The sequence below is a fragment of the Undibacterium sp. WLHG33 genome, from assembly GCF_049544815.1.
In the GTDB taxonomy this organism is placed as follows: Bacteria; Pseudomonadota; Gammaproteobacteria; order Burkholderiales; family Burkholderiaceae_D; genus Undibacterium.
In genome coordinates, this window is record NZ_CP186697.1 from 1,553,556 (window position 1) to 1,611,226 (window position 57,671).

General features: G+C 48.9%; 52 protein-coding genes, 3 tRNA genes and 1 pseudogene (1 of these 56 only partly in view). 41 read left to right on the top strand and 15 right to left on the bottom strand.

All coding sequences use genetic code 11. From position 1 onward, the window contains the following. The 12 genes from fabD to ACOTSW_RS07110 form a co-directional block, all read left to right on the top strand. On the top strand, positions 1-644 hold the 3' portion of the coding sequence (fabD, locus tag ACOTSW_RS07055) for an ACP S-malonyltransferase (protein WP_423681845.1). It extends 289 nt beyond the left edge of the window; only the last 644 of its 933 coding nucleotides appear in the window; the start codon falls outside the window, past its left edge; the stop codon is at positions 642-644. Next, positions 641-1,393, top strand: a complete 753-nt coding sequence (gene fabG, locus ACOTSW_RS07060; protein WP_423681846.1) for a 3-oxoacyl-ACP reductase FabG — start codon at positions 641-643, stop codon at positions 1,391-1,393. The genes fabD and fabG overlap by 4 nt, the downstream gene beginning before the upstream one ends. Before the next feature lie 149 nt (positions 1,394-1,542). Further along, positions 1,543-1,782, top strand: a complete 240-nt coding sequence (gene acpP / locus ACOTSW_RS07065) for an acyl carrier protein (RefSeq protein ID WP_055936274.1) — start codon at positions 1,543-1,545, stop codon at positions 1,780-1,782. A gap of 35 nt (positions 1,783-1,817) precedes the next feature. Continuing rightward, positions 1,818-3,059 (top strand): beta-ketoacyl-ACP synthase II, encoded by a 1,242-nt coding sequence (gene fabF / locus ACOTSW_RS07070; protein WP_423681847.1) that lies wholly within the window; start codon positions 1,818-1,820, stop codon positions 3,057-3,059. 62 nt (positions 3,060-3,121) lie between these two features. Beyond that, positions 3,122-3,604: a hypothetical protein gene (locus ACOTSW_RS07075; RefSeq protein ID WP_423681848.1), complete on the top strand. Its 483-nt coding sequence runs from the start codon at positions 3,122-3,124 to the stop codon at positions 3,602-3,604. Positions 3,605-3,698: 94 nt separating this feature from the next. Next, the gene (gene rpoE, locus ACOTSW_RS07080; protein ID WP_186885374.1) at positions 3,699-4,301 is read left to right on the top strand and encodes an RNA polymerase sigma factor RpoE; all 603 of its coding nucleotides are present in this window, start codon (positions 3,699-3,701) and stop codon (positions 4,299-4,301) included. Between the two features lie 49 nt (positions 4,302-4,350). Beyond that, complete coding sequence (locus tag ACOTSW_RS07085) at positions 4,351-5,025, top strand: sigma-E factor negative regulatory protein (protein WP_423681849.1); 675 nt, start codon at positions 4,351-4,353, stop codon at positions 5,023-5,025. A 5-nt stretch (positions 5,026-5,030) separates the two neighbouring features. After that, positions 5,031-6,041: a MucB/RseB C-terminal domain-containing protein gene (locus ACOTSW_RS07090; RefSeq protein ID WP_423681850.1), complete on the top strand. Its 1,011-nt coding sequence runs from the start codon at positions 5,031-5,033 to the stop codon at positions 6,039-6,041. A gap of 47 nt (positions 6,042-6,088) precedes the next feature. Beyond that, entirely contained in the window at positions 6,089-7,564 is a 1,476-nt protein-coding gene (locus ACOTSW_RS07095; protein WP_423681851.1) for a DegQ family serine endoprotease, read from the top strand. A gap of 137 nt (positions 7,565-7,701) precedes the next feature. Next, positions 7,702-7,953 (top strand): glutaredoxin family protein, encoded by a 252-nt coding sequence (locus tag ACOTSW_RS07100; RefSeq protein ID WP_423681853.1) that lies wholly within the window; start codon positions 7,702-7,704, stop codon positions 7,951-7,953. Between the two features lies 1 nt (position 7,954). Then, positions 7,955-8,551, top strand: coding sequence for a ribonuclease HII (gene rnhB, locus ACOTSW_RS07105; protein WP_423681854.1), 597 nt, complete (start codon positions 7,955-7,957; stop codon positions 8,549-8,551). Continuing rightward, positions 8,548-9,336, top strand: coding sequence for a TrmH family RNA methyltransferase (locus ACOTSW_RS07110; protein WP_423681855.1), 789 nt, complete (start codon positions 8,548-8,550; stop codon positions 9,334-9,336). The genes rnhB and ACOTSW_RS07110 overlap by 4 nt, the downstream gene beginning before the upstream one ends. Before the next feature lie 65 nt (positions 9,337-9,401). Here ACOTSW_RS07110 and ppsR read toward each other — a convergent pair whose 3' ends face one another. Continuing rightward, on the bottom strand, positions 9,402-10,250 hold the full coding sequence (gene ppsR, locus ACOTSW_RS07115; RefSeq protein WP_423681856.1) for a posphoenolpyruvate synthetase regulatory kinase/phosphorylase PpsR: 849 nt from the start codon (positions 10,248-10,250) through the stop codon (positions 9,402-9,404). 211 nt (positions 10,251-10,461) lie between these two features. Between ppsR and ppsA the strand changes: the two genes are divergently transcribed. From ppsA to ACOTSW_RS07140, 5 genes and pseudogenes are all read left to right on the top strand, one after another. Further along, the gene (ppsA, locus tag ACOTSW_RS07120) at positions 10,462-12,879 is read left to right on the top strand and encodes a phosphoenolpyruvate synthase (RefSeq protein WP_423681857.1); all 2,418 of its coding nucleotides are present in this window, start codon (positions 10,462-10,464) and stop codon (positions 12,877-12,879) included. 298 nt (positions 12,880-13,177) lie between these two features. Then, positions 13,178-13,612 (top strand): NfeD family protein, encoded by a 435-nt coding sequence (locus ACOTSW_RS07125; protein WP_423681858.1) that lies wholly within the window; start codon positions 13,178-13,180, stop codon positions 13,610-13,612. A 57-nt stretch (positions 13,613-13,669) separates the two neighbouring features. Then, positions 13,670-13,930 (top strand): annotated as a pseudogene (locus ACOTSW_RS07130) (SPFH domain-containing protein); the annotation flags it as partial. A gap of 352 nt (positions 13,931-14,282) precedes the next feature. Next, positions 14,283-15,191 (top strand): hypothetical protein, encoded by a 909-nt coding sequence (locus ACOTSW_RS07135; RefSeq protein WP_423681860.1) that lies wholly within the window; start codon positions 14,283-14,285, stop codon positions 15,189-15,191. Between the two features lie 540 nt (positions 15,192-15,731). Then, a complete protein-coding gene (locus ACOTSW_RS07140) occupies positions 15,732-16,118 on the top strand; it encodes a hypothetical protein (protein ID WP_423681861.1) in 387 nt (128 codons plus the stop codon). A gap of 454 nt (positions 16,119-16,572) precedes the next feature. Here the strand turns inward: ACOTSW_RS07140 and ACOTSW_RS07145 are convergent, their stop codons facing one another. Together ACOTSW_RS07145 and ACOTSW_RS07150 are read right to left on the bottom strand one after the other, a co-directional pair. Next, the gene (locus tag ACOTSW_RS07145; RefSeq protein ID WP_423681863.1) at positions 16,573-17,853 is read right to left on the bottom strand and encodes a tyrosine-type recombinase/integrase; all 1,281 of its coding nucleotides are present in this window, start codon (positions 17,851-17,853) and stop codon (positions 16,573-16,575) included. A 292-nt stretch (positions 17,854-18,145) separates the two neighbouring features. Next, the gene (locus tag ACOTSW_RS07150) at positions 18,146-19,285 is read right to left on the bottom strand and encodes an HPP family protein (protein ID WP_423681864.1); all 1,140 of its coding nucleotides are present in this window, start codon (positions 19,283-19,285) and stop codon (positions 18,146-18,148) included. 487 nt (positions 19,286-19,772) lie between these two features. Between ACOTSW_RS07150 and ACOTSW_RS07155 the strand changes: the two genes are divergently transcribed. Continuing rightward, positions 19,773-21,467 (top strand): DUF7151 family protein, encoded by a 1,695-nt coding sequence (locus ACOTSW_RS07155; protein WP_423681865.1) that lies wholly within the window; start codon positions 19,773-19,775, stop codon positions 21,465-21,467. A 21-nt stretch (positions 21,468-21,488) separates the two neighbouring features. Here ACOTSW_RS07155 and ACOTSW_RS07160 read toward each other — a convergent pair whose 3' ends face one another. The 4 genes from ACOTSW_RS07160 to ACOTSW_RS07175 form a co-directional block, all read right to left on the bottom strand. Then, on the bottom strand, positions 21,489-23,264 hold the full coding sequence (locus ACOTSW_RS07160) for a hybrid sensor histidine kinase/response regulator (RefSeq protein WP_423681866.1): 1,776 nt from the start codon (positions 23,262-23,264) through the stop codon (positions 21,489-21,491). A 9-nt stretch (positions 23,265-23,273) separates the two neighbouring features. Beyond that, on the bottom strand, positions 23,274-23,897 hold the full coding sequence (locus ACOTSW_RS07165) for a response regulator (RefSeq protein WP_423681868.1): 624 nt from the start codon (positions 23,895-23,897) through the stop codon (positions 23,274-23,276). A 499-nt stretch (positions 23,898-24,396) separates the two neighbouring features. Next, positions 24,397-25,923: an acetyl-CoA hydrolase/transferase family protein gene (locus ACOTSW_RS07170; RefSeq protein WP_423681869.1), complete on the bottom strand. Its 1,527-nt coding sequence runs from the start codon at positions 25,921-25,923 to the stop codon at positions 24,397-24,399. Positions 25,924-26,042: 119 nt separating this feature from the next. Further along, positions 26,043-26,981 (bottom strand): bestrophin family protein, encoded by a 939-nt coding sequence (locus ACOTSW_RS07175; protein WP_423681870.1) that lies wholly within the window; start codon positions 26,979-26,981, stop codon positions 26,043-26,045. A 143-nt stretch (positions 26,982-27,124) separates the two neighbouring features. On the opposite strand from ACOTSW_RS07175, the gene hpaR reads away from it, so the two are divergent. The 4 genes from hpaR to ACOTSW_RS07195 all read left to right on the top strand — a co-directional run bounded on the left by hpaR (position 27,125) and on the right by ACOTSW_RS07195 (position 30,229). Next, on the top strand, positions 27,125-27,580 hold the full coding sequence (hpaR, locus tag ACOTSW_RS07180) for a homoprotocatechuate degradation operon regulator HpaR (protein WP_423681871.1): 456 nt from the start codon (positions 27,125-27,127) through the stop codon (positions 27,578-27,580). Positions 27,581-27,953: 373 nt separating this feature from the next. After that, the gene (locus ACOTSW_RS07185) at positions 27,954-29,831 is read left to right on the top strand and encodes a potassium transporter Kup (RefSeq protein WP_423681873.1); all 1,878 of its coding nucleotides are present in this window, start codon (positions 27,954-27,956) and stop codon (positions 29,829-29,831) included. A gap of 56 nt (positions 29,832-29,887) precedes the next feature. After that, a tRNA-Arg gene (locus tag ACOTSW_RS07190) sits at positions 29,888-29,964 on the top strand. Between the two features lie 188 nt (positions 29,965-30,152). Then, positions 30,153-30,229 (top strand) — tRNA-Arg (locus tag ACOTSW_RS07195). A 101-nt stretch (positions 30,230-30,330) separates the two neighbouring features. Here the strand turns inward: ACOTSW_RS07195 and ACOTSW_RS07200 are convergent. Next, entirely contained in the window at positions 30,331-30,741 is a 411-nt protein-coding gene (locus tag ACOTSW_RS07200; RefSeq protein WP_423681875.1) for a thioredoxin family protein, read from the bottom strand. A gap of 73 nt (positions 30,742-30,814) precedes the next feature. Here ACOTSW_RS07200 and tsaB point away from each other — a divergent pair, with 73 nt between their 5' ends. Genes tsaB through ACOTSW_RS07220 form a run of 4 tightly spaced genes read left to right on the top strand, consistent with a single transcriptional unit; the run spans position 30,815 to position 33,754 of the window. Further along, positions 30,815-31,504, top strand: a complete 690-nt coding sequence (tsaB, locus tag ACOTSW_RS07205; protein ID WP_423681877.1) for a tRNA (adenosine(37)-N6)-threonylcarbamoyltransferase complex dimerization subunit type 1 TsaB — start codon at positions 30,815-30,817, stop codon at positions 31,502-31,504. Positions 31,505-31,533: 29 nt separating this feature from the next. Then, positions 31,534-31,980, top strand: a complete 447-nt coding sequence (gene rimI / locus ACOTSW_RS07210; RefSeq protein ID WP_423681879.1) for a ribosomal protein S18-alanine N-acetyltransferase — start codon at positions 31,534-31,536, stop codon at positions 31,978-31,980. Further along, entirely contained in the window at positions 31,980-32,792 is an 813-nt protein-coding gene (locus ACOTSW_RS07215) for a uracil-DNA glycosylase (protein ID WP_423681881.1), read from the top strand. Before rimI ends, ACOTSW_RS07215 begins: the two co-directional genes overlap by 1 nt. After that, the gene (locus ACOTSW_RS07220; RefSeq protein ID WP_423681882.1) at positions 32,792-33,754 is read left to right on the top strand and encodes a DUF1853 family protein; all 963 of its coding nucleotides are present in this window, start codon (positions 32,792-32,794) and stop codon (positions 33,752-33,754) included. Before ACOTSW_RS07215 ends, ACOTSW_RS07220 begins: the two co-directional genes overlap by 1 nt. Before the next feature lie 5 nt (positions 33,755-33,759). On the opposite strand, the gene lplT is transcribed toward ACOTSW_RS07220, so the two are convergent. Beyond that, complete coding sequence (gene lplT / locus ACOTSW_RS07225; protein ID WP_423681883.1) at positions 33,760-35,022, bottom strand: lysophospholipid transporter LplT; 1,263 nt, start codon at positions 35,020-35,022, stop codon at positions 33,760-33,762. A 138-nt stretch (positions 35,023-35,160) separates the two neighbouring features. Between lplT and radA the strand changes: the two genes are divergently transcribed. Beyond that, the gene (gene radA, locus ACOTSW_RS07230) at positions 35,161-36,540 is read left to right on the top strand and encodes a DNA repair protein RadA (protein ID WP_423681884.1); all 1,380 of its coding nucleotides are present in this window, start codon (positions 35,161-35,163) and stop codon (positions 36,538-36,540) included. Positions 36,541-36,561: 21 nt separating this feature from the next. On the opposite strand, the gene hpnE is transcribed toward radA, so the two are convergent. Together hpnE and hpnD are read right to left on the bottom strand one after the other, a co-directional pair. Then, positions 36,562-37,887: a hydroxysqualene dehydroxylase HpnE gene (hpnE, locus tag ACOTSW_RS07235; protein ID WP_423681885.1), complete on the bottom strand. Its 1,326-nt coding sequence runs from the start codon at positions 37,885-37,887 to the stop codon at positions 36,562-36,564. A gap of 1 nt (position 37,888) precedes the next feature. After that, the gene (gene hpnD / locus ACOTSW_RS07240) at positions 37,889-38,722 is read right to left on the bottom strand and encodes a presqualene diphosphate synthase HpnD (RefSeq protein WP_423681886.1); all 834 of its coding nucleotides are present in this window, start codon (positions 38,720-38,722) and stop codon (positions 37,889-37,891) included. A gap of 253 nt (positions 38,723-38,975) precedes the next feature. Here hpnD and ACOTSW_RS07245 point away from each other — a divergent pair, with 253 nt between their 5' ends. Beyond that, positions 38,976-39,857: a hypothetical protein gene (locus ACOTSW_RS07245; protein WP_423681888.1), complete on the top strand. Its 882-nt coding sequence runs from the start codon at positions 38,976-38,978 to the stop codon at positions 39,855-39,857. Positions 39,858-39,969: 112 nt separating this feature from the next. On the opposite strand, the gene ACOTSW_RS07250 is transcribed toward ACOTSW_RS07245, so the two are convergent. The 3 genes from ACOTSW_RS07250 to hpnC form a co-directional block, all read right to left on the bottom strand. Continuing rightward, positions 39,970-40,674: a M24 family metallopeptidase gene (locus ACOTSW_RS07250; RefSeq protein ID WP_423681890.1), complete on the bottom strand. Its 705-nt coding sequence runs from the start codon at positions 40,672-40,674 to the stop codon at positions 39,970-39,972. Positions 40,675-40,713: 39 nt separating this feature from the next. Further along, on the bottom strand, positions 40,714-40,881 hold the full coding sequence (locus ACOTSW_RS07255) for a hypothetical protein (RefSeq protein ID WP_423681892.1): 168 nt from the start codon (positions 40,879-40,881) through the stop codon (positions 40,714-40,716). A gap of 274 nt (positions 40,882-41,155) precedes the next feature. Next, positions 41,156-41,977: a squalene synthase HpnC gene (hpnC, locus tag ACOTSW_RS07260; RefSeq protein WP_423681893.1), complete on the bottom strand. Its 822-nt coding sequence runs from the start codon at positions 41,975-41,977 to the stop codon at positions 41,156-41,158. A gap of 163 nt (positions 41,978-42,140) precedes the next feature. Here hpnC and ACOTSW_RS07265 point away from each other — a divergent pair, with 163 nt between their 5' ends. The 7 genes from ACOTSW_RS07265 to lon all read left to right on the top strand — a co-directional run bounded on the left by ACOTSW_RS07265 (position 42,141) and on the right by lon (position 52,846). Next, on the top strand, positions 42,141-43,349 hold the full coding sequence (locus tag ACOTSW_RS07265; protein ID WP_423681894.1) for an efflux RND transporter periplasmic adaptor subunit: 1,209 nt from the start codon (positions 42,141-42,143) through the stop codon (positions 43,347-43,349). Continuing rightward, complete coding sequence (locus ACOTSW_RS07270; protein WP_423681895.1) at positions 43,346-46,441, top strand: efflux RND transporter permease subunit; 3,096 nt, start codon at positions 43,346-43,348, stop codon at positions 46,439-46,441. Before ACOTSW_RS07265 ends, ACOTSW_RS07270 begins: the two co-directional genes overlap by 4 nt. Positions 46,442-46,664: 223 nt before the next feature. After that, positions 46,665-46,751 (top strand) — tRNA-Leu (locus ACOTSW_RS07275). 28 nt (positions 46,752-46,779) lie between these two features. After that, on the top strand, positions 46,780-48,129 hold the full coding sequence (gene tig / locus ACOTSW_RS07280) for a trigger factor (protein WP_423681896.1): 1,350 nt from the start codon (positions 46,780-46,782) through the stop codon (positions 48,127-48,129). 19 nt (positions 48,130-48,148) lie between these two features. Continuing rightward, a complete protein-coding gene (clpP, locus tag ACOTSW_RS07285) occupies positions 48,149-48,775 on the top strand; it encodes an ATP-dependent Clp endopeptidase proteolytic subunit ClpP (protein WP_304941546.1) in 627 nt (208 codons plus the stop codon). 182 nt (positions 48,776-48,957) lie between these two features. Then, positions 48,958-50,223, top strand: coding sequence for an ATP-dependent Clp protease ATP-binding subunit ClpX (gene clpX, locus ACOTSW_RS07290; RefSeq protein WP_186898495.1), 1,266 nt, complete (start codon positions 48,958-48,960; stop codon positions 50,221-50,223). A gap of 217 nt (positions 50,224-50,440) precedes the next feature. Beyond that, positions 50,441-52,846 carry an endopeptidase La gene (gene lon / locus ACOTSW_RS07295; RefSeq protein ID WP_423681898.1) on the top strand — a complete coding sequence of 802 codons (2,406 nt, stop codon included), beginning with the start codon at positions 50,441-50,443 and terminating at the stop codon, positions 52,844-52,846. A gap of 65 nt (positions 52,847-52,911) precedes the next feature. Here the strand turns inward: lon and lexA are convergent, their stop codons facing one another. Next, positions 52,912-53,568 carry a transcriptional repressor LexA gene (gene lexA / locus ACOTSW_RS07300; RefSeq protein ID WP_423681899.1) on the bottom strand — a complete coding sequence of 219 codons (657 nt, stop codon included), beginning with the start codon at positions 53,566-53,568 and terminating at the stop codon, positions 52,912-52,914. Between the two features lie 232 nt (positions 53,569-53,800). On the opposite strand from lexA, the gene rpsF reads away from it, so the two are divergent. The 6 genes from rpsF (at position 53,801) to ACOTSW_RS07330 (ending at position 57,576) form a co-directional block, all read left to right on the top strand. Next, on the top strand, positions 53,801-54,169 hold the full coding sequence (gene rpsF / locus ACOTSW_RS07305; RefSeq protein WP_186883681.1) for a 30S ribosomal protein S6: 369 nt from the start codon (positions 53,801-53,803) through the stop codon (positions 54,167-54,169). Positions 54,170-54,203: 34 nt separating this feature from the next. Next, positions 54,204-54,503, top strand: a complete 300-nt coding sequence (priB, locus tag ACOTSW_RS07310; RefSeq protein WP_423681900.1) for a primosomal replication protein N — start codon at positions 54,204-54,206, stop codon at positions 54,501-54,503. Between the two features lie 9 nt (positions 54,504-54,512). Then, positions 54,513-54,797, top strand: a complete 285-nt coding sequence (rpsR, locus tag ACOTSW_RS07315; RefSeq protein WP_110252960.1) for a 30S ribosomal protein S18 — start codon at positions 54,513-54,515, stop codon at positions 54,795-54,797. A 26-nt stretch (positions 54,798-54,823) separates the two neighbouring features. Continuing rightward, entirely contained in the window at positions 54,824-55,276 is a 453-nt protein-coding gene (gene rplI, locus ACOTSW_RS07320) for a 50S ribosomal protein L9 (protein WP_423681902.1), read from the top strand. A gap of 163 nt (positions 55,277-55,439) precedes the next feature. Continuing rightward, positions 55,440-56,828 carry a replicative DNA helicase gene (locus ACOTSW_RS07325; RefSeq protein ID WP_423681903.1) on the top strand — a complete coding sequence of 463 codons (1,389 nt, stop codon included), beginning with the start codon at positions 55,440-55,442 and terminating at the stop codon, positions 56,826-56,828. Positions 56,829-56,949: 121 nt separating this feature from the next. Then, positions 56,950-57,576, top strand: a complete 627-nt coding sequence (locus ACOTSW_RS07330; protein WP_212678577.1) for a DUF47 domain-containing protein — start codon at positions 56,950-56,952, stop codon at positions 57,574-57,576. Positions 57,577-57,671 lie beyond the last annotated feature (95 nt).

Sequence of the window (57,671 nt, forward strand, 5' to 3'; positions counted from 1 at the left end):
CATTAGTGGCAGCTGGGGTAATTGCATTTAAAGATGCAGTGCCTCTGGTACGTTTCCGTGCACAGGCGATGCAGGATGCGGTGCCTGTTGGTCAGGGTGGCATGGCGGCAATTCTTGGTCTGAGCGACGAGGATGTGATTGCCGCCTGTAATGAGGCGGCTCTGGGTGAAATTGTCGAAGCGGTTAATTTTAATGCACCGGCGCAGGTGGTGATTGCTGGTAGCAAGGCTGCTGTTGAGCGCGCCTGTGAAATTGCAAAGGCAAAAGGTGCCAAGCGCGCGCTGGCATTGCCAGTCTCAGCACCATTTCACTCATCGTTACTGAAACCGGCATCGGACAAGCTGCGTGAATATATGGCTGGAATCACCTTTTCAGCGCCGGCAATTCCTGTCATTAACAACGTTGATGTGGCGATCGTGACAGATCCCGCGCTGATTAAAGATGCTCTGGTTCGCCAGGCCGCCAGCCCTGTTCGTTGGGTGGAAACAATTCAGGCAATTCATGCAAGTGGTATCCGCAATGTCATAGAATGCGGTCCCGGTAAGGTGCTGGCTGGTCTGACCAAGCGTATTAATGCCGAACTGATTGGTGATGCAGTGTACGATCACGTAACACTGGAAAAAGTATTGGAATCTTTAAAATGACACAACAATTAGAAAATCAAGTTGCCCTGGTGACCGGTGCGTCGCGTGGCATTGGTAGGGCGATTGCTATTGCATTGGCGCGTGCCGGAGCGAAGGTGATTGGCACCGCAACGACAGAGTCCGGCGCCGAGGCGATTTCTGCTTATCTTGCAGATGTTGCTCCTGGTGCGGGCAAGGGCGTTGCGTTCAATGTGAATGATGTTGAGCGCTGTACGTCGCTGGTGGATGAAATTCAGAAGGAATATGGCAGTCTGTCGATCCTTGTGAATAATGCCGGTATTACTCAGGATCAGTTAGCGATGCGCATGAAGGAAGAAGATTGGGATAATGTTATCACTACGAATCTGAATTCCGTGGCACGTTTGTCCCGTGCAGTATTGCGCGGCATGATGAAGGCAAAACATGGCCGCATCATTAATATCACCTCGGTAGTCGGCTCGTCCGGCAATCCCGGGCAAATGAATTACGCTGCAGCTAAGGCGGGTGTGGCAGGTATGAGCCGAGCACTGGCTCGCGAAATCGGCAGCCGTAACATTACTGTCAATTGTATTGCGCCGGGTTTTATCGATACCGATATGACAAAGGCTTTAACGGATGAACAAAAAGCAGCAATCCTGTCTCAGATTCCGATGGCTAAACTGGGACGCCCGGAAGATATTGCCGCCGCAACCGTCTTTTTGGCATCGCCAGATGCAGGTTATATCACCGGTACGACCATCCATGTGAATGGCGGGATGTATCTGGCATAATTTATTTGAAGATAGTTAAGGTTAATTTCTGCGAAAATAGCAGGAGTTATTGCTAAAAACCTCGGACTTGCTTTTTTTGCGTACAAACCTGCTAAAATGCGCGCACTTTCTGTAAGCCCTTATTTTTGATTTTTTCACTGGAGATACACATGTCCGATATCGAACAACGCGTTAAGAAAATCGTCGCTGAACAACTGGGCGTCGCTGAAGCTGACATCAAAACTGAATCCTCTTTCGTTGATGATCTGGGTGCTGATTCCCTCGACACAGTTGAACTGGTAATGGCGCTCGAAGACGAATTCGAAATGGAAATCCCTGACGAGCAAGCTGAAAAAATCACTACTGTGCAACAAGCGATTGATTACGCTACTGCACACGTTAAGGCGTAATTCGGTTACCACGTTTTTAAATCCAGGAGAAGCGCTTGAGTCGTACGCTTAAACGTCGTGTCGTTGTAACCGGACTTGGATGTATCTCGCCTATTGGCAATTCGATTGCTACAGCGTGGGATGCTGCAAAAGCCGGCAAATCTGGTATCGCTACGATCACCAAATTTGATGCAACTCCCTTTTCCACGCATTTTGCTGGAGAAGTGAAGGACTTCAATGTCGAGGATTATGTTCCGGCAAAAGAAGCTCGTAACATGGATACTTTCATCCATTTCGGCATTGCCGCGGGGATGCAGGCGTTTCAGGACAGCGGAATCGTTGTTACCGAAGAGAATGCCGAGCGTATCGGTGTGATCGTCGGTTCTGGTATTGGTGGTTTGCCGCTGATCGAAACAACAAAAGAAACCTTAATGGAACGCGGCCCTCGCCGCATCAGTCCATTCTTTGTGCCGGCATCGATTATCAATATGATTTCAGGTAACTTGTCGATCAAATATGGCTTGAAAGGGCCAAATCTGGCGATAGTTACAGCGTGTACAACCGGTCTGCATTGCATAGGCCAGGCGGCACGTATGATTGAATATGGTGATGCTGACGCCATGATTGCTGGTGGTGCAGAGTCAACGATTTCTCCTTTGGGTCTGGGTGGCTTTGCGTCAGCCCGTGCTTTATCTTCCCGAAACGATGATCCGGCTACTGCTTCGCGTCCGTGGGACAAAGACCGTGATGGCTTTGTGCTCGGCGAGGGTGCCGGTGTCATGATGCTGGAAGAATATGAGCATGCAAAGGCGCGCGGTGCAAAAATTTATGCTGAGGTTGTTGGTTTCGGCATGAGCGGTGATGCTTATCACATTACTTCGCCTAGCATGGACGGACCACGTCGCAGTATGGTTAACGCGATGAAAAATGCGGGTATCAATGCGGATCAGATTGATTATCTGAATGCGCATGGAACATCAACTCCGTTAGGTGATAAAAACGAGACGGACGCGATTAAGGCGACTTTTGCAGATCACGCATATAAATTGACGGTGAACTCCACTAAATCGATGACCGGGCACTTGCTCGGTGGCGCCGGTGGTATCGAGTCTGTATTTACAGTATTGGCACTGCATCATCAGGTGTCACCGCCAACAATTAATATTTTCAATCAGGATCCTGAGTGTGACCTCGACTACTGTGCAAATGTAGCAAGGGACATGAAAATTGATTATGCGATGAAGAATTCGTTTGGTTTTGGCGGCACAAACGGAACTCTGATTTTCGCAAAAATATAATTCATCAGCAAATTAAAAAAAGGCACTTTGTTTCTTTGAAATGAAGTGCCTTTTTTATTTATATGACGATATCTCTCAGAGTAACCATTAAACCATCGATATGGCTGAGATATTTGCTTGGCATGATGGTGATACTGGCAAACACAGGCTGGTATATATTTCTGTCAAACAGAGAATTATCGTTTGCCTACCTTTTATCTGCGCTGCTCGGTTTTGCAGTGATGAGCAGTCTTTCGCTGATTATGGTGATCTCGAAAATACCGATTGTCGATCTGAATATATCAAAAACCGGCGAAATTAAACTTGGCATGATGGGACTCGGCGATACCTCTGCACGTGTTAAATTACACCGGAGTTGCATCATTTGGCAGCATGTGATGGCATTAAGTTTTGTTTTTGATAGTGGCAGAATTTACCGCATTCTCGTCTTGCCTGATTCTCTTGACCCATTAGCCTTTCATCGGTTGCGGGTGGCTCTGATATGGATAATCAGACATCAGACTAAGCGTAGTGCTGACAATAATAGCCGGGTGGGGAACTTTTAATCAGGGCTGATACTCTTATTGCCGGATATTTATGCTGGTTGCAGCAGTACAGATTAAACTAAAAATAAGATTAATTAAAAAACAGGATGACTGAGTGACGACAGAGCGCGAGATAGACCAGATATTGGTTGAACGCGTGCAGCGTGGAGATAAAAAGGCATTTGAGCTTCTGGTTTCCAAATATCAACGGAAACTAATGCGGCTCGTGTCTCGTCTCATCTATGATCAGGCTGAGGCTGAAGATGTCGTGCAGGAGGCATTTATAAAAGCTTATCGGGCTTTACCCAATTTCAGAGGCGATTCGGCCTTCTATACATGGCTTTACCGTATCGGTATCAACACTGCAAAAAATTACCTGGTTACGCAGGGGCGCAGGGCACCGACCTCAACCGATGCCGATGTCGATGAGGCTGAAACTTTTGTTGATGCTGACGGACTAAGAGATATCAATACGCCGGAATCATTGTTGGCAAGTAAACAGATTGCAGAAACGGTGAATGCTGCGATGTCTTCTTTGCCGGAAGAATTGAGAAATGCGATTACCTTAAGAGAGATCGAGGGATTGAGTTACGATGAAATTGCCGATGTCATGTTGTGCCCGATTGGCACTGTGCGTAGCAGAATATTCCGTGCACGCGAGGCAATTGCGGAACGGTTGAGGCCGATTTTGGGAACCAATCTGGATCAGCGTTGGTGATCTGATAGCAGAAAATGAATTGAACAGGCGTGACTTAAGTAGAACTATGATGACTGAAACCAGTAAAAACGAAAACATATCAGCATTGCTTGATGGCGAGATAGATAATGCCGCTCTGGATGCAATATTTGCCGATCTGGATTCGACTGAAAGCAAAGATACATGGGAACTTTATCACCGGATAGGTGATGTCCTGCGCTCAGATGATCTTGCTACTCCGTTAAGCACCGATTTTAATCAGCGTTTTGCTGCTCGTTTTGCCAGTGAACCTGTTATTCTGATGCCGAAAATGCACGTCAGGAATGAAGCGAAAGAGTCGGATAAACCGCAGTATCTGCGTTCGTATATGTCCGTTGCAACCGCAGCTGTCGCCGCGTTGTTTGCCTTCGTATTTTTGCCGCAGTGGCTGCAGTTAAATCAGACGCAGATGCAGACAGTGCAAATGTCTGGGGCGGCCGCGCCGGTATCAGCAAATAAACTGCAACTGGCATCAGCATCAGTCACTGCCGATCTGCCAGCACAGGCGCAAAATGGTGCGCAAATCGGACCGTCGGCGGATCTCCCGAAATCAGTGAACGAACCCCAAGGGACGCAGATAGAAATGTTGCGTGACCCGAGAATTGATAGTTATCTGATTGCACATCAGAAGTTTTCTCCGGCGATCAGTGCGGGCACACAGTACGTAACACGGGCAAACGCAGTTTCCAGCCCAGCGGAGAAGTAAGGATTATGTTGTTTTATCGTTTCCGAAGTGCAGTTTTACTATTAAGTCTGTGTGTCATTGGCCGCTCGGGTTATGCGGCATCGCCGTCGCTGACAGAGGATCAGAAGGCTGCACAGGAAGTATTAAAGAAAATTCAAGACTCAGCTCAGAATCTGAATTATTCAGGTACATTTGTCTACCAGCAAGCGAGTCAGATCAGAACCTCCAAGATCACACATTATGTGGATCAGCAGGGGGAGCTGGAAAAGCTGGAAATCCTGGATGGCAAGCCGCGGGAATATATCCGTAAAGGTGACGAGGTATCCTGTTATCTGCCAGACAGCAAAACAATTCAGATTGAAAAAAACGTCACACAAGAGGTTTTCCCTGCCTTGCTGACTCAGAATGCATACTCATTACCTGAGAACTACTCCATAAAAAAGGCTGATCTGAACCGCGTTGCAGGACTGGTATGTCAGACTTATTTATTGCAGCCGAAAGATGCTTATCGTTACGGATATCGTCTTTGTGCCGAAAAGCAGACCGGATTATTGTTGCGTGCTCAGACTGTGAACTCCAAAAATGAAGTGATTGAGCAGATTGCTTTTACAGAGTTGAAGCTGAACGACATTGATAAAAATAAATTAAAGCCCAGTTTTCAAAATATCTCACGCTGGCATATTGAAAACTTAACGGTGCAATCCAATATCGATTCCGGCTGGAGCGTCAGATCACTACCGGCAGGATTCCGGAAAATCAAAGAAATGAAGCGGGTGATACCTGCCCCTCCTGCGTCGGCGGGGGGGAAGTCAGGCGTCTCGCATCAGGTCATACAAATGATATTTTCTGATGGCCTGGCAGCGATTTCCGTATTTATCGAGCCTGATAGTGAGAACCGTACTGAAGGTAGTTTACAGCAGGGTGCAATGACGATCATGGGAAAGCGGCAGGGAGCGTACTGGCTGACTGTCGTTGGTGAAGTTCCTGTGGCAGCGATTCAAAAAGTGATGAATTCGATTGAGTTTAAGTCTAAGTAAAAATCTAAGTGATAACCTGAGTGATAACTTAAGTAAGTGAGTGACCCATGAAAACGAAAAAACTTTTTCCCTTAGAAAAAATGATTACCACGATAGCGCTCAGTGCCTGCGTGGGTTTTGTGGCGCCAGCAGCGGTGAATGCTTTGCCTGTCGCACAGGCAGCTCCTGCAGTCACAGGTTTACCTGATTTCACTGAATTAGTCGAAAAGACCGGACCTGCAGTCGTCAATATCCGTACAACCGAAAAGCTGCAACAGGCTCAGGGCATGAATGGAATTGAGGATGAGCAGATGCAGGAATTCTTCCGCCGCTTCTTTGGTATGCCAATTCCAAAACAGGCACCGGTACCACGAGGACGTAAACACGCTCCTCAGCAGGAGGAGGAAGTTCCTCGCGGCGTTGGCTCCGGCTTTATCATTTCTCAGGACGGTTACATACTGACGAATGCGCATGTGATTGACGGTGCTACCGATGTCTACGTTAAATTGACAGATAAGCGTGAATTCAAGGCAAAAGTCATTGGCAGCGATAAGCGTACCGACGTCGCCGTATTGAAAATTGAAGGAACGAAGTTGCCGAAACTGACGATCGGCGATTCGGACAAAATCAAAGCGGGTGAATGGGTCATTGCCATCGGTTCTCCTTTTGACCTGGACAATACAGTAACTGCTGGCATTATTTCGGCAAAGGCTAGGGACACTGGCGATTACCTACCATTAATCCAGACCGACGTTGCAGTGAATCCCGGTAACTCAGGTGGTCCGCTGATTAATATGCGCGGCGAGGTTGTTGGTATCAATTCACAGATTTACAGCCGTTCCGGCGGTTACATGGGGATCTCGTTTGCGATTCCGATTGATGAGGCAATGCGCGTCGCTGATCAGTTGAAAGGCAGTGGCAAAGTCACCCGTGGCCGCATCGGTGTGCAGATAGGTGAAGTTTCTAAAGATGTGGCCGATTCCATCGGCTTGCAGAAAGCACAGGGTGCTCTTGTGGTCAGAATCGAATCTGGGACACCCGCTGAAAAAGCAGGATTGCAGGACGGCGATGTGATTTTGAAATTCAATGGACAATCGATAGAAAAATCCACTGATCTGCCACGTATTGTAGGCTCGACGAAACCAGGTTCGAAAGCGACAATGACCGTCTGGAGAAAAGGCGCAATTCGGGAAATGACAATCACTGTTGCTGAAATGGAGCAGGATAAAGTTGCTCAGAAAGCTGATAAAAAAGCGAAGAAAGAGCAAATCAATTTCCTTGGACTCGCCGTTGGTGATTTGAGTGATGCTCAGAAAAAAGAATTGCCTGCGGGTGGCGTTGTGATCGAAGCGGCGGAGGGCGCTGCGGCCGCGGCTGGTCTGATGCAGGGAGATATTATTCTGACGTTGAACAATGTTGACGTGAAAGATGCAAAACAATTCGCCAGCATGGTGGCAAAACTGGACAATAAAAAAACCGCTGTTGTTCTGGTTCGTCGTGAAAATATCTCGCAGTTCATCCCTATTAAGCCACAAGTGAAGTAATCCAGCCGCTTAAAACCGGTCAGTCAAAAAAAGCTGCTCTCTTAAACGAGCAGCTTTTTTTATAAAAATAGACCGTGTTTTTATGGTTTGCACGGTACTGGACTTATAATGCGCTACCTTATTTATGTCCTGAATTTATGATCGCTTTCACATTGTATTCACGGAGTTACTGCCATCTTTGTGATGACATGCTGGAGCAATTGCAGGCATACCCTGCGGCATCCCCGTTTACTGTTGAAGTCATTGATGTGGATGCCGATGCGGAATTGCTTGCGTTGTATGATGAGTTGGTGCCGGTATTGATTGGTAAAAAAGATGGTCATCCGGCACAAGAGATTTGTCATTACTTTTTAGACCGGAATGCTTTAGGGGCATTTTTTCAGGCTTGATATGCAAGAAAGTTTAGATTTGTTTGTATATGACGGTGAGTTGATATGCGGAGTCGATGAAGCAGGGCGAGGGCCGTTGGCTGGTCCCGTTACGGCGGCTGCAGTGATTCTCGATCCCGATCATCCGATTGAAGGTTTACGTGACTCGAAAAAGCTCAGCGAGACAAGGCGGGATGCGCTCGCTGAAGAAATCAAAAAATATGCGCTGGCGTGGTCAGTCGCCGAATGCTCGGTGCAGGAAATTGATGATTTAAATATTTTGCAGGCAACCATGCTTGCCATGCGCCGTGCGGTTGAAGGTCTGGCCATCACACCGACACTTGCGCTCATTGACGGTAACCGTTGCCCCGTAATGCCAGTCAGATCCGAGGCGATCGTGAAGGGCGACGATAAGGTGGCTGCAATTTCTGCGGCCTCGATACTTGCAAAGACGGCGCGCGATCATGTTCTGTACCAATTGCATCTGGCTTACCCACAGTATGCGCTGGATCAGCATAAAGGTTACCCGACCGCATTACATCTTGAACGATTACGAGAACATGGTGTTGCACCGATTCACCGTAAATCCTATGCGCCTGTGAAGGCTTTATTGAAATGAAACAAATTACTTCGCGCGAAAATTCTCTGTATAAAGAATTGAAATTATTAGCGACCAGTTCTCAGGTCAGACGCAAAGCCGGGCGTACTTTGCTTGACGGCGTACATCTGTGTGAAGCCTACAAACAGCATCTTGGCGCGCCTGAGTTGTGTATCGTTTCTGAGGCAGCATTAGGCGACCCCGAAGTGTATCAATTACTTGAAGCGTGCGAATCAGCGCACATTCAGTGCATCAGTTTGCCGGCTAATCTATATCAGGCGATCAGTCAGGTTGAACATGGGGTCGGGATTATGTTCATTATTAGTACGCCGAGCCCAGTGTTGCCAGCGCTCATTCAGGAGAATTCAGTTGCGCTTGATGGTTTGCAAGACCCGGGAAATATGGGGTCGATTTTACGGAGTGCCGCTGCTGCCGGAATTAAAAATATTTTTTGTAGTTCCGGCACTGTATTTGCATGGTCGCCGAAAGTGATGCGTGCAGGTATGGGGGCACATTTTTTATTAAATATTTTTGAAAATGTCGATCTCAATGCAGTTTTGAGAAATACTGCTATTCCTGTTCTTGGCACGAGTTCGCATACAGAAACCACGATTTATCAGGCAGACCTTGCGCAACCGCTGATCTGGTTGTTCGGACATGAGGGGCAGGGTGTTTCCGATAGCCTGATGGCTCTGGCAGACATGACTGTCACCATTCCACAGCAAGCCGCCATCGAGTCATTAAACGTTGCCGCGAGTGCTGCTGTCTGTTTTTTTGAGCAGGTACGCCAACAATCTTTCCGCTGATATAAATGTCCCAGCTGACAGTCGGGACATTGCAGACATACGACCGGGGGCGATCCCACGAGTCATTAATACAATTTATTATCCCCTTTAATTTCCTGCAAAATAGTCGTCGAGATTTCTTCAATAGACTTGGTTGTTGAAGAAAGCCAGCGTATGCCTTCGCGTTTCATCATCGCTTCAGCTTCGTTGACTTCGTAGCGGCAATTTTCCAGCGACGCATATTTACTTCCTGGCCTGCGCTCATTCCGAATTTCAGACAGTCGTTCAGGAGAGATACTGAGTCCGAATAATTTATGACGGAATTCCGGAAGCGCACCAGGCATTTTCCCTCGTTCAAAGTCATCGGGTATCAGAGGGTAATTTGCAGCCTTGATACCGTACTGCATCGCCAGATATAAACTGGTCGGCGTCTTACCCGAACGTGACACACCGACCAGAATCACATCGGCAGCGGCCAGGTTTTTGTGTGATTGACCATCGTCGTGGGTGAGTGAAAAATTAATCGCTTCTATGCGATTCTTGTATTCTTCCGAGTCTGTAATGTTATGGCTGCGGCCTATCGTATGCGTGGATTTCACCCCTAATTCCTGCTCCAGAGGGGAAACAAAGGTTTGAATTAAATCCATATGTAAACCTTTGGATTTAAATATGATGTTGGCAAGTTCCTTTTTGACCAGCGTGGAAAATACGATAGGCCGATTGCCATCCAGTGTGTATGCATCATTGATCCGGCGTACTGCATCATGCGCTTTATCAACACTGTCAACGAATGGCAGGCGGATCTGACGAAATTTGAGGTCAAACTGGGTTAAAACAGAATGCCCGAATGCTTCGGCGGTAATTCCTGTTCCGTCGGAAATGAAGTAAACAGTGCGGTTTGCCGGTGGTAAATTCGGGTTGGAGAAATCAGGCATAGGGGTGATCTTGGTAGTTTTAGTAAAATTTGGACATAAGGATCGAACAAAAAAGTAGGCAATTTATTTCGCCATACCGCTCAATTTTGCGAGACACAATGTAAAATGCGTTAACAGGATATGAAAAGCCGCTAGCCCCAAGAATAACAAAAATCTGCCCAGCGACGAAGCAGTACTTAGCAAGGATTTCTTACCATCAAAAGAGGTTGTTATGTCCAACGCAGCAAATACCGAGGCAACTTACGTTGCTTCGTTTGAGCATTTACGAATGACGGATGTCGAATCCGTCGGCGGAAAAAATGCATCTTTAGGCGAAATGATCAGCCAGCTGGCTTCTGCAGGTGTCCGGGTTCCGGGTGGTTTTGCGACCACAGCGCAAGCGTTTCGTGATTTTTTATCTTATTCAGTCGATGGCGGGCGCTCGCTCGGAGAACGTATCGCTGACCGTCTTGAACATCTCGATATTGATGATGTGAAAGAACTGGCAAAAGCGGGTGCAGAGATTCGTCAATGGATTACGGAAACGCCTTTTCAGCCACGTTTGCAAAAAGAGATAGAAGAATTTTACAACCGTCTGGTTGCTGATTCGACTGCAGAAATGTCTTTCGCTGTGCGTTCTTCCGCGACAGCGGAAGATTTGCCGGATGCTTCTTTCGCCGGTCAGCAAGAGACTTTCCTGAATGTGGTCGGTATCGATAATGTGCTGGAAGCGATGAAACATGTATTTGCCTCCTTGTACAATGACCGCGCGATTTCCTACCGTGTCCATAAAGGTTTCACACATGCAGAGGTTGCGCTGTCGGCAGGTGTGCAGCGCATGGTTCGTTCCGATCTTGGTGCTTCTGGCGTGATGTTTACGATCGATACCGAATCTGGTTTTGAAGATGTGGTATTCATCACCTCTAGCTATGGCTTGGGTGAGACCGTGGTGCAGGGGGCCGTGAATCCGGATGAATTCTATGTGCACAAACCAATGTTGGAGCAAGGTAAGTTGCCGGTGATCCGCCGCAATATCGGTTCCAAGCTGATCAAAATGGAGTTCACCGGCGAAGCCAAAGCAGGTCGCTCGGTCAAGACTGTGGATGTTCCTGTCGAAATGCGTAATCGTTATTCATTGAACGATACCGAAGTCGTTGAACTGGCGAAGTATGCGGTGATTATCGAGAAACATTACGGCCGTCCTATGGATATCGAATGGGGCAAAGATGGTCGTGACGGTAAGTTGTATATCCTGCAGGCACGCCCTGAGACAGTCAAATCGCAGCAAAACGCGAGCGATGCGCAGCAGCGTTTCAAACTCAAAGGCACAGGTACTGTACTGACGTCCGGTCGTGCGATTGGTCAGAAAATCGGCGCGGGTCGTGTGCGCGTGATTCATGATCCTTCTGAAATGGAACGCGTACAGCCGGGCGATGTTCTGGTTGCGGATATGACTGATCCTAACTGGGAACCGGTCATGAAACGCGCTTCTGCAATTGTGACGAATCGTGGTGGTCGTACCTGCCATGCGGCGATTATTGCTCGCGAACTGGGCGTACCAGCGGTGGTTGGTTGCGGTCACGCGACCGATGTACTGAAAGACGGTACATTAGTCACGGTATCCTGCGCAGAAGGTGACGAAGGTAAGATCTATGACGGCTTACTGGAAACTGAAGTAACGGAAGAATTGCGTGGCGATCTGCCTAAACTGCCGTTGAAAATCATGCTCAATGTCGGTAACCCGCAGCTGGCGTTTGATTTCCAGTCGGTGCCGAATGATGGTGTTGGTCTGGCTCGTCTGGAATTCATCATTAACAATAATATCGGTGTCCATCCGAAAGCGATTCTGGAATATCCGAATATTGACGCTGATTTGAAAAAAGCCGTTGAATCTGTGGCGCGCGGTCACGCATCGCCAAGAGCGTTTTATGTCGATAAACTGGCAGAAGGTGTTGCAACCATTGCGGCCGCATTCTGGCCGAAAAAAGTCATCGTTCGCTTGTCCGACTTCAAATCCAATGAGTACAAAAAGCTGATTGGTGGCTCTCGCTACGAACCTGATGAAGAAAATCCAATGTTAGGTTTCCGCGGTGCTGCGCGTTATCTGGCTTCCGACTTCCATGAATCATTCGAGATGGAATGTCAGGCAATGAAGCGTGTGCGCAATGATATGGGGCTGACTAATGTCGAAATCATGGTGCCATTTGTACGGACGCTGGGGCAGGCAGAGAAAGTCGTGAATCTGCTTGCGAAAAACGGACTGAAACGTGGTGAAAATGGCTTACGTCTGATCATGATGTGTGAAGTCCCTTCCAATGCGATTCTGGCAGAAGAATTCCTTGAATTCTTTGACGGCTTCTCTGTCGGTTCGAATGATCTGACTCAACTCACACTGGGTCTGGATCGCGATTCCGGTCTTGAGTTACTGGCAGCGGATTTCGATGAACGCGATCTTGCTGTCCGTGCTTTGCTGTCGAAAGCGATTGCAGCCTGCCGTAAGCTGAATAAGTATGTGGGTATTTGTGGTCAGGGACCATCCGATCATCCGGATTTCGCTGAATGGCTCATGAAAGAAGGCATAGAGTCGATTTCTCTGAATCCGGATTCCGTCGTTGATACCTGGCAAAAACTGGCAGCGGTGACCAAGTAAATTTTTCTGATTTTCGTTGCTGAAACGCGAGATGAACAGTGATGTTCTCTCGCGTTTTTTCGTGTTGCCCTTTGTTTGTCTTTGACTGAACCCTGATGCATCACAGGCTGGATAAATACAATGAATCAACTTCGCACTGATCTTTAAAAAAGCCCTTGCCATCGTCTGCCTGCAAGGGCTTTTTTTTATGGGTAAATTATCATGTATATTACCGATGTTTCTTTTATTGTATTAAATCACAATGCAATGCCTTAACAGAACAGCAATCACTTTCGAATAAAAAAGGAGATAAGAAAAAATGAATCCATGGATGATGTGGGCCGTCATTGCCGGACTGGTCGTCATACTTGAATTATTTACCGGCACTTTTTATCTGCTGATGATTTCTGTCGGGCTGGCAGCAGGTGCAATTGCTGCTGTTTTCACACTGTCAACGTCATCGCAGATGATAATCGCTGCGCTGGTAGGCAGCCTGGCGACACTGGCATTACACAACAGCAAATACGGCTGGAAAGGAAACAAGAATGCTGCGCACGATCCGAACGTGAATATGGATATTGGCCAGACATTGCAGGTGCAGGACTGGCAGGATCAGGGAAATGGCAAGTACACAGCGCGCGCGATGTATCGTGGTGCAATGTGGGATGTGGAGTTGCAGCACTCTGCTGGTTATCCTGGGATGTATGTGATTGACGAAGTGCAGGGTAGTCGTCTGATAGTGAAGCCTGCGTAAGCAGTGCAGAAATTACAGACTTTTTTAGTGAATTTTTAATAAAAATAAGGTGACTCTATGGAAATAGGTAGCGTAGCTCTGGTGCTGTTGGTGCTGGCGATTGTGTTTGTGATCAAAACAATTAATGTTGTGCCCCAGCAGCACGCATGGGTGGTCGAACGTTTGGGTAAATATCACACTACGCTGGGGCCGGGGCTGAATATCGTCGTGCCTTTCATTGATCGCATTGCGTATAAACACGTACTCAAAGAAATCCCGCTGGATGTGCCACCGCAAGTGTGTATCACCAAAGACAATACACAGTTGCAGGTCGATGGGACGTGTAAGAAATTCTGTGTGTGCGGGGCCGGGTTTTAGTTAATCGCGTTGGTGAAGCGTTCGCCAAACATGATGGCAAACTGATTGGCCGCCAGCTTCCAAGTGCGCTATGATCTGTGTCTCTGTAAATCTGCTCTTACGCATTTCTGTTCTCCCTTGGCATATAAGTTTGCCTCAAGAACTCTAGTTATGCATGGCTTGATTTTACGGGAGGGTTACAGGATCTGTTAATACCAGTTATATTTATGGCACTCCTTTAAGTCAAGACAGGCTCGAAAGCCTAATTTTACTTGTCGAAGAAAACATCGAAAGCGAAAAAAGGAAGAAAGATAAAAATAAAAAGCCGGCGATTTTGAATTTGCCTAAAAATGCCACTCGTAATGAAGTGAACAATGCTCGAATAACTCAAGCCGTCAAGCAGGGAAGTGCTGTCTACCTCCCGCTCTGGAGTGAAGGGTGCCGTGGTATTCCTAGTTCATTCTTGCGATCTGCTCTTTTTTCAACAGAAGATGGAGTGCAGCAAAGGAAAGATTCGTCTGGTGTCCGCGAAATAAATAAATCTTGCACTGAAGTAAAATTGGCATCTCTCGGGAACATTAGCATCGTTCTGACTGGCGCTCACTTGTGTCAAAAAGACCGCCAAGTGTTTTCAACTTGCCTCGACTACTACCGCGAGCGCCCTCTGGCTGCGGTGGGGTCTAACGATTTCGTCAGGACCACTTTCTACGAGTTCTGCAAGAGGACGGGTGTCAGCTATGGTGTCAATCCCCACAAATCCATTCTTGCAAGCTTGCTTCGTCTTCAATGTGTAAGGCTGAGTGTGAGACATGATCATTGGAACTTCAGCGGTTCAATGCTGGAAGTAAAGTTCGGTGATAACGACGAGGAACGCAAGGGCAGTGATGAATTGTGCATTCAAGTTAGCGAAAATATTGCTGAATTGTTTGGTGTTGGTGCTTGGACCGCTGTCGATATGAAAACAGCCTCATATCGTGGGCTTTTGGGGTGGACTGCCAATTTTTATGCTAGCCACTCTGACAGAAATTATGAGTATAGTTTTGATTATCTCCAAGAACTTGCTGGATATACAGGAACGAAACACAACTTTAAACAAGGTATTTGCAGCGCTTTGGATAAACTGAAAAATGATACCGTCGCTGAAAAAGCTCGTATCTACTCTTACGAATACTCTGAAGACAACAAGAAAATTCGCGTACATAAAAAAGACAAGACTTCGTCAGCCAAAAAGAAGAGTGCGTGACTGAACCTTGCGCAGCCATCAGGATGCCAGGGAGTTGCAGTGTAACCTGTCGCCAAATCATTAATCGACTTTTGGTAGGGGAGTGGAATGAAACCTTTCCTTGCCCTTGACTCTTAGCGCAGCGCCGGGCGCGTACGGTATTGTGTTTCTACCCGGTTAATCCGCTTGTATTTGGCTCCGTGTTGAACAGCAACAATAGAAAGTGTAGTGGTCTAATATACCCTGACACCGAAATAGGTGAATAATTTACCTATAGAGGAAAACCGTATGATCAAGAAACGCAGAACATTTGACGCCGGCTTCAAGTTACCAGATCAGGTTGAGTAAGCTGGAAGCAAAAAAACGGGAAATCCGCTTAGACTAGAAATCTTAAAAAAAGCGTCGGTCTTCTTTGCTTTGTCTGCGAACTGAAATGAACTATCGCCTAGTTCAGTAGTTACAAAAAGAGGCCGTTACAGTCAGTCAGGAATGCCGGGCATTGGACATTACCCGTATCGGCTACTAAACGGCGCAACAACGTCAAGCGCTCCTGGCAACGGTGTGCGCCACCAGTCTCCATTTGCAAGCGGCCTTTATGGCCAGCGGCAAGACCTATGGCTGTCGACGCTTGTAAGCCAGCCTGGAGCTGCAAGAGATGCGCGCAGTCCGCTACCAAGTACGTCGCCTGATGAGAAACACTATAGTCTGCAAACTGTCTGGAAGCGTAAGTTCATTTACACCTCAGAAAGCAAGCATGATTTGTCGATGGTGGAGAATATTCTCAATCGCGCCGTCCATTCCGGACAGCCGAACGCGGCCCGGGGCAGCGACATCACCTATATTCGCACGCGCAGCGGATGGCTTTATCTGTCGGGGCTCTTGAATCTTTACTCGCGCAAAGTAGTTGGCTGGTCGTTGGCCCCCGGTATGTCGGCAAAACTGGTCTGAGCACCATTATAAATGGCGCTTGCTTAGAGAAATCTACCTGCGGGTCAGATTGTCCATTTGGATCGTGGCAGTCAGTGCGAGCCATGTTTTTCAGGACAAGCTCAAGCAATTCGGCATGACATGTTCGATGAGCCGCAAAGGAAATTGTTGGAACAATGCGCCAACCGAGAGCTGGTTTAACGGTTTTTAGAACGAATGCTATCATGGCAAGCGTTATGAAACCCATGCTGAATGAGGGCTGCCAGTTTCTAATATATTGAAGTCTTTTATACTTGAACCCGCCAGCATTCAACACTTGGCTATCAGTCGCCAGTGGAATATCTGGCTGGAGAGCAGATCAAAGTCAGAAGACGCGGGCAGCAAGACATTCATCTGATGGCAGACGAAATATCGATTGAAGCTAATGTGTGCTGTGCATTTACAGATCAGAGCTTTAATGCCATTCACCAGTTCTTTATACGATGTCCAAGCTATGCTTTTTCGGATTCTCCGGGGAAACGCTGCAGTACCGTGCCCAATCGGCCATTAACTCGGCGCGCTTCACTAACATGTCGCCGCGTTGATAAGCCGCTTCTACGCCATCGGCTAGTTTGTGGGCTAATGCATGTTCGCAGACTTCGCGCGGGTATCCCGTTGTTTCGCCAGCCCAGTCGCGGAACGTTGAACGGAAGCCATGTTGCGTCAGTTTATATCCCATGCGGTGCAGAACGGCAGTAAGAGATGAATCTGATAATTGTCCACCGAGCGATGATGGGAAAAGGTAATCGTTACCGACTATGCGGGGCAGGGCTTCCAGCAACTTTATAGCTTCGTTGGAAAGAGGCACACGATGTTCCTTGCCTCCTTTCATTCGTTCGGCGGGAACCGTCCATATACGACTTGAAAAGTCGAGTTCGTCCCAAGTTGCACCCCTTACTTCTCCTGACCGAGCAGCGGTCAGAATGGAAAATTCCAGTGCTCGTGCTGAATAACCTTTTCTTTTACTTAATTCTGGCATTAATTCACAAAGCTTTGTGTACGGTAATGCAGCGTGATGTTTGACCTTCTGAATTTTGCTGCGAGCTGGCAAATCATGTTCAAGGTGACCTTTCCAGCGTGCTGGATTTTCGCCTAATCGATAACCTCGAAATATGGCCCAATCCAAGATGGACTCAAGGCGACCACGAAGGCGACTTGCGGTTTCGGTCTTAGCGTGCCACAGTTGTGCCTTGTTTTCGCCAGTTTCCTGCTTCAATACGTCTAAAATTAAGTTGGTGTCGATAGCATCGACGGGAACCTGTCCTATTTTGGGGAAGGCATAGGTTGCAAGCGTATTTTGCCATTGCTGAACATGCTTTTCGTTCTTCCAGCCTGAACGGTTTGCCTCAATGTAAGCATTGGCGCATTCTTCGAAGGTCTTTGTCTTCGCTGCTTCTTGCTTGGCTAGTCGCTTCGCCTCGTTCCGTTCTTCGAGAGGGTCGATTCCGTCGCGAACTTTTTTGCGCAGATCTCTTGCCTTCTCGCGAGCGTCTGCCAATGAGACTTCAGGATAACTGCCTAAACCTATGTCGCGCCGTCGAATGGTAGCCTTGCCCTTAACTTGGATGTATGTTCCCACCGACAAGCGTAAGACCCAGGCGCGTGAAGCTCCTGCGATACGAAGGTGCAAACCATCTACGCCACCAACAGCGTAACGGCCTTCGGTCTTTAACTTCGATACAGCCAAGGCTGACAGTTCTTTAGCTTTCTTGGGCATTGCAGTTATCCTTTTTTGTCCAACATCTTGTCCCACATAGAATATTGGATTTTCTAAAGCTTTGCAAGCCATCTTTGGATATTGTTATTATTTAAGTCTTTGATATTAAAAGAAATTATTTACTTTAATGAACTTTGTTGGACGCTAGATAAGCGGACACCGTCTCCGCCAGTAACACTGAAAAAGCCCTTGAATTTCAAGGGCTTTTTCTTTTTCTGGCATGCTCAGTAAGTGAGCTTGAATGTCATTTCCTTCCGGGACCTGGATTTTCTGCGTCATTGAATGCAGGTACTTAGCCCGCTGTTTTTATTTCTGTATCTGCCAGTTTGCCGCGATACAGTGCGGCAATCAGATCTGATTGCGTCAACATGCCGATCAGGCGTCGCTCGTCATCCACGATGGGGATATGATGCAAGCCTTTGTCGGACAATAAAGGTACCAGTTCTACGATATGCATATCGTGACGGGCGGTTTTAACCGGCTGCGTCATGATTTGTCCTATGACTTCGGGTTTGCTGGAATGCAGGTCACGGGTGCGGCGTATCAGTTGGCGCAGCTTTTCTTCGAACGTTTCATAGACATCCAGATTGGCATTTTTCATAAAGTCCACCAGAGTCACAATGCCAATTACGCGGCGGGCGCGGTCGGTGACTGGCAATGCTTTGATTCTGTGCTGGCGTAATAATGTCCACGCTTCTTCCAGTGTGGTACCGAACTCTGCTGTAATCACGTCCCTGGACATCACGTCGCTGCAGGTAATTTCACCGAAACGCCGGCGATAGGCGTGCATCTCAGTTTGGAGGAATAATGACTCCAGATCATCTCGACTGACATCCAATACCTGATTGTATTGCCGCAATACTTCATCAAGATCCCGCGGGGCAAAGCCTAGACGATCAATCGGACGTGTATCTGCTGTGCCATGGGTATTGCTGTGATCCGGCTGGGATGTATGTGGATAGCGCCGGCCTGTTGCATTGTTATATGCGAGTGCAAACAGCATCAGCAGCACGGAATTGAGCATCACTGGAAAAATAACGAATTCATATCCCAGCCTGAGGATAACGGGGCCGCCCATTACGGCTGTCAGTGCGACGGCGCCACCGGGCGGATGCAGGCAGCGGGAGAGAAACATGGCTCCGACCGCGAGACTGGTGGCAATTGCTGCCGTTTCCATGGAAACGCCGAGAAAATGTGCGCAGGTGACACCGACCAGCGCTGAGATCACATTGCCGCCGACAACAGGCCATGGTTGTGCCAGCGGGCTGGAAGGAACGCCGAATAACAATACTGCGGAGGCCCCGATGGGTGCCAGTAACATCGGAACGTGGAAAACTGAGCCGAGCATGAATTGGGTTGTCAGCCCTGTCAGCAATAATCCCGCCAGCATTCCGGCGCAGGTGCGCAGACGCTCGAGATGACTGATGCTCATGCCGGAAGGTAAAAAAGTCCTGAGCCAGGCGAGGCTCGTTTTCAGTGAAGACCATTTCCCACGCATACCAGAGACTATTTAACATTAAAGCCGGAAGTGTACAGGAGCGGCGCTATTTAGGTGTGCGTTAGGATGCAAGTAGAGATGCAGACATTGTTTTCTGTGTTTCTGCTATCGCCGCCTGAAGTGAATTTACTGTTTGGCCGTTAGTTGATGTTGCTTACCGCTTGATTGCTGCTTAACGCGGCTCACAGGTAATGCACGGGAGTTTGATCTGTCTGTCAGGTGTCCGTATTCTTCGCTCGGGCATATTCATAGTCCAATCAGACTATATGTTTCACTTATTTTGAGCATTATCATCTTGCTATTTATCGTTCGTCATGTTGTAGAGCAGAGAAGTGCCTGATTGCAATCTGGTTCAGAGAAACTCCCCGGCAGTTGCTATCGCATCATTGGCGGGCATTCAAAGTGCACAGGGAGAATTCATTTGATAAACCGACCTTATATCCGTGTTAATAAAAGTTTTTTTGCCGTTGTGGTTGCTGCCGTGGTGCTCAGTGGCTGTGGTGGTGGAAGTAGCAGTAGTGTCGCTACCGATACGTCATCGTTGACGCCGGCAACGCCTCAGATCATCGCCAGAAACAGCGTTGCATATGCGACGATAAACAGCGTTCCTGTTACTGCCTGTCCGAATGGTGGTATTACCGTACAGTCAGGCATTGATACAAATGGCAACGGTATTCTTGATCAGAGTGAGGTGAGTAATACCCAATTTGTCTGCAATGGCGCCAATGGTACGAATGGAACCAATGGTACTAACGGGACTAACGGTACCAATGGCAAGAACGGGCTCAACGGTTTTAACGCCTTGATTGCTACTACGGCTGAGCCAGCCGGGAATAATTGCCCCGGTGGTGGTTCCAGAATCAGTTCCGGAGCGGATACCAATGGCAATGGAATTCTGGACAGCGCAGAAGTGACTTCAGTTTCGTATATTTGTCATGGACTTGCCGGTAGCGATGGTACTAACGGTAAAAACGGTACTAACGGGACGAATGGATTAACAACATTGGTCAAAATTGTTGCCGGTGTTGCTGTCAACATCTGCCCTGCGAATGGTAATCAGATACAGTCTGGTCTTGACACAAACAACGATGGTATTTTGCAGCCATCAGAAGTCACCACAACTGCTTACGTATGTAACGGTGCAACAGGGGCCACGGGAGCTACCGGGGCCACGGGGCCAACCGGAGCGACTGGCAATGATGGTTTAGCGACTCTTGTAACAACGGTGACTGAACCTGCCGGTGCTAATTGCACCAATGGCGGCAGTAAAATTACATTTGGTCTGGATCTGAACCGGGATGGCATTCTCGCCGCTGGTGAGGTGACTTCGACGACCTATGTATGTAATGGTGCCACCGGACCGATGGGACCCACGGGGCCAACTGGACCCACAGGTCCAATCGGGCCGACAGGGCCAACAGGTCCAACCGGGCCAACGGGTCCCACGGGGCCGGCGGGTCCTTCCGGGCGTCTGAGCTGGGTGACCTCGACAGATGCGACGGTGCAGGCGGTAACAAACTCCGGATACATCGCAAGTAATAGTAGTACAGGGGTAGCGATTATTTTGCCGGCCTCACCGGCTATCGGTGACCAGGTGCAGGTGATAGGCATGAGTGCTTGGGCGCTGATACCAAATGCTGATCAGAGTGTTATACAGAATATGGCTGGAACCGGAGCAGTCAACGGTGGTGGCTTATCCGGTGCTCAGGGAGATTCCGTGTTGCTGCAATATGTTGGCAATAATACCTTCATGGTCACTGCTTTTGTCGGACATGTGACTCAGATCAGCAGTAACGTTTTTGCGAGAAACGGAGTGGTCTGGACGCCGCCGGATTATTCTAAAACTTATACCTGGACTGACGGTAACGCGTTTTGTGCCGGACTGACAACTGGCAATCTGACGGGCTGGCGTATGCCGCAAGTCGCAGAGCTGATCTCGATTGACACCTTCGGTGTGAAGGGTACGCATGGATGGCCATCGACACCGGCAAACATTTGGGCAACCGATCCTTCACCGAGTACACCGGGTGCCTATGCGGTCGAAGCATTCGGATTTGCAGTGAGTGGTTTTCAGTTTGGTACGAATAATCTGGTTATTACCTGTGTCCGTTCTTAAAGCTTGACGAAATAGCAGGGGCTATCCATGCCGTATGATAGTCACCTGCTTACTACGCTCCAGTGATGCGGAGAGTTCCGCATAGAGCAGGGTGGGTGATACCGGCTTGTGCATCAGTGGCAGGCCGCTTGCCGCCGCTTCGCGCAAACGTACCGGTGCTGTATCTCCTGTCACCAGAATAGCGGGTATCTCAGCGTTGCAGGCATTGCGTATCGCCCGAATCACATCCGTTCCCTTACAATGATCGCGCAGACGGTAATCGCTGATAATCAGGTCAGGCTGGCGCTGACACGCCAGTGCCAGACTTTCTTCTTCAGACTCGGCAAGATCGCAGTCGCATCCCCATTCAGTCAGCAGTTGAGCCATTGCCTGACGTACTATCGCATCATCATCAATGACTAAAATATGTGCATGCAATAGCTGTATTTTTTGTGCCACTGTGCTGATGTCATCTGCCAGAACAGCAATTTGTGTGAGAGGCAGACTTAATTTGAATACACTGCCTCGTCCCGGGCGAGAGGCGAGTTGCAACTCCAGTCCCAGTAAATTCACCATCTTTCTGACAATTGCCAGTCCAAGTCCCAGCCCTTTTTGCCGGTCGCGCTCGCTATTTCCGAGTTGTTGAAATTCACTGAAAATATTTTCAAATTGCGAAGATGGGATACCGATGCCACTGTCCCAGATTTCCAGGCTCAGTCTGGACTGGCGTTTTCTGCACAGGATCACCACACCGCCATGATGCGTATAGCGGATTGCATTCGATACCAGATTTCTCAGAATCAGTTCAACTAATGCAGGATCGGAATAAACGACATAATGAGTTTCGGGGCTTCGGTAGAGCAGGCCTTTATTGTTTGCCAGTGGTGCCAGCTCGTTTTCTATTTTGCTGAGCAGACTCTGTAATCGGAACGCTTTGGGTTGTGCTTCAATCACACCGGCCTCAATACGTGAGTAGTCGAGCAGGGTGTTCAGCATTTCGGTCGTAGCGGTGGTCGCAAGGCTGATGCTGTGGACCAGCTCGCGCTGATGCCGGGATAAATCCGTTGTCTGCAATACCTCAAGAAACAGACCCTGAGCGTGGATAGGTTGCCGGAGATCATGGCTGGCTGCCGTGAGGAAGCGTGATTTCTCAGCGTTCGCCCGCTCTGCTGATGCGAGTGCCTTTGCGGCTTTTTCCGATGCCGTACTCAGCTGGCGAATCAGATCCAGATTATCGAAGCGGAGTTGAATGGAGTTTCTGACTGTGCGCGAAGAGTTATATGCCTGTCCCAGTAATGTCACGACATACAGTGCCACCGCTGCACCTATCGCCCAATAAGCCGGATCGTTGAGCGAAATAACCGTGTAGACAATCGAACCCAGCTCACATACGACGAACGCCGCAAATACCGGTAATACGGGTGACAAGATCGACATCGAGTTGGCGGCAATACCTGCCAGTACGGCTAATATCAGCACGCTGCCGGCGCTGGTGGAAGCAGGCAGACTCAGCCACGCGAGAGAGCCCCATACCGCGCCATCAATCGCGTGCAGAAGTATCAGCCGTATTTTTAATGCAGCCGTCTGCTCAAGGGATATACCGCGACGGATGATGCGTTTCGCGTCGTAGACATCAAACAGTTTCGATGAACTGACGGCGATCAGCCATATTGCCAGACCAGTCTCGTTACCGGGATTTTTCAGTGTCAGATACAGAATCAACGCGACCAGTACTCCCGGCACGGCAGAGCTGCCGAGATTTTTCATGAGTAATAATTGCAGCTCGCGCTGAATATTGTCCTCGACAACGCCGTACATTTTTACCACTCAGTTCACCAGACCTTTGCGGCGCGCGGCGAACGCGGCTTCAGAGCGATTTGATACTTGCAGTGTCGTCAGTACCACCTGTACGTGGCAGCGCACCGTATTTTCGGAGAGATCAAGTCGGCGGGCGATCATTTTGTTCGATAAGCCCTGGCAGACCAGATCAAGCACTTCGTATTGACGCGGGGTCAGCAGCGGCTTTGTGTAGTTTGTTCTGACCTTTTCCTGCGTGTGTACCAGTGTTGCCACATCTTCTTCTGCGGTGCGCAGCACCCGGCGGATTTCAGCAAAAATATTCTCTGCCACCTCACTTTTTGAGATGAAACTGTGCGCTCCGCGCTCACGCGCCCGCTGTGCAGTATCAGGCGCATCGTCGGCTGACAGAACAATGACAGGTGCCCGTGGCCATCTCCTCTTGAGCAAAGCGATGCCTTCGAGTCCGTTAAGCCCCTGTAATTTGATATCGAGCAAAATCAAATGAAGTTCGGCCGGCGCAATCCGCATGGCTTCTTCCAGGGATGCCGCCTCGACTACGCCGATATCCTGTGAACCGTTGCAAATCAGGACTCGCAGCCCGGTCCGAAACAAGCTGTGATCATCAATCAGTAGTATTTTTGAAGTTGACATGGAAGATGAAAATATTGCATCACAGACAGATTTTGCCATGATTGAGCACATATGGGGGAATAACCGGGTCTGCATCGTCTACCCATATGTTGCAAGAGCATATCTGCCGCAAGCGCAGAGCAAGTGTTTCTGCAGATACGCTTTGACATCGTCGCATCAGTTAACAGTTGTGGTACCCGCTAAAAATAAGCCTCGTGGCAGCTTTTTGGTCTGCAGGGCGCTTATTCATTGAGGGTGGGAGGGCGTGCTCAAGGCCGACTGTGTGCATGCGGCGTCAGCGTCAGTGCAGTTGCAGCTGCTGACCGGATAGGCATATACATATCGCGAGAAGCAGGGTGGGTGTTACAAGGGAGGATGGGCGATGCAGTGGCTGGAGTACCGTGTAAGGACTTTTCGTGCAGGTGCATCCTTAGAGCACGCGTTGGTCATGCTTTGGATAACGTGCAGGCAGGGGTATTTTGTTGCCTGCACGTCTCGCTTATCTCTGCTAATTATCAGCTCAGGCGACGGCTTTCAACGCCACTTCCTGTTCCAGCATACTGCCCGTTTCACGGTAACGTGTGTGCCAGGAAAATGCTTTTTCCAGCACATGTGGTGTCTGCCCACCGCGCAGTTCTGCCTCCGCCAGATAATCCAGCAGCATTTGTTTATAGGGTTCAGCTACACAGTTCTGAATGATTTTCTGTGCGCGCTCGCGAGGTGCTAATCCGCGCAGATCGGCGAGGCCGACATCGGTCACGATAATATCGACGTCATGTTCATTGTGGTCCACGTGTGTAACCATAGGAACGATGCTAGATATTTTGCCGTTCTTGGCAATTGCTTTGGTCGCAAAGACTGACAGGTAGGCATTACGGGCAAAATCACCCGAGCCGCCGATACCGTTCATCATGTGTGTGCCGAGTACATGTGTGGAGTTCACATTGCCGTAAATGTCAGCTTCAAGAGCGGTGTTGATAGCGATGATACCGAGACGGCGAATGACTTCGGGATGATTGCTGACCTCTTGCGGACGGAGCACGAGGCGATCTTTGTATTTGCCGATATTGGCAAATACTTCCTGACTTTTCTGTGCCGACAATGTGATCGATGAGCCTGATGCAAAGTCCAGTTTTCCGGCATCAAAAAGATCGAATGTAGAATCCTGCAACACTTCCGAATACATTTGCAAATGTTCAAATGGGCTGTCGATGAAGCCCGTCATCACAGCATTCGCTATCGTCCCGATGCCAGCCTGCATGGGCATCAGGCTATTGGTCAGTCTGCCATCTTTGACTTCTTGTTTGAAAAATTCAACAAGATGGGCGGCGATCTGCGCTGTTTCTTCGTCTGGCGGCAAAATGGTCGAGGCGCTGTCGGCTTTTTCGGTAATGACTATTGCCACAATTTTTTCTGGCGGGATCATGATGGCGGTGGTACCGACACGGTCACTGGCTGACATGATAGGAATCGGTTCCCGTTGCGGTCTGTGCTTAGGAATGAAAATATCGTGCAGACCTTCGAGATCCATTGATTGAGTGAGATTGATCTCGACGATGACCTGATCTGCCAGAATCGCAAAACTCGCACTGTTACCGACGGAGGTGGTCGGAATAATTGCACCGGTTTCGGTGATGGCGATTGCTTCAATGATGGCGACATCAATCGCGTTGATCTGGCGTGTGCGTAACTGCTCGACGGTTTCGGATAAATGCTGATCGACATACATGATCTCGCCGCGATTAATGGCTGAGCGTAATGTCGGATCTGCCTGAAATGGCATTCGGCGTGTCATGGCGCCCGCTTCTGTCAGGGTTTTATCTACATCGCTACCCAATGACGCACCAGTCATCAGGGTGATCTTCAGTTGTTCAGATTTCGCCCGTTCAGCAATAGCAAGGGGAACTACTTTTGCGTCGCCCGCCCGTGTGAAACCGCTCATGCCCACTGTCATTCCATCTTCTATCCAGGAGGCTGCATGTTCAGCCGTTGTGATGCGGTTTCTTAATTCTGGAAGACGTATCCGTTGTTGTTGGGCTTCATGCATTTTCATGTTCCTTTGTCTCTGAAAAGTAGATGGGGGAGTTACTTTATATTTTTGATGTCCTGATTCTCCGATCAGGTTGTTGTTGCCGGTGTTACTTGAATCTGTATCTGTTTTATGCCCTACGTCAGCCGGTAGCTGACCGGTAGCATCGGGGCGGGGAGTGGTTGGTGTTGTATCGCCTCCAACAAGTCAATTTCTATCGCACGACAGATTGCATCCAAAGGCAGGTCGTTGGCATCCAGACCAAAGGGCTCTTCGATTTCGTCGCCAAGCGCATCTAAACCGAAGAAGGTGTAGGCAACGATTGCCACCACAAAAGGTGTCATAAAGCCGATGGAATCCACCAGTCCGAAAGGCAGCAGAAAGCAATAGATATAGGCTGTCCGGTGCAGCAGTAATGAGTAAGAAAAGGGGATGGGCGTATTTTTAATACGCTCGCACGCGGCAGCAGCGGAGGTAAAGGCAGACAGAGTGGTATCGATGTTTGCCGCGAGGCACGGATCGATACGCTTTTCATTCATACTTTGCTGCAAGTCCAGCGCCATACGATTGATCAGAAAATCAGGTTTGTTTTGAGATGTCTGCAGCAAGCGAACTTCTTCGGGAGTCAGCCATTGCGGCATATCTTCGCCCGGTAAATCGCGCAGTAAGTTTTTCAGCGCATAGGAAAAAGCGATTGCCCGGTAAATCATGCGAACCCGGATATCGTTCAGCCCATTGGACGCGAGTGCCGTGACCGGATAAGCGATCAGGCTCTGGCATTGACGCGACAGGTTGCGGCTTTTGATCAACAACTCTCCCCACAGTTTGCGCGCTTCCCAAAAGCGGTCATACGCAGTGTTGTTCCGGAACCCGAGAAAAATGGAGAGGGGCAAGCCGATCAGGGTGAACGGGATGGTCGTCAGCGTGATCTTGAGTTTGAACAAGTCGCCATGCGAAAGCGTGACCAGGGTTGCAATCAGTATGTTGATGGTCAGGGCTGGCAGTATTCTTGGCAATACCGAACCACGCAACATGAGAAATAACCGAAAGCCGGACGGACGGTCCCTGACTATCATGATTTTTCCCAATGTGTTGAATGTTTCACCGGTAGCCCGTAAAAATACTAATATGTTAGTGAATTAAAACACTAATATATTAGTAAGTCAATCTGTACAATGGCTTTAAATTATTAAAAATAATGAATTTGAATGGAGTCAATATGAACCACAGGATTGCCTACCGGAATCTGCCGCAACTTTTTTTGAAGGCTCGCGCAAATCTGATGAGTCACTTTCGTCCTATATTGAGTCGATTTGGTCTGACGGATCAGCAGTGGCGGATTTTTCGCGTGCTTGATGAGCGCGGACAGCTTGAACCACGTGAATTATGTGATTTATGCCAGATCTCCAGTCCTAGCATGACCGGCGTGCTCAAGCGCATGGAAGAGCTGGATCTGATCCGCCGTTGCGATGTAAAAGGAGATCAACGCCGCGTATTAATAGGTTTGTCAGAGCAGGGGGATGCTCTTATGCTGAAAATAGCTCCCCTGATTGATGTCCAGTATCAATATATTGAGCAGGCATTCGGAAGTGAGGCGATTGATGAGCTGATTGCCGCTCTGGAACGATTTAATGAAGTCAGAACAGAAGCGGTGGAGCAGGTTAAATTAGATTAAATATCATGCTGACAGATGTGGCGCGACTGGATCAATGAAATGTTGTGCATCTGCATCGGCCTGCCGGGGATGTCAGCGGCCCCATGCTGCTATATTAGCGACGTGTTTTAATGGGCCGGGTCTGATATCGTTGCTGATCTGGTTTGAATTTTGATGGAAACAGCTTGCTTTTGTTTTCATTTCAGCCGGCGTGAGTTGGCGCGTGTCGCGTCTGATCTTCTTTTGCCGGTAGCATGTAGTCTCTGAAGACATTGACTATTTATGCGCCGACTGTTGCGTATTCACTTAATATACTCTTTTTTTGTTTTGGACTATTGAGTTTGCCTCTGGAATGGCCTATTGTGCAACGCACCAATAATTACAAGGTACGCAATTGGATAATCATCAAACGAAAAGCAGCCTGGCAGGATTGACCTTAGCGGCAGTCGGCATAGTTTATGGCGATATCGGGACCAGTCCTCTGTATACGATGAAGGAAGTGTTTGCGCCAGCTCATGGATTGCAGTTAACGCAGGCCAATATCTTTGGTATCGTCTCTATGATTTTGTGGGGATTGATCATCATCGTCTCCCTCAAGTACGTGACACTTGTGCTGCGTGCAGATAACCGTGGAGAGGGCGGGATTATGGCCCTGACGGCGTTGTCACTCGAATCGGTCAGTAAAAATTCTAAACTTTACTTCCCTCTGACCGTGCTCGGCTTGTTTGGCGCGTCACTGTTTTACGGTGACGGTGTGATTACCCCGGCGATGTCGGTATTGTCGGCGATGGAAGGGATAGAAGTTGCCACTCCAAGTTTTAAACCGGTTGTCGTTCCTATTACGCTGATTGTTCTGATCTGTTTATACGCGGTTCAGCGTAAAGGTACAGCAGGGATAGGAAAAATGTTCGGCCCGGTGATGTTGCTGTGGTTTTCGGTTCTGGCATTGATGGGCTTGTATAACATCATCCGCGTTCCAGGAATTCTTGCTGCATTTAATCCCTTATATGCGTTGAACTTCGTGATCGATCATCACTGGGGCGCATTTTTTGCCCTGGGTGCCGTGGTGCTGGCGTTTACCGGTTCCGAAGCTTTATATGCGGACATGGGACATTTTGGTGCCAAGCCGATTCGTGCCGCCTGGTTTTTTATCGTGTTTCCTGCGCTGGCATTGAATTACCTCGGACAAGGTGCGCTGCTGATGCTGAATCCGGCTGCGGTCACTAATCCTTTTTATAATCAGCTGGGGGCATGGAGTATTTATCCTCTGGTGGTTTTGTCGACGGTCGCTGCGGTGATTGCCTCTCAATCGACGATCTCCGGCACATTCTCAATGACCAAACAGGCGATCTCACTTGGCTTTTTACCTCGTATGAAGATTGTGCATACGTCGGCAAAGGAAATCGGTCAGATATATATTCCCGTTGCGAACTGGATGCAGTTATTCGTTGTTGTTGGCGCCGTGATTGGCTTTGGTTCTTCGACGAATCTTGCTTCTGCTTACGGTATAGCCAATACCGGGACGATGCTTGTGACGTCATTGCTGACATTTTTTGTGATCCGCTTTGGCTGGAAATACAATCTCTTGCTGTGTGTTGCTGCGACATTTTTCTTCCTGGCGATTGATGTTTCCTTGTTTTCCGCGAATGCACTGAAATTCTTCCACGGCGGATACTTCCCTATTGTCCTGGGTTTGATTATTTTCACCCTGATGCTGACCTGGAAACGTGGTCGTGAGCTGGTGTTTGAAAATCTCAAAAAACATGCAATTCCACTGGAGGATTTCCTTGCCTCTCTGTTCGTCTCTGCACCGACCCGGGTCTATGGTACGGCGGTATTCTTACGCGGTGAAGCAGATGGTGTGCCGCATGCGCTTTTGCATAACCTGTCGCACAACAAGATATTGCATGAACGGGTGGTTTTCCTGACGCTGCATAACAGGGAGATTCCGTGGGTGCCATTTTCTGATCGTATTAAAATTTCCGATCTTGGTAACTCGTGTTACCAGATCGATCTGTTCTACGGATTTAAAAATGAACCGGATATTCCTGCTGCGCTTGCTTTGTGCGCTTCTCATGGTTTGGTTTTTGAGCCTATGGAAACCTCTTATTTTATTTCCCGCCAAACGATTATTTCCACGCCGGGCGGTGGTATGGCAAGGTGGCGCGAGGGCATTTTTGTCGCGATGTCCCGCAATGCGCGTGATGCAGCAGACTACTATCACATCCCGAGCAATCGCGTGATTGAGGTCGGCGCTCAGGTCGAAATCTAAAATAATGGCGGGAGGGCTTATAAAATCAAAAGTCCTATGCTATAATTTTGTTTTTCGCGGCTGTAGCTCAGCTGGATAGAGTACTTGGCTACGAACCAAGGGGTCGTGGGTTCGATTCCTGCCAGCCGCACCAGATTCAAGGGACTAGATGCAAATCTAGTCCCTTTTTTCTTTTCCGCGCTTCTTGCATCCGCCGGTTTTCTGTTTTCTGGCTCGCGCGGTGTTTTGTGGGTAACCTGGACGGTTGCTGAATCGAGAAGGATAAAAGTAGTCCCCGGGGCTTTAAATATTGGTTTTCTTTGTGCTATAATCTTTTTCTTCGCGGCTGTAGCTCAGCTGGATAGAGTACTTGGCTACGAACCAAGGGGTCGTGGGTTCGATTCCTGCCAGCCGCACCAGATTCAAGGGACTAGATGCAAATCTAGTCCCTTTTTTCTATTTTGCAGCAATGGAAGATGTGCTCACGCGGATGTGAGCATATGATGAGCAAGTATTCGTATCAGTCTGACAGTATTAACTGGCGAAGGCTCCAGTGTTCAGGCGCTTCCTGATTGAGTGAGTTGCGTTTGATTGGTCCGGATTGCATGCTCTCTTCAAGCGACGTAATGAGCCGGTGAAGCTGTGAGGCATCGGGTAGCATCGTTCCAAGAAATGCGACTTCGTCGTCATACTGAATCAGAATGGTAGGGAAATTTTCAATTTCTATATCTTCGACCAGATGGGCCTGATCTTCTATGTCTATCCAGGCAAAGCATTTATCGGGGTGACGGGCGATTAGTTCTTCGAATGCTTTGCGATAGATATTGCAGGTATCGCACCAGGCAGCGCAAAGGCAGGCCACCAGCCAGTGTTTAGTGTTCAGTTGAGTTTTCAACTGTTTCAGATCATTGGTTTGAATAAGTGTGTTCATTCTGTCATTTTAACCGATTCAATGTCGATAGAAATCCAGTATGGACCGGAAGTGATCACGGTAAAATACGGCTATGACAACGATTTTAGCAATAGAAACATCTACCGAACTCGCATCAGCAGCTTTGCTTGTTGATGGACAAATGCATTCCCGCGAGTTATCCGGCGTGCAAACCCATTCTCAGGGTATTTTGCCCGCGCTGCAGTCTTTACTCTCAGAAGCTGGCATTGCGCTGTCTGAGTGTGATGCTCTGGCGTTCGGTTGCGGCCCGGGCGCATTTACAGGTATCCGGACTGCGTGCGGCATTGTTCAGGGACTGGCTTATGGCGCTGAATTAAATGTCGTGCCGGTTGTCAGCTTGCGTGCAATGGCACTGGCGGCGTTGACCGAGGCCAAGGCCGATAATCTGATTTGCGTTCTTGACGCACGTATGAGTGAGGTCTATTGGGCACAGTACCGTTTCGTCGAAGGCGTCTGCGAAGAACTCAGTCCGCCCGTTTTGGCGAAGATCGATGATATTCTGCCGCGCGCAGACCAAGGTATTCCATGTTTTGTGCTGGGGACTGGCGTCATTTTGCCATCCCGGTTTAGTCAGTATCCATCGATTTCTCTGATGCCGCATGCCAGACAGGTTGCCGAGCTGGGCAGTCAGGCGTTGGTAAATAAACAGGACGTTCCAGCCGAACTGGCGCAACCGCTCTATCTGAGAAATAAGATTGCCCTGACTACTGTTGAGCGCAATCTGGTACAGGGGCAGAAATAATATGCGGCTTTTTCGTACAGAGAAAAAACATGCATAACTTTGTCAAGCTGGGTTTTGCAGACATTGATCAGATACTGACGATAGAAGAAACGGTGTACTCACACCCCTGGACCAGGGGAAATTTTACAGATTCGTTTTTAAGCGGTTATCAGGCGTTTGGCATCCGCGATTATTCCGGTGAAATTCTTGCTTACTTTTTTGTGATGCCCGTCGTGGATGAATTGCATCTGTTGAATTTCGCGGTCCGCAAGGAAAATCAGGGGCAGGGATATGCCCGTGCCATGCTGAAATACTTGGATATTTACGCCAAAGAACAAGGCTTTGCATCGGTTTTATTGGAAGTCCGGCGGAGCAATTATCGTGCTATTGAGGTTTATCTCGCCGCTGGATTTGAAGAAATCGGCAGGAGAAAAGCCTACTATCCTGTCGATGTAAATACCCGTGAAGATGCAATAGTAATGCGGAGGATGTGTTGATGGACGCGGCTGAACAAGCAACCCGTATCAAAATTCTGCACGCGATGGGTTTGGGTCCCATGTGGCTCTCCCGTTATGCGTCTGATGAGACCGCTCCAGTAGTTGTAACTCCTGCATTTGCTGATACTCCTCCGGCTGTTGTTTTGGCGGATGCTGGTATTGCTGCTCCTGTGTCGTTGGTGGACGTGCCTCCTGCTCCAGTGACCGTGGTATCTGAGCCCGTGGAGAGCGTATCTGGAATGTCCTGGGAGACATTGCAGGCCGAAGTCGCATCTTGTGTGGCTTGTGGTTTGTGTAAAGGCAGGGCAAAAACAGTTTTTGGTGCCGGAGACACCGCAGCGACATGGTTGTTTGTCGGCGAAGGTCCGGGCTATAACGAAAACATACAGGGCGAACCTTTTGTCGGCGCAGCCGGGCAGTTGCTCGATAACATGCTGCATGCGCTCGGTATCCGGCGTGGCGATCGTGCGTATATTGCTAATGTGGTTAAATGTCGTCCTACAGATAGTAATGGCAAAGACCGGCCGCCCACTCCCGCAGAAATACAGGCTTGTCTGCCTTATCTGCGGCGCCAGATTGCCTTAATACAGCCGAAAGTGATTGTCGCCCTGGGTAAAACTGCAGCAGTCGCCCTATTGGGAGTCGATCCCGAGACGCCGGTCTCACAATTGCGCGACAAAGAACATCATCTGAATGGTGTGCCTATGGTTGTAACCTATCATCCGGCTTATTTATTGCGTAAGCCCGTAGAAAAAAGTAAGGCTTGGCGTGATTTGTGCCTTGCCCGCAAAGCTTTGCCAGGCAGTGCCTGATGCAAGACTATCCAGACTATCAGGCGCAGTTTCATCAGCGGTGGGGTCATTTAAAGGATGCGCATGTCCGCGCACTTGCATGGCTGTTAAGCTCTCCCGACTTACTCGACCAGCAGTCGCCTGTCTGGCGAGGTGCGATTGTTGCGCCTGTGCTGCCATCCCCGCAACTATTGGACCCCTGGCTGAGTCATCTCGATCTTTACCCCGGACCTTTGCATCAGGCCTTGCATCATGCGCCGACCAAACGACTGGGTTTGTACGCGGAGATTTTATTTGCTTTTTTTCTAGCTGAGACGGGGAAGCTTTTTGCACATGGTCTGCAAGTGAATGATGAGCAGGCGCATACCGTCGGCGAGTTTGACTTTCTGGTCAGGGAAGGCGAGGGTCTCGTGCATTGGGAGCTGGCGACAAAATTTTATTTTTTTTTTTCCGGTGCTGTATCCGGACAAAGCGGCGCACCTGACTTGTTCAGTTATCTCGGCCCGAATCTGGCAGATACCCTGGGGGCGAAGATGAAGAAAATAGTGCAGCAGCAATTACGTCTCGGCATGCATCCTGCGGCAAAAAAATTTTTACCGTTGCCGTTGTTGCGTTCGCAAGCGCTGGTGAAAGGATGGCTGTTTTATCGCGATACGGAAGCTGGCCGGTCAGGTCCTGCGGTTGATGGTGTGTCTGAACACCATTGCCGGGGTCATATCTGGACCTTGTGTGATGTGCAGGACATGCAAGAGTGTGAAGGTGTTATTTTGCAGCGTCTTGCCTGGCTGGCACCGGTACAAATGGCAGTTGACGCTGTTTTCGGGAAGCAGGAATTGCTTGCGCAGATCAAATCACATTTTTCGATATCGACAGCGCCGCTGCTGCTCGCAATCACCGTCATCCGGGATGGTATGGCCCGAGAAGTCCGCCGCGGTATGCTGATTCCTGATGACTGGTGGGATCGGGCGCGTACCAGCAGATGACACGCCTAGTGTTTGTGTTCGCCTATCAATGCCAGTGAATCAAACTGACGTTGGTTGGCATCATGTTTTTTCATAACGATGAACATCGTACTCGCCACAAATACGCCGAATATCACAATGACAGCCTGAATATTCAAATCCAGAAAGATCATCAGTGCATACAAGCCCAGCATGATTAAGACGGACAGGTTTTCATTGAAATTCTGTACCGCAATTGAGTGTCCCGCACTCATCAGCACATGGCCACGATGCTGTAACAAAGCGTTCATCGGTACTACAAAGAAACCAGCCAGCGCACCGACCAGAACCAGTAAAGGATAGGCAAGCCAGACGCTGTGAACGAAGATCATCGTTGTGACCACCAATCCCATGGCGATGCCCATAGGCATGACAGCCAGTGATTTTTTGAGTGGAACAAACTTTGCGGCGGCGACAGCGCCGATTGCAATGCCGATTGCGACAACGCCTTGCAGTACCGCTGCTTTATTCAACGGCATTTGCAAAGACTCTTCAGCCCACTTTAAAACGATGAATTGCAGCGTCGCTCCTGCTCCCCAGAATAAGGTTGTGACCGCCAGCGAAATTTGTCCCAGTTTATCTTTCCACAAAGTGACAAAACAATGGGAAAAGTCGCACACCAGCTGCACCGGATGAGGTTTTTGCTGGGCGTAACGTGCGCCCGTATCGGGGATGCGTAAATTGAACAATGCCGCGAGGCCATAGAAGAAGGTGATGACGCAGAGTGCCGCTTCGGCAGGGGTGTTAATCGGGAAATCGATAACAGGGAAATCAAAACTCAGCAAGGCCGCAGAGATATGCGGAGTGACCAGTGCACCACCAAGTACGGTGCCGAGAATGATGGAAGTGACTGTTAAGCCTTCGATCCAGCCATTGGCTGCAACCAGCTTTTCGGGGGGGAGTAATTCGGTGAGGATGCCATACTTCGCCGGTGAATATGCGGCGGCGCCAAATCCGACCAGTGCGTACGCAATCAGCGGATGCACATGAAAAAACATTAAAGCGCAACCGACGACTTTAATCATATTCGTAATGAACATGACCTTACCTTTCGGAAGAGCATCCGCGAAAGCTCCGACAAAGGCTGCGAGTAACACGTAGGAAACAGCAAAGAAAAATTTCAGTAAAGGCGGCATCCAGCCAGGAGATTGCATGGATACTAATAAAGCCATGGCGGCAATAAGTAGCGCGTTGTCGGCCAGCGATGAAAAAAACTGTGCCGCCATAATTGTATAGAAACCACGTCTCATGCTTGTCGTTTGCCTGTTACAAAGTGTTATCGGTCAGCTTTATACCATGAAAATCTTGCCCGATCGCTGAATTAGAGCATGTATATCAGAAATTACTGAGTAAAATATCAGTGTTTATTTCGTTTTCTATGAAAAGTTATGGCTAAGGCAAAAACTAATTACACCTGTACCGAATGTGGCGGCATCGTCAATAAATGGGCGGGACAGTGCCCTTCGTGCGGGCAATGGAATACCTTGGTGGAAACGATCATGGAAGCGTCAGGTAATCGTTTTTCCGGGAAGCATCAAAGCCTTGCGCAAACGGCCCCGGTACTGAATCTGTCGGATATCGAAGCGTCGGATGTACCACGTTTTGGTACGGGGATCGATGAGTTTGACCGTGTCCTCGGTGGAGGCCTGGTACCGGGGGGTGTCGTTCTGATCGGCGGCGATCCTGGAATCGGAAAATCCACATTGTTGTTGCAAGCCTTGTCGAACCTGACCAAGACAAAAAAAGTGTTATATGTCAGTGGTGAAGAGTCAGGTGCACAGATCGCTTTGCGGGCAAACCGGCTGGCGCTCGATACGCAAGGGCTGGCTCTGCAGGCAGAAATTCAGCTGGAAAAAATTCTGAACACACTCTCAGACCATAAGCCTGAAGTGGTGGTGATCGATTCGATTCAGACGATTTATTCGGATGCACTGAGCTCAGCACCGGGATCCGTGGCCCAGGTACGTGAATGTGCAGCGCAACTGACGCGCGTCGCAAAAACAATGAATATCACCATGATTCTGGTAGGTCATGTGACGAAAGAGGGGGCTCTGGCTGGACCTCGCGTGTTGGAACACATTGTCGATACGGTTCTGTATTTTGAAGGGGATACGCATTCCAGTTTTCGTCTGGTTCGGGCGATTAAAAACCGCTTTGGCGCAGTGAATGAACTGGGTGTGTTCGCGATGACGGAGCGTGGCTTAAAAGGTGTATCCAATCCATCGGCATTATTTCTTTCGCAGCACGAGTCACAGGTGGCTGGTTCCTGCGTCATGGTGACGCAAGAGGGAACCAGGCCGTTACTGGTGGAAATACAGGCGCTCGTTGACAGCTCCTTCGCACCGAATGCGAAGCGTTTATCTGTCGGTCTGGAGCAAAATCGTCTGGCGATGCTGCTGGCAGTGTTGCACCGGCATGCCGGTGTTGCAGCGTTTGATCAGGATGTGTTTATTAACGCAGTCGGTGGTGTCAAAATTGCCGAACCAGCAGCTGATCTGGCTGTCTTGCTGGCGATTAATTCGTCGATGCGAAATAAGCCTTTGCCGCGTAGTCTGGTTGTGTTTGGCGAGGTCGGTCTGGCTGGTGAGATACGGCCGGCACCGAGAGGGCAGGAGCGCCTGAAGGAAGCTGCCAAGCTGGGATTTACGATTGCGATGATTCCTAAAGCGAATGCGCCCAAGCAAAAAATTGAGGGTCTTACCATCATTGCAGTCGATAGGATTGATGAGGCAATGAGCCGCATTCGTGATATTGACGATGCGGTTTGATTGAATGGCTGATGGTTTAACTTAATCGTGCAGGCTGCTGATCACCTCAGTCGCAGCATGAATGCCGCTTCTGATCGCACCTTCCAGGGTCGCCGGATAATCACCCTGTGTATAGTCGCCGGCCAATGTCAGCCCGGGTATGCCCGTGCTGTTTGGCGGGCGTTGTAGCGCCGGAGTGCAACTGAAGGTCGCTCTTTTTTCGGTGATGATCTGATGCCATTGCGGGCTTGCCAGTTCGGTGCGCCTGAAACTGTCAGCCAATTGGCTGGCGATTGAATTGGCGAGCGACAGGTGATCTTGCTGGTGATTTTCCGGAGCGCTGATCACGATGGCAAATAAGCCGCTTTGATCGTCATGCAACTGTCCCCGGTCAAATACATATTGTCCCCAGCGCTGTTGCTGCGGATTGTCTGATAGTGCATACATCGGGCGCGGCAGGCGTGTTCCCGCTGCATATTGTAAATAGCAGCTCGTGATGGCCTCGTATGTCAGCGACGGCAATGTCAAACCCGTGTTGCTCAGCAAGCGTTGCGCATTAGTGGCATCAGTGGCAATGATGACGCCGTCGAATGTCTGTTCTTGCTGTTGAGCGGATTCCATGATCCATCGGGATGCATCGTCTTTTCTGATTGTCTTGATTGCACTGGAGCATGCCACCTCAGCGCCGTGACTTTGTATAAATTCTGCTGCTTTTTGGGGAAACAGTGCAGAGAGATTCAGTCTTGGCAGCAACATGTCGGATGCGGCGCGGCTGGCGCCGAGACTGTCCCTTAAAACATTCAGAAATACCTGCGCAGAGGCCCGCTCCGCAGGTGTGTTTAATGCGGCGATGCACAGCGGATTCCACATCAGACGGCACAGCCTGTCGGTCTGGTCAAAGCGTTGCAGCAATTCTGTGACGGTACAATCAGTATTGAGCTGCCATCCCATCCATCGGGTTGTTGATGAAAATCGAGCGAGTGCGAGTTTGTCTTCGCGACGCAAGCCGGTTGCTCTCCAGAGCGCCATCAGCAGGTGCAATGGCGCAGGCAGGCGTGGCGCGACGAAGTGCATACCATTGTCGTGCTCCGGATAAATCATTTGCAGCGGCAAGCGTAAAAATGCAGCGTTCAGGTCAACACCGACGGTTTTCATTAATTTCAGACTCTGCTGATAGGCTCCCAGCAGAATATGCTGGCCATTATCGATAGTGAGTCCATTAATCTCGACCCCGCGCGCGCGGCCACCGAGTGTTTTGGCCGACTCAAACAGGCTGACCTGATGTCCGTTCTGCGTCAATGTGACAGCTGCCGCACAGCCTGCCCAGCCGCCGCCGATCACCGCAATTTTTTTAACACGCTTCGCCATTTCAGCCACGGATATAGGTTTTCCAGGCGAGCCAGAGTTTGCGTATTGGTGTCAATGAAATGCGCTGATTCAGTACGTGAAAGCCGTCACGCTGAATTTCTGATAGCAGCGTTCTGTAGATCGCCGCCATAATCAAGCCGGTACGCTGCGCGCGGCGGTCTTCTGGCGGCAGTAATACCAGTGCCTCATCATAGAGTTTCTGCGCCCGTTCGTACTGAAACTGCATCAGCGCCTCAAACTCCTGACTATGTCTGGCATTCAGTATATCGGCTGCGGTCACCTTAAACTGTTGCAGTTCATTGACCGGAAGATAAATTCTGCCCTTGCGCGCATCTTCACCGACATCACGAATGATATTGGTCATCTGAAATGCAAGACCGAGTTTCTCTGCGAAGACTTTGGTTTGTGGATTGCTAATGCCGAAAATGCTGGCAGATAAAATGCCGACCACGCCGGCAACATGCCAGCAATATTTTTGCAAGGCTGAGAAGTCGAGATAACGGGTCTGATTCAGATCCATTTCCATGCCATCGATAATGGCCATCAGATGTGCGCCATCCAGCTGGTAAGTCGCCATATGGGGCAATAATGCCCTGGTTACTGGGTGAGTCGGCACATTCGCCAGCATGGCCTGTATTTCTTTGCGCCACCACGTCAATTTGCTGCGGGCGACCATATCATCCGTACTTTCATCGACGACATCATCCACTTCGCGGCAAAAAGCGTAGAGCGCAGTGATGGCGCGACGTCTATCTGCCGGCAGAAACAGGAAGCTGTAGTAGAAACTGGAGCCGCTTTCTGCAGCTTTTTGTTGGCAATATTCGTCTGGTGACATGCTGGAATATAAAAAAGTAATGGTTGCTGTGCGGAGTAAAGTTGAAAGGACTTGCTATGCTAACAAATTTCAATCGACCTCATGATGGTCAGACTGTGCTGCCATCCGCAGAATGGAAGTATCGGAATGTAATCAGATTGCAGAATTCTCAACTCAAAACGCGACAGCTCGTATAATAGTGGGCGCATTATATTATCGCTCTGCACAAAAGAGCCTGGCTTTTGACTCGAAACTTTAAATTTGGACAAACATCTTGAATAAATCGAAACTTGCGGCAATTTTTGGTGGCCTTGGAGTGATCCTGGCCGGGTGCGGTGGCTTCGTCTACACGTCCGTCGGTGGTACCGTCACGGGCTTGGGAACAACGGGCTCGAATTCGCTGACGCTGATGAATGAACAGAATTTTTTCCGGACGCTGACAGCAGATGGTTCTTTTTCATTCAATGTGGCAAGCAATGCGAATTATTCTATTGTTGTCTACACACAGCCAAATCTGGTGAATTGCACGGTAGCGAATGGTACTGGGAAAATGACGGGCGAAGGCGCGTTAAATAACATCGTGGTGACTTGTGTGCCGAATGTACCGGTTTCCGGAACCTTGTCCGGCCTGGCTGATGGCGGCTCCATAACCCTCAACAACAATACGGTGAACCCTGCAACCAACGTTGGTACAGACAAGACGATGGCCCTGTCTGCTAACGGTTCATTCCAGCTGACCAATTATGTGGTCAGCGGGTATCGCTACAATGTGACTGTGGCAATACCGCCGGCGGCGCAGTATTGTACGGTCGCGAATGGTACGGGCGTGGCGGATAACAAGTATCCGAATGCGATTAACAACGTCGCGGTTTCCTGCGTGCCTGCGGTACCGGTCAAGGTGACAGTGAATGGTCTGACTGCTGGCAAGACGCTGACGCTGTCGAATACGACGACAGCAAAATCCACAGCGGATAACCTGGCCATCAGTACAATCGGGATTTATAGCTTTGGCTGGAGCCTGCTCAATGGCATGCCTTATGAGGTGACAGTGGCAACCCAACCGACAGGGCAAACCTGTACCGTGCAGAATGGCAAAGGTGTGGCAGACATGAGTAAGCCTGATGCTGCAAGTAATATCGTCGTTAACTGCGTCTGAGCGCATTAAGTACACATAAAAAAAGCCCCGGCGCATAAAAATGCCGGGGCTTTTTTTATCCGGATACCTCATATCTCATATCCGGATAAATTTTGTCAGGATGACGGGCCGCTCACAATTCTTCGAGTATCCCTGCGTCGTTGAAATAAAAAATACCTTCCCGTTTGAAACCCCATTTTCCTCCCTTGAGCCTGATAAACGGTTCAAAGCTGAAAAAGCCGACTTCCGACAAAGGAATGTCATTGCTGGAATCAATGTACTGACGCTGATCTTTATCGTTCGCAATACTGTGGCCGACGTTGTTGCGATAATCAAGATTGACGAAGCCGTTCTGGCGTATGCGCATATTGGCCCAGTCGAACAGCTGACCAAATGTGGTGTGGGGCCTCACCAGTGCCTGCATTTGCTGGTGCATCTGCCGCAGAAAGTTCAGACCATTTCTGAATTCAATTAACTGCGGTTTCTGCGTGACTTTGCCATTTTCTACCGGAAATGAACGGGCATAGTCGCCCCAGTATCTGTCCTGCGTCGGACTCAGGTCGATCGTGACCAGATTATCGGTGCCGACAGGTTCTTCGCTGGGCTGATAATCGCGCCCTGAAATCGAAACACAACTGCGCGAGCCGAGTAACACCAGTGCCGGACAGGAGTGATACCAGGTATCCGGATAGCCTTGCGCTTGCAGCAGCCGATGTGCTTTGTCTGCGATGCTTTTTTCGGTGTCGTCCGCAGTAATCAGGCCGGCCAGTTGCTGCAATACGGTTTTGGCAGCGGTCTGTACCTGTCTGTGCTGTTCGATCTCGAACGCGGTTGGCATAATTTTTCCGTTTCAGCTGGGCGTGATGATGAATATCGCTTATTTGTCTGAGCTGCTCTTTGTCACAGCCTTGACGCCGGCGGCGGTGACATCCACTGCGGTTCCGACGACGGCGCCGCCGACTTTAACGGTGGTCGTGGCTGCGACGTCAGCAATTGCAAGCACAGTGCAGGCATTCAGTGGGAAAACGCATAGTAGGAGAAACATTCGCGTTATACAAGTTCGCATGAGCAGGCCTGGTATCGGTTTGGTTGGCAGAGGGGAAGGGCATGTCCTGAGTGGCGTTTTGCCGCTTAGCCTCAGTATACGTCAGCGCTTTACGCTCTTTCGATGATGGCAGATTTTTTTTGTAACCTCATGTTGGGCAGGTAATTCAGCTGATAATTTATATACTCCCCCATCATTTTCAAAAAACACCGCTAATCTCAGCGCATTTACTTGATGTTTTTAGATACTGGGGGGAGTATATGTATGGCGCGGATCACGCTGCTGAGGGCATCCGCAGTGCACGCCAGACGAGCAGCAGCCAGTCCCACGCTTTGAGCGTCGGTCTGTGATGAAACACATCGCCTTGTACGGCGTCAATTTTTTCGAGGATGCGCAGACCACCCTGAACGACGAGACGCAGTTCCCAGCCGATACGACCGGGAAGACGCGTTGCCAGCCCGCTGGCAGACAGCATCATCTGGCGCGCGCGCGCGGTCTCGAACTGCATCAGCGCCTGCCATTCCGCATTAGTGTTCTGACTGGCGATGTCTTGCTCGCAGATGCGGTAGGCCTGCATATCGCTTTGCGGCAGGTAGATGCGTTGTTTTTTCCAGTCGATCGCAACGTCCTGCCAGAAATTAATTAATTGCAGCGCTGAACAGATGGCGTCCGAGTCGCGGACGTTGTCCGGTGTTGCGGCGCCATACAGGTGCAGCATGATCAGACCGACCGGATTGGCGGAACGACGGCAATAATCCTGTAACTGTGCGAAATCCGCATATCGGGTGGTGACAACGTCTTGTTTAAATGCCGATAGCAAATCACGGAATGGTTGCAGAGGCAGTTGATGTTGCTGGATAACATCAGCCAGCGCCGTGAACAGGGGTAAGCTGCTGTTGCTGTTTTGTTCAATCAGGTCCAGCTCGTATTCATAGCTGCCAATCGCTGTCAGACGCTGCGCCGGTGTCGCATCGCCCTCGTCAGCAATATCATCGGCACTGCGTGCAAAGGCATAAATGACCTCAACGGCTGGTCGTAAATGTGCTGGCAGTAAGATCGATGCAACAGGAAAATTTTCGTAGTGTTCAACGGACATAGGTGTCGTTACATTCTTAATGACCGAAAAGTCATTGGCAATCAGGTAAGTGCTAATTATAATTACTAACCTGTCAGTCATTTATTTTAAACAGTCGTGGCGAGCGCAAAAAACAGTCGTCGTCAGCTGTCTTACTCAGTCCGCATAGTAAAGGAAAACTTTTGTGTTAACACTAAAAACTCCCGTGTTCGCCGACGCCTCGTCCGTTGTCCATCGTGTCAAAACGCGGCATTCAGGTTTGTCCTCGTTGCGGGCGCTGGCTGCGCTGTCCTTACTGAGCTTACTGGCAGCGTGTTCCAAGCCGGTTGAAAAAACAGAAGATGTGCGGCCAGTGCGCGTGGTGACTGCTGTCAGCACGAATTCTGATGCGGCATTTGAATTATCCGGAGAGGTGCGTCCGCGGATTGAATCACGACTGGGTTTTCGCGTCGGCGGTAAGATCATTCAGCGTAAGGTGGAATTGGGTACGGTCGTGAAGCGTGGTCAGTTGCTGATGCAACTTGACCCGCAGGACTTGTTGCTGGCGCAAACGCAGGCGAAAGCGGCGTTGACAGCGGCAGAAAGTAATCGTGATCTGGCGCAGGCAGATTTGAAACGTTATCAGGAGTTGCGATCAAAGAATTTCGTTGCCGCAGCGGTACTCGACAGTAAAGAGGTTGCCTATAAAGCAGCACAATCCAGTTACGAGCAGGCACTTGCCGGCTTTAAAAATCAAAGTAATCAGGCTGGATATGCAGCACTGGTTTCGGATGTCGACGGCGTCGTCACCGGGGTTGATGCGGAAATCGGGCAGGTGGTTGCAGCAGGCACACCGGTTGTCCGCGTTGCACAATCCGGCGAGATGGATGTGGTCGTTGGTATTCCTGAGAATAAAATCAACAGCATACGGCAGATGACTGAAATCAAAGTAGGTTTATGGGCAGATCCTTCCCTGACGCTGCCGGCGAGCTTGCGTGAATTGTCGCCTGTTGCAGATCCGGCGACCCGCACGTATCTTGCTAAAGTCAGTTTGCCTGCGGAAGCAAAAGATGTGCGTCTCGGTATGACGGCCAATGTCAGCTTTGTGGCACCGAATCCTGCTCCAGTATTTAAACTGCCGACCACGGCATTGTTCCAGGATAAAGGGCAGACCTCGGTCTGGATCGTCAGTGGCGGAGCAGTGAAACTGGTACCGGTGAAGCTTGCAGGTACATCCGGAGAAGGTGTGTTGATTGCTGGCGGGATTTCACCGGGTCAGATGGTTGTCACGGCTGGTGTTAACTTATTAAAACCAGGACAGAAAGTCAGCATACTCGGTGCTGAGTCTCCCGTAACTAAGCCGCCGGTTACGTCGTCGGCAGTGGCATCATCGGCAGCAGGAGCCTCTAAATGAGCCACTCTTCAAGAAGTTTTAATTTGTCGGGTTGGGCGCTGGAGCATATTCCGCTGATTCGCTACCTGATTGTTGTGTTGCTGCTCGGCGGAATTTTCAGTTATGGGAAGCTGGGGCAGGATGAGGATCCGCCTTTCACTTTCCGCGCGATGGTTGTCCGCGCAATGTGGCCGGGTGCGACCGCGTTGCAGATGGCGGACCAGGTGACGGATAAGCTGGAAAAAAAATTGCAAGAGACGCCTTACATCGATCGTATCCGCAGTTACTCCAAGCCCGGCGAAACGGTGATTATCCTGCAGTTACGAGAATCGACGCCGCCGAAAGAAACAACGCAATCCTGGTATCAGGTGCGCAAAAAAATAGGCGATATCAAAGCAACCCTGCCGCCGGGTGTGATCGGTCCTTTCTTTAATGATGAATTCGGTGATACTTATGGCTCTATCTTCGCGTTGTCGGGCGATGGTTTTACCTATGAAGAAGTAAAGGAATATGCGGATTTTGTCCGTCAGCAATTTCTGCGCATACCTTCCGTGTCGAAAGTCGAGCTGTTCGGTGTTCAAGATGAAAAACTGAATATCGAATTCTCGCAAAAGAAATTTTCCCAGTTAGGTATTCCTTTTGATGCGATTGTTTCTCAGATTGGTTCACAAAACGGAATTGAAAGTGCCGGTGTACTGACGACGTCTTCGGATAACCTGCAGGTGCGGGTTTCCGGCGCGTTAATGAAGGTGAAGGATCTGGAAAACCTGCAATTACGCGCAAACGGCATTACTTTCCGCCTGGGTGATTTTGCGACCGTCAGGCGTGAGTACAAAAATCCGCCGCAGGACAAAATGCGTTTCAACGGCAAAGAAGTCATCGGCCTTGGCATTTCCATGGAAAAAGGCGGCAATATCATCGAGCTGGGCAAACACATACAAGCAGATGTGCGCACCATCAAGGCGAAGCTGCCGGTCGGCATCGAGCTGGAACAAGTGACAAATCAGCCCGATGCAGTGAAAGCATCCGTCGGTGAGTTTTTACACACTCTGATTGAAGCGGTGGTCATTGTTCTGGCCGTGAGTTTTCTCTCTCTGGGGCTGCATACCAAGCCTTTCCGTCTGGATATCTGGCCTGGGCTTGTTGTTGGCCTGACGATACCTCTGGTGTTGGCGATTACATTCCTGTTTATGCGTATTCTGGACATCGATCTGCATAAAATTTCACTCGGTGCCCTGATCATTGCACTCGGCTTGCTGGTCGATGATGCGATTATTGCGGTTGAAATGATGGTGCGCAAAATGGAAGAGGGTTTTTCCCGTTTTGATGCCGCCACCTTTGCGTACACATCAACCGCGATGCCTATGCTGACCGGAACGCTGATTACGGCAGCCGGCTTTTTGCCTATCGGACTGGCCAAATCAGCAGCAGGGGAATACACATTCTCGATGTTTTCCGTGAATGCGCTGGCACTGATTATTTCGTGGCTGGCAGCCGTCTTGTTCACGCCTTATCTTGGCTATCTGTTGCTGAAAGTTAAACCACATAACATCAATGATAATCATCATCATGAACTGTTTGATTCACCGTTTTATAACCGTTTCCGCGCTTTGGTGAACTGGTGTGTCGAGTGGCGCAAGCTGACGATCGCCATTACTTTAGGTGTGTTTGGTCTTGGTGTATTTGGTTTTAAATTTATCGAGCAGCAATTTTTCCCGGACTCAAATCGTCCCGAGCTGATGGTCGAGTTGTGGCTGCCGGAAGGTTCGTCATTTGCCGCGACTGAAGCGCAGACGAAAAAGTTTGAGAACTTTGTGCGGCAGCAAGAGGGTGTTTCCAGTGTGACGAGTTACGTGGGAACCGGTAGTCCGCGCTTTTATCTGCCACTGGATCAGATTTTTCCGCAGACTAACGTGGCTCAGCTGGTTGTGTTGCCGAAAGATTTAAAGGCAAGGGAGGCGCTGCGTTTGAAAATCGTTGATATTTTCAAAAAGGATTTTCCTGAGGTTCGCGGTCGTGTCAAATTGCTGCCGAACGGACCGCCGGTTCCTTATCCGGTGCAATTCCGTGTCACCGGACTGGAAGTGACGAAGGTGCGCGAGATTGCGGATCAGGTAAAGCTGATCATGATGGCAAATCCAAACGCTATCGGTGTGAACGATAACTGGAACGAGTCGGTCAAAGTTGTTCGTATCGACCTCGATCAGGATAAGTTACGGGCCCTGGGCGTTACTTCGCAAAATGTGATGCGCGCAGCAAATACGATTCTGAGCGGTACCACCGTCGGACAATTCCGTGATGGCAATAAACTGATTGATATGGTTGTGCGTCAGCCAGTTGACGAGCGTTCGACGGTGAATGCGTTGAGCAACGCGAATATTCCGACTGCGAGCGGGAAATCAGTTCCTTTGTCGCAGATTGCGACGATCAAACTGGTTTGGGAACCAGGCGTGGTCTGGCGTGAAGGACGGGAATGGGCGGTTACTGTGCAATCGGATGTGGTTGATGGTATTCAGGGCCCGACTGTATCGGCTCAGATTGCACCGCAGTTAAAAGATATTCAGGCTGCCTTGCCTCCGGGTTATAAAGTGGAGCTGGCAGGTGCTGCGGCGGATAGTGGTAAGGCGCAGGAATCGATTGCTGCTAATGTCCCCTTAGTGGTGTTCATTATTTTCACGCTGTTAATGCTGCAACTGCATAGTTTTTCCCGTGTGATTCTGGTTTTCCTGACCGGGCCGCTGGGTCTTGCCGGTGCTGCGCTGGCGCTGCTGGTACTGCAGAGACCTTTTGGTTTTGTCGCGCAACTGGGGGTGATTGCGTTATTCGGTATGATCATCCGTAATTCTGTCATTCTGATCGATCAGATTGAGCAGGATATTCAGGAGGGTTCAGATGTCTGGACTGCGATCGTGGAATCCGCTGTGCGTCGCTTCCGGCCGATCATTCTGACTGCGGCAGCAGCGGTGCTGGCAATGATTCCTTTGTCGCGCTCGGTATTCTGGGGACCGATGGCCGTCGCTATTATGGGTGGCCTGATCATTGCGACGGGACTGACTTTGCTGTTTTTACCTGCATTGTATGCAGCATGGTTCCGCGTAAAAAAGCCCGGCTAAAACCGCGTTGATGGGTATTTCAGGCAACTCATACATGGTTGCCTGAAATGTTTTTTTTGAAGCATTAAAAAAATAAGGCACGGCCTAATAAAATCCAGTAGAATAGTGGGTTGGAGTTGTAATGCCACTATTTATTAGTTTTGGGCGACGCTTGATGTTCGGGTCGCCCTTTGCTTTTGTACCGGGCGCGTCGGATGTGCCGGTATGCAACATAACTCATCCCGCGAGGATGGCGAAATTGGTAGACGCACCAGGTTTAGGTCCTGACGCCAGCAATGGTGTGGGGGTTCGAGTCCCCCTCCTCGCACCACAGAATTTTTACTATTTGGACGATTTTCATGGCAACTGCAGTCGAAACTTTAGATAAATTGGAACGCCGCCTTACAATTTCCTTCCCGATCGCTGATGTGCAATCAGAAGTTGAAAAGCGTTTGAAGGTGCGTGCACGCACAGCAAAAGCACCTGGCTTCCGCCCAGGTAAAGTGCCAATGAAGATGGTTGCCGCACAATACGGCTACCAGGTTGAAACAGAAGTGCTGAACGACAAAGTCGGTCAGGCTTTTGCTGCTGCCGTTGGCGAAAACAACTTACGTGTTGCTGGTTACCCTAACATCGAGCCAAAAACAGGTGAAGGTGTGGCTGAAGGTACTCTGGCATTCACTGCGACTTTTGAAGTGTATCCGGAAGTGGTTGTCGGTGATTTGTCCGCAGCTGAAGTTGAGCAGGTGAAATCTGATGTCACTGATGCAGAGATCGAGAAAACGATTGATATCCTGCGCAAACAACGTGTGCATTACCACGTAAAAGGTGAGCAAGGTGCGCATGGAGATGGCGGCGCAGACCAGTCCGCACAAAATGGTGACCGCGTGACCGTTGATTTCGTCGGTAAGATCGATGGCGTGGAGTTTGCTGGTGGCAAAGCAGAGGGTTTTGCTTTCGTACTGGGCGAAGGTCGCATGTTGCCTGAGTTTGAAGCTGCAACAGTGGGTCTGAAAGTCGATGAATCTAAAACTTTCCCATTGGCGTTCCCTGAGGATTACCACGGTAAAGATGTTGCCGGTAAAACAGCAGAATTCACGATTACGCTGAAGAAACTGGAATGGGCGCATTTGCCGGAGGTTGATGCTGAATTTGCTAAGATGCTCGGCGTTGAAGATGGCGATCTGGTGAAGATGCGTGCTGATATCAAAGAAAATCTCGAGCGTGAAGTTAAAGGCCGCGTTAAAGCGAAAACAAAAGAAAGCGTGATGGACGCTTTGGTGAAGGCTGTAACATTCGATGTGCCATCTTCTTTGGTCGCTCAGGACAGCGAGCGTCTGGCTGAAATGACGCGTCAGGATATGGCTCAACGTGGCATGAACGTGAAAGACGTTCCATTCCCGATTGAGATGTTCAATGCACAAGCCGAACGCCGTGTCCGTCTGGGTCTGATTCTGGCTGAATTGGTCAAGGCTAATAACTTGCAGGCAACTGCAGAGCAGATCAAAGCTCAGGTTGAAGATTTCGCGCAAAGCTACGAGGATCCGCAACAAGTAGTGAAGTACTACTACAGTGATCGTAATCGCCTTGCAGAAGTTGAAGCCCTTGTATTAGAAGAAAACGTCGTTAACTATGTTCTCGGTAAGTCGAAAGTGACTGAAAAAACACTGCCTTTCGATGAGTTGATGGGCAATAACGCACAAGCATAAGTTTTAAAAGGAAAATCACATGACAGGCATCATCCGTAATTCGGCGTTGGATACAAATATGCTGGGCATGGTGCCTATGGTGGTAGAGCAAAGTGGGCGTGGTGAACGTTCCTATGACATCTACTCTCGCTTATTGAAAGAGCGTGTGATTTTTCTGGTTGGTCCGGTGAATGATCAGACGGCAAATCTGGTCGTCGCGCAGCTGTTGTTTTTGGAGAGTGAAAATCCAGATAAGGATATTTCTTTCTACATTAATTCTCCGGGCGGCTCCGTTTCTGCCGGGATGGCGATCTACGACACCATGCAGTTCATTAAGCCAGATGTATCGACATTGTGTACTGGTCTGGCTGCATCGATGGGGGCTTTTTTGCTGGCGGCAGGTGCTAAAGGTAAGCGATTCTCTTTACCGAATTCCCGCATTATGATTCATCAACCCTTGGGTGGTGCACAGGGGCAGGCTTCAGATATTGAGATTCAGGCGCGTGAAATTTTGTACTTGCGCGAACGTCTGAATGGCATTCTGGCGGAAAACACAGGCCGCAGCTTAGATCAGATTGCCAAAGACACTGATCGTGATAATTTTATGTCGGCTGATGCCGCTGTCGAATACGGGTTAATTGATAAAGTTTTGACTCATCGCGCTTAAGCTGCTTGAATTAGATAAACGCCCGTTCCCATAAAGGTTCGGGCGTTTTTTATTTATTTTCTAAATTATTCGATTTCCCAGGTACTTCAGGATCTTGTGCATGCAATGACGAAAACTGTTTTTGCAGGTAATATGCTCTTCGTTCCGATTTATCTTTATTTTGTTTTTCTCATATTCGTACCATGCCCGATAAAAAATCCTCCAGCGGTGAAAAACTGCTCTACTGCTCATTCTGCGGAAAGAGTCAACATGAGGTTAAGAAGCTGATTGCAGGGCCTTCGGTCTTTATTTGCGATGAGTGCATAGACTTGTGCAATGACATTATTCGCGATGAAGTTTCTGAAATTGACAATATAGCGAGCGCGAAAACTGAGCTGCCAACTCCCCAGGAAATTACCGATTTATTAGATCAGTATGTGATTGGTCAGCCAAACGCGAAGCGTATTCTGGCGGTCGCTGTCTACAATCATTACAAGCGCCTGAAGCATCTGGGTAAAAAGGATGATGTAGAGCTCGCCAAGAGTAATATTTTGCTGGTTGGCCCTACCGGGTCAGGTAAAACGTTGCTGGCGCAGACGCTTGCTCGCATGTTGAATGTACCGTTTGTGATCGCAGACGCGACGACCTTGACCGAGGCTGGTTATGTTGGTGAGGATGTTGAAAATATCATTCAAAAATTGCTGCAGAACTGTAATTATGAAGTCGAACGTGCTCAGAAGGGCATCGTCTATATCGATGAGATTGATAAGATTTCCCGTAAATCTGACAATCCCTCGATCACACGTGATGTGTCTGGTGAAGGCGTGCAGCAGGCTCTGCTGAAGCTGATCGAGGGCACGATGGCATCGGTGCCGCCACAAGGTGGTCGCAAGCATCCAAATCAGGACTTCATTCAGATCGATACCACGAATATCATGTTTATTTGTGGCGGTGCTTTTGATGGCCTGGCAAAGATTATTTCAGACAGATCAGAGCGTAGCAGTATTGGTTTTTCAGCCAGCGTTAAAAGTCAGACGGAAAAAAGCGCAAGTCAGATGATGCAGGATGCGGAGCCGCAGGATTTGATTAAGTTCGGTTTGATTCCTGAATTGGTTGGTCGTTTGCCTGTGATTGCAACGCTCAACGAACTCGATGAGGCGGCATTGATTCAGATCCTGGTTGAGCCAAAAAATGCGCTGATTAAGCAATATGCAAAACTGCTGGAAATGGAAGGTACTGAGCTTGAAATACGCCCGGCTGCTTTGCAGGCAATTGCAAAAAAAGCGATTGCCCGTAAAACTGGTGCGCGTGGTTTGAGATCGATACTAGAGCATGCATTGTTGGATATTATGTACGATCTGCCTAGCCATCAAAATGTTGAAAAAGTGGTGATTGATGAGGGAACTATCACTAACGGTGCTAAGCCTTTGCTTATTTATCACGAGCAAGCCAAAGTGTCCGGAGCTTGAGTTTTTGCAAAAAAAGGGGAGATATCCCCTTTTTTTTATGGTTATTCACCGCATTTTTTTTAATCGAAGTAGAATGAAGTAGAAAAAACATGGCTTCAGCCGTAAAGCTACCCGGAGGAGCTCTCTGCGTAGCTTTTTTATTGTTTTTTCTGATAATGGGCTTGTGTTTTAGCCTTGTGCGCCAACATTACCAACTAGTATTTATGAAAGGTGCGCCATGACAACTACTTCAATTACCGAGCAAATTCAACTGCCGCTGCTGCCATTGCGTGACGTGGTTGTATTTCCCCATATGGTTATTCCACTGTTTGTGGGGCGCCCAAAGTCCATTAAGGCTTTGGAGGCTGCAATGGAGCAGGGTAAAAGCATTATGCTTGCTGCTCAAAAAGCCGCTGCGAAGGACGAGCCTTCGGCTGACGATATTTATGAAATTGGTTGTATAGCCAATATTTTGCAAATGTTGAAGTTGCCTGATGGCACAGTAAAAGTATTGGTTGAAGGGGCGCAGCGTGCCCGCATTCACCAGATTCATGATTCTGAGTCACACTTCAGTGCTGAAGTGACGCCAGTTGCAGCAGTTGAGGAAGATGATTCCGAAGTTGAAGCGATGCGTCGTGCAATTGTTCAACAGTTTGATCAATACGTAAAACTGAACAAAAAAATCCCGCCTGAAATTCTTGCCTCTCTCTCTGGTATTGACGACGCCGGTCGTCTTGCGGATACGATTGCGGCACACTTGCCTCTGAAATTGGAGCAAAAGCAAGTGATCCTGGAAATTTTCAGTGTAGCCAAAAGGCTTGAACATCTGCTTGGGCAACTTGAAGGCGAGCTCGATATCTTGCAGGTGGAAAAACGTATCCGTGGTCGCGTCAAGCGTCAGATGGAAAAATCTCAGCGCGAGTATTATCTGAACGAGCAAGTAAAAGCGATTCAAAAAGAGCTTGGCGAAGGAGAAGAGGGGGCGGATATCGATGAGCTTGAAAAGAAAATCATCGCTGCCAAAATGCCGAAAGAAGCCCGCGATAAGGCACTCAATGAGCTCAAAAAACTCAAAATGATGTCGCCGATGTCAGCTGAGGCCACAGTTGTCAGAAATTATATTGATACTATTGTTGGTTTGCCTTGGAAGAAAAAATCCAAAGTAAATAATGATCTGACGAATGCTGAGAAAGTGCTGGAAGATGAGCATTACGGTTTAGAGAAAGTTAAAGAGCGTATTCTTGAATATCTTGCTGTGCAGCAGCGCGTGGATAAGTTAAAAGCTCCGATTCTGTGTCTGGTCGGACCTCCGGGAGTTGGTAAAACCTCACTTGGTCAGTCGATTGCCCGCGCAACAAATCGCAAGTTTGTCCGAATGGCACTCGGTGGTGTGCGTGATGAGGCTGAAATCCGTGGGCATCGGCGTACTTATATTGGCTCGATGCCGGGCAAAATTTTGCAGAGTCTCGCCAAGGTTGGCGTTCGTAATCCTCTGTTTTTGTTAGATGAAGTCGATAAAATGGGGGCGGATTTCCGCGGTGATCCTTCTTCGGCATTGCTGGAGGTGCTGGATCCCGAGCAAAATCATACTTTCTCAGATCATTACATCGAGGTTGATTTTGATCTTTCTGATGTTATGTTTGTGGCGACGTCGAACTCTTACAACATTCCTCCGGCTTTGCTGGATAGGATGGAGGTGATCCGCCTTTCCGGTTACACCGAAGACGAAAAAACCAGTATTGCTCAACGTTATTTGCTGCCAAAGCAGATTAAAAATAATGGGCTGAAAGAGGCGGAAATCGCAGTCGCAGAAAGCGCAATCAGAGACATTATTCGTTACTACACGAGGGAGGCTGGCGTTCGTTCTCTGGAGCGTGAAATTTCCAAAATTTGCCGTAAAGTAGTCAAAATGCTGTTGCTGAAGAAGAGCGAGAAAAAGGCGACTATTACCTCTAAAAATCTGGATAAATACCTGGGGGTTCGCCGTTACGATTTCGGTGTTGCGGTAAAAGATAACCAAATCGGTCAGGTTGTCGGTCTGGCATGGACGGAAGTCGGTGGCGATCTTCTGACGATTGAGGCGGTGTCGATGCCTGGTAAAGGTGGTGTCATACGTACCGGTACGCTTGGTGACGTCATGAAGGAGTCGATCGAAGCTGCACGCACGGTGGTGCGCAGCCGTGCTCAGCGTTTGGGCATCAAGGCGGACGTTTTTGAGAAGAGTGATATTCACATTCACGTGCCTGAAGGGGCAACGCCAAAGGATGGTCCTTCGGCTGGTATTGCGATGACAACAGCGCTGGTTTCTGTGTTTACCGGAATCCCGGTAAGAGCGGATGTTGCAATGACTGGCGAGATTACGTTGCGTGGTGAGGTTCTGCCGATCGGTGGTCTGAAAGAGAAATTGCTGGCTGCACATCGCGGTGGGATTAAAACAGTTTTAATTCCAGAAGAAAATGCAAAAGATCTTGCTGAGATTCCGGATAATGTTAAAAACAAACTGGAAATTATCCCCGTGCGTTGGATAGATAAAGTGTTAGAAGTTGCTTTAGAACGACAGCCTGAACCTCTGGTGGATGCGGAGATTCCCGTTGCAGCAGGATCAGCTGAGCCTCAGGCTGATCTTGCAGTGATGAAACATTAACATTTTCCTCAATAAAAAAGCGCCCGAATTTCCGGGCGCTTTTTTTTATTAAATCTCGCTGTGTTTCAGACCCAGTTCCGCATGAGTCCGACAGCCAGCCCTTCCAATGAGAAATTCTCTTCGATTTCACTGACTCTGATTGTTGAATAGTCAGGATTTTCGGGAATTAATTCAACCGAATTCCCGGTTTTTTTGTAGCGCTTAACTGTGACGTCATCACCAATTCTTGCGACAACGATTTGTCCGTTTCGCGCGACGTCAGTCTTCTTTACCGCCAAAAGATCGCCATCAAGAATCCCCGCATCCCGCATAGACATGCCGCGGACTTTCAGTAGGAAATCCGGCTTTGCCGAGAACAGTGCAGGATCGACCTGGTAACTGGTTTCGATGTGTTCGGAGGCGAGTATTGGAGATCCGGCGGCGACGCGACCAACCAGTGGCAGGCTGATTTGGTGCAGTGCGGCTTGCATTGAAGCGGTTTGCTGACCTGTAATGTGACTCGATAACTCTGATTCCAGCAGGCGTATGCCGCGTGATGTTCCTGGAGCTATTTCGATGACGCCTTTTCTCGCAAGTGCTTGCAGATGCTCCTCGGCAGCGTTCGTTGATCGAAAGCCTAGTTCTGAGGCTATTTCAGCGCGTGTTGGAGGAAAGCCTGTATTTTGAATGGCATCTTTGATTAAATTCAGGATCTGCTCTTGTCGGGCTGTCAGCTTAAGCATTTTGTGTAAACGTAAGTCATTACGCTGTATATAAGAACAGTCTGTATTTTTATACAGTGAGATGCGAAGTGCAAGAAAATTTTATGATTATATGTAATCTTGCGCCGCCAAAGTTCCCATGCGCCGAATTGATTGAATAAAACGAAAAAGTGCGCTATCATCGTCGGCTTTCCTCTTCCTGCACTCGTCTTGACGCCGAGGCAGGCTATTTTATTGTCCACAAGGAGAATATATGCGTCATTATGAAATCGTATTTATTGTACATCCCGATCAAAGCGAGCAAGTTCCTGCGATGATCGAACGTTACAAAGCTAGCGTTGTTGCACGCGGTGGTCAGGTTCACCGTGTTGAAGACTGGGGCCGCCGTCAATTGGCTTACATGATTCAAAAACTGGCTAAAGCACATTATGTTTGCATGAATATTGAGTGCGATGCAGAAACATTGCTTGAGCTGGAAACAGCATTCAAATTCAATGATGCCGTTCTGCGTCACCTGACAGTCAAAATGAAAAAAGCTGAAACAGCACCATCTCCAATGATGAAAGCTGTTCAAAAAGAAGACGCAGCTAAAGCGCAACGCGTCGAAGCACCAGCTGCTTAATTCATTTGATTTGAAAAAGGTCGTATAAAAAACAGTGAATCAACTGACAGTGAAGGCACGTATCTTAGAGAAATCAGTGATACGGTACACGCCGGCTGGGATACCGATAGCGTCTGCGATACTGATGCACAGTTCTCAGCAGGTGGAAGCCGGAACAGGGCGATTGGTTGAATTTGAAATTCCGGCACAGGCTGCCGGTGACATTTCAGGAACATTCAATGAGTTGCCTTTAGATGTAGAGATTGCATTCACAGGTTTTTTAGCACGCAAAAATCGCAACAGCAAAAGTCTGGTATTTCATATCACTGAAATACAGGCACATTTACTAGATTAGGAGCCAAAAATGGCATTCGGTAAAAAATTTGATAAAAGCAAATTGAAGCAAAAGCGTCAACAACAAAACCCTTTGTTCAAGCGTAAAAAATTCTGCCGCTTCACAGCAGCACATGTAGAAAAAGTTGATTACAAAGATATCGACACACTGAAAGATTTCGTGCAAGAAAACGGCAAAATTATGCCAGCACGTCTGACAGGTACTAAAGCACTGTACCAACGTCAAGTTGATACAGCGATCAAGCGTGCACGCTACTTAGCGTTGCTGCCATACACTGATCTGCACACAGCGTAATTGACGACAGGTATTAGGAGAAAAATATGCAAGTTATTCTGATGGATAAAGTCGTTAATCTCGGCAATCTTGGTGATGTAGTTCGTGTTAAAGATGGTTATGCACGTAACTTTTTGATTCCACAGCGCATGGCTCGTCGTGCGACTGCAACTGCAATCGCTGAATTTGAAGCGAAGCGCGCAGAACTGGAAAAAGCAGCTGCAGCGAAACTGGCGGCAGCTCAGGCGCAAGGAGAGAAACTGGAAGGCTCTACAGTCCAGATTTCTCAAAAATCTGGTGTTGATGGTCGTTTGTTCGGCTCCGTGACTAATTTTGACATCGCTGAAGCGCTGACTAAAGCCGGTTTCACTGTAGAAAAAGCTCAAGTGCGTATGCCACAAGGTCCATTGAAAACAACAGGTGATCATGCTGTTTCTGTTGCTCTGCACACTGACGTTGTTGTTAACGTGAACGTTTCCGTTGTTGGCGAGCACGCTTAATCAGCTGTCAGCTAAAAATTTTAAAAGCCGGGGAAACCCCGGCTTTTTTTATTTTGAGCGTAAATTATATAAATAATTTTGTATTTTTATTTTGTTGTACACACCGTACTTTGTCATTGACGGTCTTTATTTGTAATTCGATTTAGCAGGTATAATGCGCGCCATGAAAGCCGCTACTGATCCACAACTTGATGCAATCCGCGTCCCCCCCCATTCCATTGAGGCAGAGCAGTCTGTTCTCGGTGGTCTTTTACTTGATAACGCTGCATGGGATCGTATTGCAGACTTTATCGGTGAAGAGGATTTCTATCGCTATGATCACAGAATTATTTTTCAGTGCATTGTCAAACTGATTAATTCTTCGAGGCCGGCTGACGTGATTACTGTCTACGAAGCGCTGAATGGTATGGGCAAGGCAGAAGAGGCGGGCGGCCTTACCTATCTGAATGCGCTTGCGCAAAACACGCCATCGGCAGCAAATATCCGCCGTTACGCAGAAATCGTACGTGATCGCGGAGTGTTACGCAAATTGATTACTGTTTCAGATGAAATTGCTGGTAATGCTTTCAATCCTCAGGGTAAGGAAGTCAAGCAAATGCTGGATGAGGCTGAATCGAAAATATTTGCGATCGCTGAAGAAGGTGCACGCGGTGCCCAGGGTTTTCAGGCAATTCAACCTTTGTTGACGCAGGTTGTGGAGCGTATTGATGAGTTGTACAACCGTGATAACCAGAATGATATTACCGGTGTTCCTACCGGATTCGTCGATCTGGATAAGATGACTTCAGGCTTGCAACCCGGAGATCTGATTATTGTTGCAGGGCGCCCATCCATGGGTAAAACAGCGTTCTCACTCAATATCGGCGAGAACGTCGCAATCGACAGTGGCTTGCCGGTCGCGGTGTTCTCCATGGAGATGGGCGGCGCGCAGTTAGCGATGCGTATGCTCGGTTCTGTAGGGCGGCTGGATCAGAGCCGTTTGCGTGTAGGTAAACTGAGTGACGAAGATTGGCCAAGGCTGACGCATGCCATTCAAAAAATGAATGATGCCCAGCTGTACATCGATGAAACGCCTGCGCTGAGCTCTATCGAATTACGTGCACGTTCGCGTCGCTTGGCCCGCCAGTGCGGCAAGCTTGGTCTGATCATTGTCGATTACCTGCAACTGATGTCAGCCAATTCCGCAGGTGAAAACCGGGCAACCGAAATTTCTGAAATTTCACGAAATCTGAAAGGTCTCGCTAAAGAGTTGAATTGCCCGGTGATCGCTCTTTCTCAGTTAAACCGCTCACTGGAGCAGCGCCCGAATAAGCGTCCTGTGATGTCAGACTTGCGTGAATCAGGCGCGATTGAGCAGGATGCTGACGTGATTATGTTTATTTACCGGGATCAGGTTTACAACCCTGACTCTCCCGATAAAGGCACTGCCGAAATTATTATCGGTAAGCAGCGTAACGGTCCGATTGGCAGTGTCCGGCTGACTTTCCTCGGTGAATATACTAAGTTTGATAATTATGTCGGCTCGTTGTCAGTGTATGGCGATAGTGAGTAATACAGAATCATTTTTACCCGGTGAGTGAAATTCACCAAATGTCGTTTCAGTTTTGCAGGTGCAATCCGCTTGTATCCTGATAAATATATTCCAATTTGTTTCAAATTTCAGTGAGAAAAAAATGTTTGGACGCCTGATGCCTACGGAAGGCAAATTCTTTGAATTATTCAATCAGCATGCAGATCTGTGTGTCAAAGGATCTAAAGAAATGCTTGCTTTGATGACTAATTTTGATGATCTGGAAAGCAGGGTACATGCAATCGAGAGCGTTGAAAAGCAAGCAGATACAGTGACACACAACACCATAGAGTTGCTGCATAAAACATTTATCACGCCGCTTGACCGCGACGATATCCATAAACTGATTACGCGCATGGATGACATTCTTGATCTGCAGGAAGATGCTGCGCAGACGATCTCGCTCTACGATATCCGTGAAATCACTCCGGAAGCAAAGCGTCTTGCTGAGTTGTGCCTGGCTTGTGCTGAGAAGGTTAAAGCTGCAGTTGCGTTGTTGCATAACATGAATAACTCACGCGAGATTCTGACTATCTGTGAAGAAATCGATCGTCTGGAGTCTGATGCTGATCACGTGATGCGCGCTGCAATGTCTAAGCTGTTCCGCGACGAGCCGGACGTGCGTAATCTGATTAAATTGAAAGCAATTTACGAAATTCTGGAAACTGTTACCGATCGTTGTGAAGATGTCGCGAATATTATCGAAGGCATCATCGTTGAAAACGCTTAACAGCAGATATTGACCCTGCCAGTACTCTGAGCCGGGTCTGTCTATGTCACTCTCTCGCAAATGAATAACCTGGCTCCCGATGAATCGGGAGCTGT

What these genes read in the sequence shown, in the direction of transcription:
- ppsR (WP_423681856.1), bottom strand. Translation starts at nt 10,250, where the DNA reads ATGCCTGATTTCTCCAACCCGAATTTACCACCGGCAAACCGCACTGTT.
- lexA (WP_423681899.1), bottom strand. Translation starts at nt 53,568, where the DNA reads ATGCTTAAGCTGACAGCCCGACAAGAGCAGATCCTGAATTTAATCAAA.
- ACOTSW_RS07095 (WP_423681851.1), top strand. Translation starts at nt 6,089, where the DNA reads ATGAAAACGAAAAAACTTTTTCCCTTAGAAAAAATGATTACCACGATA.
- clpP (WP_304941546.1), top strand. Translation starts at nt 48,149, where the DNA reads ATGACAGGCATCATCCGTAATTCGGCGTTGGATACAAATATGCTGGGC.
- ACOTSW_RS07215 (WP_423681881.1), top strand. Translation starts at nt 31,980, where the DNA reads ATGGACGCGGCTGAACAAGCAACCCGTATCAAAATTCTGCACGCGATG.
- lplT (WP_423681883.1), bottom strand. Translation starts at nt 35,022, where the DNA reads ATGAGACGTGGTTTCTATACAATTATGGCGGCACAGTTTTTTTCATCG.
- ACOTSW_RS07250 (WP_423681890.1), bottom strand. Translation starts at nt 40,674, where the DNA reads ATGCCAACCGCGTTCGAGATCGAACAGCACAGACAGGTACAGACCGCT.
- ACOTSW_RS07165 (WP_423681868.1), bottom strand. Translation starts at nt 23,897, where the DNA reads ATGTCAACTTCAAAAATACTACTGATTGATGATCACAGCTTGTTTCGG.
- ACOTSW_RS07330 (WP_212678577.1), top strand. Translation starts at nt 56,950, where the DNA reads ATGTTTGGACGCCTGATGCCTACGGAAGGCAAATTCTTTGAATTATTC.
- ACOTSW_RS07100 (WP_423681853.1), top strand. Translation starts at nt 7,702, where the DNA reads ATGATCGCTTTCACATTGTATTCACGGAGTTACTGCCATCTTTGTGAT.
- tig (WP_423681896.1), top strand. Translation starts at nt 46,780, where the DNA reads ATGGCAACTGCAGTCGAAACTTTAGATAAATTGGAACGCCGCCTTACA.
- ACOTSW_RS07325 (WP_423681903.1), top strand. Translation starts at nt 55,440, where the DNA reads ATGAAAGCCGCTACTGATCCACAACTTGATGCAATCCGCGTCCCCCCC.
- rplI (WP_423681902.1), top strand. Translation starts at nt 54,824, where the DNA reads ATGCAAGTTATTCTGATGGATAAAGTCGTTAATCTCGGCAATCTTGGT.
- ACOTSW_RS07085 (WP_423681849.1), top strand. Translation starts at nt 4,351, where the DNA reads ATGACTGAAACCAGTAAAAACGAAAACATATCAGCATTGCTTGATGGC.
- rpsR (WP_110252960.1), top strand. Translation starts at nt 54,513, where the DNA reads ATGGCATTCGGTAAAAAATTTGATAAAAGCAAATTGAAGCAAAAGCGT.
- hpnD (WP_423681886.1), bottom strand. Translation starts at nt 38,722, where the DNA reads ATGTCACCAGACGAATATTGCCAACAAAAAGCTGCAGAAAGCGGCTCC.
- ACOTSW_RS07150 (WP_423681864.1), bottom strand. Translation starts at nt 19,285, where the DNA reads ATGAGCATCAGTCATCTCGAGCGTCTGCGCACCTGCGCCGGAATGCTG.
- rimI (WP_423681879.1), top strand. Translation starts at nt 31,534, where the DNA reads ATGCATAACTTTGTCAAGCTGGGTTTTGCAGACATTGATCAGATACTG.
- ACOTSW_RS07200 (WP_423681875.1), bottom strand. Translation starts at nt 30,741, where the DNA reads ATGAACACACTTATTCAAACCAATGATCTGAAACAGTTGAAAACTCAA.
- ACOTSW_RS07175 (WP_423681870.1), bottom strand. Translation starts at nt 26,981, where the DNA reads ATGATAGTCAGGGACCGTCCGTCCGGCTTTCGGTTATTTCTCATGTTG.
- rnhB (WP_423681854.1), top strand. Translation starts at nt 7,955, where the DNA reads ATGCAAGAAAGTTTAGATTTGTTTGTATATGACGGTGAGTTGATATGC.
- hpnE (WP_423681885.1), bottom strand. Translation starts at nt 37,887, where the DNA reads ATGGCGAAGCGTGTTAAAAAAATTGCGGTGATCGGCGGCGGCTGGGCA.
- ACOTSW_RS07270 (WP_423681895.1), top strand. Translation starts at nt 43,346, where the DNA reads ATGAGCCACTCTTCAAGAAGTTTTAATTTGTCGGGTTGGGCGCTGGAG.
- fabG (WP_423681846.1), top strand. Translation starts at nt 641, where the DNA reads ATGACACAACAATTAGAAAATCAAGTTGCCCTGGTGACCGGTGCGTCG.
- tsaB (WP_423681877.1), top strand. Translation starts at nt 30,815, where the DNA reads ATGACAACGATTTTAGCAATAGAAACATCTACCGAACTCGCATCAGCA.
- ACOTSW_RS07160 (WP_423681866.1), bottom strand. Translation starts at nt 23,264, where the DNA reads ATGTACGGCGTTGTCGAGGACAATATTCAGCGCGAGCTGCAATTATTA.
- ACOTSW_RS07145 (WP_423681863.1), bottom strand. Translation starts at nt 17,853, where the DNA reads ATGCCCAAGAAAGCTAAAGAACTGTCAGCCTTGGCTGTATCGAAGTTA.
- ACOTSW_RS07125 (WP_423681858.1), top strand. Translation starts at nt 13,178, where the DNA reads ATGAATCCATGGATGATGTGGGCCGTCATTGCCGGACTGGTCGTCATA.
- hpnC (WP_423681893.1), bottom strand. Translation starts at nt 41,977, where the DNA reads ATGTCCGTTGAACACTACGAAAATTTTCCTGTTGCATCGATCTTACTG.
- ppsA (WP_423681857.1), top strand. Translation starts at nt 10,462, where the DNA reads ATGTCCAACGCAGCAAATACCGAGGCAACTTACGTTGCTTCGTTTGAG.
- ACOTSW_RS07220 (WP_423681882.1), top strand. Translation starts at nt 32,792, where the DNA reads ATGCAAGACTATCCAGACTATCAGGCGCAGTTTCATCAGCGGTGGGGT.
- ACOTSW_RS07170 (WP_423681869.1), bottom strand. Translation starts at nt 25,923, where the DNA reads ATGCATGAAGCCCAACAACAACGGATACGTCTTCCAGAATTAAGAAAC.
- ACOTSW_RS07090 (WP_423681850.1), top strand. Translation starts at nt 5,031, where the DNA reads ATGTTGTTTTATCGTTTCCGAAGTGCAGTTTTACTATTAAGTCTGTGT.
- rpsF (WP_186883681.1), top strand. Translation starts at nt 53,801, where the DNA reads ATGCGTCATTATGAAATCGTATTTATTGTACATCCCGATCAAAGCGAG.
- hpaR (WP_423681871.1), top strand. Translation starts at nt 27,125, where the DNA reads ATGAACCACAGGATTGCCTACCGGAATCTGCCGCAACTTTTTTTGAAG.
- acpP (WP_055936274.1), top strand. Translation starts at nt 1,543, where the DNA reads ATGTCCGATATCGAACAACGCGTTAAGAAAATCGTCGCTGAACAACTG.
- ACOTSW_RS07110 (WP_423681855.1), top strand. Translation starts at nt 8,548, where the DNA reads ATGAAACAAATTACTTCGCGCGAAAATTCTCTGTATAAAGAATTGAAA.
- clpX (WP_186898495.1), top strand. Translation starts at nt 48,958, where the DNA reads ATGCCCGATAAAAAATCCTCCAGCGGTGAAAAACTGCTCTACTGCTCA.
- radA (WP_423681884.1), top strand. Translation starts at nt 35,161, where the DNA reads ATGGCTAAGGCAAAAACTAATTACACCTGTACCGAATGTGGCGGCATC.
- lon (WP_423681898.1), top strand. Translation starts at nt 50,441, where the DNA reads ATGACAACTACTTCAATTACCGAGCAAATTCAACTGCCGCTGCTGCCA.
- ACOTSW_RS07255 (WP_423681892.1), bottom strand. Translation starts at nt 40,881, where the DNA reads ATGTTTCTCCTACTATGCGTTTTCCCACTGAATGCCTGCACTGTGCTT.
- ACOTSW_RS07075 (WP_423681848.1), top strand. Translation starts at nt 3,122, where the DNA reads ATGACGATATCTCTCAGAGTAACCATTAAACCATCGATATGGCTGAGA.